At 58.8% G+C, this 52,969-nt stretch carries 40 protein-coding genes and 2 pseudogenes; 22 read left to right on the forward strand and 20 right to left on the reverse strand.

Going from position 1 to position 52,969, the window contains the following annotated elements:
* The first annotated feature begins 46 nt into the window (after positions 1 to 46).
* Together AC53L6_RS23675 and AC53L6_RS23680 are read left to right on the forward strand one after the other, a co-directional pair.
* Positions 47 to 709 carry a calcium-binding protein gene (locus AC53L6_RS23675; protein ID WP_496909636.1) on the forward strand — a complete coding sequence of 221 codons (663 nt, stop codon included), beginning with the start codon at positions 47 to 49 and terminating at the stop codon, positions 707 to 709.
* Between the two features lie 210 nt (positions 710 to 919).
* A complete protein-coding gene (locus AC53L6_RS23680) occupies positions 920 to 1,642 on the forward strand; it encodes a class I SAM-dependent methyltransferase (RefSeq protein WP_496909607.1) in 723 nt (240 codons plus the stop codon).
* Between the two features lie 399 nt (positions 1,643 to 2,041).
* Here the strand turns inward: AC53L6_RS23680 and AC53L6_RS23685 are convergent, their stop codons facing one another.
* Together AC53L6_RS23685 and AC53L6_RS23690 are read right to left on the reverse strand one after the other, a co-directional pair.
* The gene (locus AC53L6_RS23685; protein WP_496909608.1) at positions 2,042 to 3,124 is read right to left on the reverse strand and encodes a ParB/RepB/Spo0J family partition protein; all 1,083 of its coding nucleotides are present in this window, start codon (positions 3,122 to 3,124) and stop codon (positions 2,042 to 2,044) included.
* Complete coding sequence (locus tag AC53L6_RS23690; protein ID WP_299211098.1) at positions 3,117 to 4,517, reverse strand: AAA family ATPase; 1,401 nt, start codon at positions 4,515 to 4,517, stop codon at positions 3,117 to 3,119. Before AC53L6_RS23690 ends, AC53L6_RS23685 begins: the two co-directional genes overlap by 8 nt.
* Before the next feature lie 574 nt (positions 4,518 to 5,091).
* On the opposite strand from AC53L6_RS23690, the gene AC53L6_RS23695 reads away from it, so the two are divergent.
* Positions 5,092 to 6,363, forward strand: coding sequence for a replication initiation protein (locus AC53L6_RS23695; RefSeq protein ID WP_496909609.1), 1,272 nt, complete (start codon positions 5,092 to 5,094; stop codon positions 6,361 to 6,363).
* Between the two features lie 25 nt (positions 6,364 to 6,388).
* Here AC53L6_RS23695 and AC53L6_RS23700 read toward each other — a convergent pair whose 3' ends face one another.
* The 3 genes from AC53L6_RS23700 to AC53L6_RS23710 all read right to left on the reverse strand — a co-directional run bounded on the left by AC53L6_RS23700 (position 6,389) and on the right by AC53L6_RS23710 (position 10,666).
* Positions 6,389 to 8,227 (reverse strand): tetratricopeptide repeat-containing sulfotransferase family protein, encoded by a 1,839-nt coding sequence (locus AC53L6_RS23700; RefSeq protein ID WP_496909610.1) that lies wholly within the window; start codon positions 8,225 to 8,227, stop codon positions 6,389 to 6,391.
* Between the two features lie 125 nt (positions 8,228 to 8,352).
* Positions 8,353 to 9,411, reverse strand: coding sequence for a Hint domain-containing protein (locus tag AC53L6_RS23705; RefSeq protein ID WP_496909611.1), 1,059 nt, complete (start codon positions 9,409 to 9,411; stop codon positions 8,353 to 8,355).
* Between the two features lie 208 nt (positions 9,412 to 9,619).
* Entirely contained in the window at positions 9,620 to 10,666 is a 1,047-nt protein-coding gene (locus AC53L6_RS23710; protein WP_496909612.1) for a Hint domain-containing protein, read from the reverse strand.
* 177 nt (positions 10,667 to 10,843) lie between these two features.
* On the opposite strand from AC53L6_RS23710, the gene AC53L6_RS23715 reads away from it, so the two are divergent.
* Positions 10,844 to 11,149, forward strand: coding sequence for a DUF6916 family protein (locus AC53L6_RS23715; RefSeq protein ID WP_496909613.1), 306 nt, complete (start codon positions 10,844 to 10,846; stop codon positions 11,147 to 11,149).
* Here AC53L6_RS23715 and AC53L6_RS23720 read toward each other — a convergent pair.
* The 3 genes from AC53L6_RS23720 to AC53L6_RS23730 form a co-directional block, all read right to left on the reverse strand.
* A complete protein-coding gene (locus AC53L6_RS23720; protein ID WP_496909614.1) occupies positions 11,146 to 11,622 on the reverse strand; it encodes a GNAT family N-acetyltransferase in 477 nt (158 codons plus the stop codon). The two genes, AC53L6_RS23715 and AC53L6_RS23720, sit on opposite strands and share 4 nt — an antisense overlap.
* 70 nt (positions 11,623 to 11,692) lie before the next feature.
* A complete protein-coding gene (locus tag AC53L6_RS23725; RefSeq protein ID WP_496909615.1) occupies positions 11,693 to 12,160 on the reverse strand; it encodes a DUF6916 family protein in 468 nt (155 codons plus the stop codon).
* Between the two features lie 26 nt (positions 12,161 to 12,186).
* Positions 12,187 to 12,741 (reverse strand): phage tail protein, encoded by a 555-nt coding sequence (locus AC53L6_RS23730; RefSeq protein WP_496909616.1) that lies wholly within the window; start codon positions 12,739 to 12,741, stop codon positions 12,187 to 12,189.
* 206 nt (positions 12,742 to 12,947) lie between these two features.
* On the opposite strand from AC53L6_RS23730, the gene AC53L6_RS23735 reads away from it, so the two are divergent.
* Entirely contained in the window at positions 12,948 to 15,800 is a 2,853-nt protein-coding gene (locus tag AC53L6_RS23735) for a tetratricopeptide repeat protein (RefSeq protein WP_496909617.1), read from the forward strand.
* A gap of 18 nt (positions 15,801 to 15,818) precedes the next feature.
* On the opposite strand, the gene AC53L6_RS23740 is transcribed toward AC53L6_RS23735, so the two are convergent.
* From AC53L6_RS23740 to AC53L6_RS23750, 3 genes are all read right to left on the reverse strand, one after another.
* Complete coding sequence (locus AC53L6_RS23740; protein ID WP_496909618.1) at positions 15,819 to 16,832, reverse strand: GDP-mannose 4,6-dehydratase; 1,014 nt, start codon at positions 16,830 to 16,832, stop codon at positions 15,819 to 15,821.
* Positions 16,832 to 18,154, reverse strand: a complete 1,323-nt coding sequence (locus tag AC53L6_RS23745; RefSeq protein ID WP_496909619.1) for a UDP-glucose dehydrogenase family protein — start codon at positions 18,152 to 18,154, stop codon at positions 16,832 to 16,834. The genes AC53L6_RS23740 and AC53L6_RS23745 overlap by 1 nt, the downstream gene beginning before the upstream one ends.
* Positions 18,155 to 18,252: 98 nt before the next feature.
* Positions 18,253 to 20,925 carry a calcium-binding protein gene (locus AC53L6_RS23750; protein ID WP_496909620.1) on the reverse strand — a complete coding sequence of 891 codons (2,673 nt, stop codon included), beginning with the start codon at positions 20,923 to 20,925 and terminating at the stop codon, positions 18,253 to 18,255.
* Positions 20,926 to 21,127: 202 nt separating this feature from the next.
* Here AC53L6_RS23750 and AC53L6_RS23755 point away from each other — a divergent pair, with 202 nt between their 5' ends.
* On the forward strand, positions 21,128 to 21,721 hold the full coding sequence (locus AC53L6_RS23755; RefSeq protein WP_496909621.1) for a hypothetical protein: 594 nt from the start codon (positions 21,128 to 21,130) through the stop codon (positions 21,719 to 21,721).
* Between the two features lie 68 nt (positions 21,722 to 21,789).
* Positions 21,790 to 24,384: a M10 family metallopeptidase C-terminal domain-containing protein gene (locus AC53L6_RS23760; RefSeq protein WP_496909622.1), complete on the forward strand. Its 2,595-nt coding sequence runs from the start codon at positions 21,790 to 21,792 to the stop codon at positions 24,382 to 24,384.
* 48 nt (positions 24,385 to 24,432) lie between these two features.
* Here the strand turns inward: AC53L6_RS23760 and AC53L6_RS23765 are convergent, their stop codons facing one another.
* Together AC53L6_RS23765 and AC53L6_RS23770 are read right to left on the reverse strand one after the other, a co-directional pair.
* On the reverse strand, positions 24,433 to 24,963 hold the full coding sequence (locus AC53L6_RS23765) for a C1q-like domain-containing protein (RefSeq protein WP_496909637.1): 531 nt from the start codon (positions 24,961 to 24,963) through the stop codon (positions 24,433 to 24,435).
* 171 nt (positions 24,964 to 25,134) lie between these two features.
* Positions 25,135 to 25,452, reverse strand: a pseudogene (locus AC53L6_RS23770) (DUF2793 domain-containing protein); the annotation flags it as partial.
* A 252-nt stretch (positions 25,453 to 25,704) separates the two neighbouring features.
* On the opposite strand from AC53L6_RS23770, the gene rfbC reads away from it, so the two are divergent.
* The 6 genes from rfbC to AC53L6_RS23800 all read left to right on the forward strand — a co-directional run bounded on the left by rfbC (position 25,705) and on the right by AC53L6_RS23800 (position 30,998).
* Complete coding sequence (gene rfbC / locus AC53L6_RS23775; RefSeq protein WP_496909623.1) at positions 25,705 to 26,265, forward strand: dTDP-4-dehydrorhamnose 3,5-epimerase; 561 nt, start codon at positions 25,705 to 25,707, stop codon at positions 26,263 to 26,265.
* A 4-nt stretch (positions 26,266 to 26,269) separates the two neighbouring features.
* Positions 26,270 to 27,313 (forward strand): dTDP-glucose 4,6-dehydratase, encoded by a 1,044-nt coding sequence (gene rfbB / locus AC53L6_RS23780; protein WP_496909624.1) that lies wholly within the window; start codon positions 26,270 to 26,272, stop codon positions 27,311 to 27,313.
* 62 nt (positions 27,314 to 27,375) lie between these two features.
* Positions 27,376 to 28,239, forward strand: a complete 864-nt coding sequence (gene rfbD, locus AC53L6_RS23785) for a dTDP-4-dehydrorhamnose reductase (RefSeq protein ID WP_496909625.1) — start codon at positions 27,376 to 27,378, stop codon at positions 28,237 to 28,239.
* 55 nt (positions 28,240 to 28,294) lie between these two features.
* Positions 28,295 to 29,176, forward strand: coding sequence for a glucose-1-phosphate thymidylyltransferase RfbA (rfbA, locus tag AC53L6_RS23790; protein ID WP_299707615.1), 882 nt, complete (start codon positions 28,295 to 28,297; stop codon positions 29,174 to 29,176).
* A 233-nt stretch (positions 29,177 to 29,409) separates the two neighbouring features.
* On the forward strand, positions 29,410 to 30,024 hold the full coding sequence (locus AC53L6_RS23795; protein WP_299211039.1) for a sulfotransferase: 615 nt from the start codon (positions 29,410 to 29,412) through the stop codon (positions 30,022 to 30,024).
* An 80-nt stretch (positions 30,025 to 30,104) separates the two neighbouring features.
* On the forward strand, positions 30,105 to 30,998 hold the full coding sequence (locus AC53L6_RS23800; RefSeq protein ID WP_299606673.1) for a hypothetical protein: 894 nt from the start codon (positions 30,105 to 30,107) through the stop codon (positions 30,996 to 30,998).
* Positions 30,999 to 31,035: 37 nt separating this feature from the next.
* On the opposite strand, the gene AC53L6_RS23805 is transcribed toward AC53L6_RS23800, so the two are convergent.
* The 3 genes from AC53L6_RS23805 to AC53L6_RS23815 form a co-directional block, all read right to left on the reverse strand.
* A complete protein-coding gene (locus AC53L6_RS23805; protein ID WP_496909626.1) occupies positions 31,036 to 31,722 on the reverse strand; it encodes a hypothetical protein in 687 nt (228 codons plus the stop codon).
* Between the two features lie 90 nt (positions 31,723 to 31,812).
* Entirely contained in the window at positions 31,813 to 32,823 is a 1,011-nt protein-coding gene (locus AC53L6_RS23810) for a glycosyltransferase family 2 protein (protein ID WP_299775268.1), read from the reverse strand.
* Positions 32,820 to 36,740 (reverse strand): glycosyltransferase, encoded by a 3,921-nt coding sequence (locus tag AC53L6_RS23815; protein WP_496909627.1) that lies wholly within the window; start codon positions 36,738 to 36,740, stop codon positions 32,820 to 32,822. Before AC53L6_RS23815 ends, AC53L6_RS23810 begins: the two co-directional genes overlap by 4 nt.
* A gap of 366 nt (positions 36,741 to 37,106) precedes the next feature.
* On the opposite strand from AC53L6_RS23815, the gene AC53L6_RS23820 reads away from it, so the two are divergent.
* On the forward strand, positions 37,107 to 38,060 hold the full coding sequence (locus AC53L6_RS23820) for an NAD-dependent epimerase/dehydratase family protein (protein WP_496909628.1): 954 nt from the start codon (positions 37,107 to 37,109) through the stop codon (positions 38,058 to 38,060).
* Here AC53L6_RS23820 and AC53L6_RS23825 read toward each other — a convergent pair.
* Genes AC53L6_RS23825 through AC53L6_RS23835 form a run of 3 tightly spaced genes read right to left on the reverse strand, consistent with a single transcriptional unit; the run spans position 38,014 to position 41,748 of the window.
* A complete protein-coding gene (locus tag AC53L6_RS23825; protein WP_496909629.1) occupies positions 38,014 to 39,258 on the reverse strand; it encodes a glycosyltransferase family 61 protein in 1,245 nt (414 codons plus the stop codon). The genes AC53L6_RS23820 and AC53L6_RS23825 overlap by 47 nt on opposite strands.
* Positions 39,255 to 40,058 carry a sulfotransferase family 2 domain-containing protein gene (locus AC53L6_RS23830; RefSeq protein WP_496909630.1) on the reverse strand — a complete coding sequence of 268 codons (804 nt, stop codon included), beginning with the start codon at positions 40,056 to 40,058 and terminating at the stop codon, positions 39,255 to 39,257. Before AC53L6_RS23830 ends, AC53L6_RS23825 begins: the two co-directional genes overlap by 4 nt.
* A 1-nt stretch (position 40,059) precedes the next feature.
* A complete protein-coding gene (locus tag AC53L6_RS23835) occupies positions 40,060 to 41,748 on the reverse strand; it encodes an alpha/beta hydrolase fold domain-containing protein (protein ID WP_496909631.1) in 1,689 nt (562 codons plus the stop codon).
* Positions 41,749 to 41,954: 206 nt separating this feature from the next.
* On the opposite strand from AC53L6_RS23835, the gene AC53L6_RS23840 reads away from it, so the two are divergent.
* From AC53L6_RS23840 to AC53L6_RS23855, 4 genes are all read left to right on the forward strand, one after another.
* Positions 41,955 to 42,344 carry a hypothetical protein gene (locus tag AC53L6_RS23840; RefSeq protein WP_299707589.1) on the forward strand — a complete coding sequence of 130 codons (390 nt, stop codon included), beginning with the start codon at positions 41,955 to 41,957 and terminating at the stop codon, positions 42,342 to 42,344.
* Positions 42,345 to 42,504: 160 nt separating this feature from the next.
* A complete protein-coding gene (locus AC53L6_RS23845) occupies positions 42,505 to 45,117 on the forward strand; it encodes a glycosyltransferase (RefSeq protein ID WP_496909632.1) in 2,613 nt (870 codons plus the stop codon).
* 25 nt (positions 45,118 to 45,142) lie between these two features.
* Positions 45,143 to 45,886 carry a CatB-related O-acetyltransferase gene (locus tag AC53L6_RS23850; RefSeq protein ID WP_299211071.1) on the forward strand — a complete coding sequence of 248 codons (744 nt, stop codon included), beginning with the start codon at positions 45,143 to 45,145 and terminating at the stop codon, positions 45,884 to 45,886.
* Positions 45,883 to 46,683: a sulfotransferase family 2 domain-containing protein gene (locus AC53L6_RS23855; protein ID WP_496909633.1), complete on the forward strand. Its 801-nt coding sequence runs from the start codon at positions 45,883 to 45,885 to the stop codon at positions 46,681 to 46,683. Before AC53L6_RS23850 ends, AC53L6_RS23855 begins: the two co-directional genes overlap by 4 nt.
* Here AC53L6_RS23855 and AC53L6_RS23860 read toward each other — a convergent pair.
* Positions 46,680 to 47,654: a glycosyltransferase gene (locus tag AC53L6_RS23860; protein WP_496909634.1), complete on the reverse strand. Its 975-nt coding sequence runs from the start codon at positions 47,652 to 47,654 to the stop codon at positions 46,680 to 46,682. The genes AC53L6_RS23855 and AC53L6_RS23860 overlap by 4 nt on opposite strands.
* A gap of 132 nt (positions 47,655 to 47,786) precedes the next feature.
* Here AC53L6_RS23860 and AC53L6_RS23865 point away from each other — a divergent pair, with 132 nt between their 5' ends.
* The 4 genes and pseudogenes from AC53L6_RS23865 to AC53L6_RS23880 all read left to right on the forward strand — a co-directional run.
* On the forward strand, positions 47,787 to 49,334 hold the full coding sequence (locus tag AC53L6_RS23865) for a KpsE/RkpR family capsule polysaccharide export protein (protein ID WP_496909635.1): 1,548 nt from the start codon (positions 47,787 to 47,789) through the stop codon (positions 49,332 to 49,334).
* 14 nt (positions 49,335 to 49,348) lie between these two features.
* Positions 49,349 to 50,023, forward strand: a complete 675-nt coding sequence (locus AC53L6_RS23870) for an ABC transporter ATP-binding protein (RefSeq protein WP_299211083.1) — start codon at positions 49,349 to 49,351, stop codon at positions 50,021 to 50,023.
* Entirely contained in the window at positions 50,016 to 50,834 is an 819-nt protein-coding gene (locus AC53L6_RS23875) for an ABC transporter permease (protein ID WP_299751156.1), read from the forward strand. The genes AC53L6_RS23870 and AC53L6_RS23875 overlap by 8 nt, the downstream gene beginning before the upstream one ends.
* 249 nt (positions 50,835 to 51,083) lie before the next feature.
* Positions 51,084 to 52,969, forward strand: a pseudogene (locus AC53L6_RS23880) (hypothetical protein); the annotation flags it as partial.

Consider the following 52,969-nt stretch of genomic DNA (forward strand, 5'->3'; position numbering starts at 1 on the left):
CGGATCGGGCAACGACACGCTGCTTGGCCTCAACGGCTTCGACAACCTGAACGGCGAAGACGGCGATGACAGCCTGAACTCCGGCTTCGGCAACGACACGCTGGACGGCGGCGCGGGCAACGACACGCTCAATGGCGGCCTGGGCTTTGACAGCCTGCAAGGCGGGGCTGGCAATGACACCCTGCTGGGTCTGAATGGCCGTGACACGCTCGAAGGCGGCGAAGGCGACGACTCGCTCAACGGCGGCAATGGCAACGATGTCCTCGATGGCGGGACAGGCAACGACACGCTCAGCGGCGGTCTGGGCTTTGACACCCTGACAGGCGGCGACGGCGATGACCTGCTGCGCGGGCTCAATGGCTTTGACAGCCTGCAGGGCGGAAGCGGCAACGACAACCTCGAAGGCAACTCCGGCAACGACACGCTGGACGGCGGTGCGGGCGATGATTTGCTCCGCGGTGGCCAGGGCGCTGACCTGTTTGTCTTCAACGGCGGCGACGACGTAATCCGCGACTACTCGCTGATCGTCGATGCGCTCGAGATCGAAGCCTCGCTTCTGGACGAAGGCATGCCGGTGGGCAGCGATCTGGCCAACTACTCCAGCGTCGTGGACGGAAACCTGGTGCTCGACTTCGGCGGCGGCAACAGCCTGACTTTGAACAACGTCACCAACGTCACCTTCCTGTTCGACGATGTGACCTTTGTCTAACGACGGCTTTCCAATGGGCTAAGCCATTGTAACAAATAAAAATCCGGGCGCGGTTGCACAAAGCGACGGCGCCCTTTTTGCATCCGCATTGGCATCAAACCGCGGTCGGGGCCCACCAGTCAAAAAACCCCTCTGGCGTGCACCGCTGCGCCACCTTAACATCTGCGCGACAAGCCGACAGGCAACAGTGCATTGTGCAAAGGAACGAACATGACGACCCCCGATTTTCTACAAGTACCTTTTGAAGAGTTGGACGGGGAAGGCCGCCGCCAGATCGCAGAACACTTCCAGCACGCCGCCTACCCGCGCGGTTTCAAATGGCACTGGAAAGGCACGCACCACAACCGCATCGCACTGGTGAACTACGTATTGCGCAAACTGCCGATGGACTGTGCTTATCTCGAGGTGGGCTGCGGATCGAACGACCTGTTTGACGCCCTGCCCGTCAGTGACAAGACCGGCGTGGACCCGGTCAAGGGCGGCACCGTCCGCATGACCTCGGACGACTTTTTCGCAACGAACACCAAGCAGTTTGATTTCGTCTGGATCGACGGGCTGCACGAATACACCCAGGTCCACCGCGACGTGGCGAATGCGCTGGCCTGCCTCAAGCCGGGCGGCTGGATCGCCTTGCATGACCTTATGCCCGTGAACTGGAAACAGGAACACATGCCACGCATGAACCTCGGCTGGACGGGCGATGTCTGGAAAGTTGCCGTGGAGATCGCAGCCACGCGCGGTTTGCACTTCAAACTGATCCTGATCGACCACGGCGTTGGGCTGCTGCAAGCAGACGCGGATGCCGATCCGCTGGTTGATATGGAAGCCGAATTGCTGCCCCAACGCTTCGGCTGGCTCTACGAGAATGTCGACCGTCTACCGCTGTGCGAATGGGGCGATGCAGTGACCTGGATCGACGCGCGGACCGGCTAAGTCGCGGGTCCCCTGCCCTCTTTGCGTCGCCCACCGCGCAGCGACCTTTGGTGTGGACAATGCCAACGCAGCGTCTGAGGCCCAGAAAACGGCCCTCAGACGCGCCTTTTGCCGCTATTGCCCCCCTCTTCACCAGAATGACCAAGTTGGCTCTCTAAAGGCTTAAAATCGGCCTCTCTGATGATGACAGGCGGTCAGCACCCCTAAAAGCAGACTTCGGCATCTACATCTCGGACAAGAGAATGAAGAACACATAGAGAACATTTAACGTCTGCGAACACCTGATATCCTGGCAAAACAGTCTCTAACAGGGGCTTTTTGCTCTGCTCGCACGTGCAAACGAGTTCGAGTCGTCACAAGGCAAAGGGGGTTTCGCACGCGAAACCCCCTGCCCCGGCTTCAAATCTCTTCAAGCAGATATTTGATCCGATCCATGACCTGTTCGATCAGCTCTTCGTTCACATGCGGGCCGCGCAGCCGAATGGCAAAGCCGTCTTCTGTCTGGACCCGCTCCATCGTGACTTTGTTGGCCAGCCGCACTGGCGCAGACCGCTCCACAACCTTGCGCGGCCGCCCTCCCCGGCTGGGGTCCGGGGCCATGCCCTCAATGGCCTCGATCAGCGGCTCCAGAACGGCCCACTCATCGTCGGCATTGCCAATGGCATGGCTCTCAAGCGCCTGCCGCATATTTTCGCTTTGCCCCGCCCTCAGACCGGCTGCCACGCGCAGGCACTGCCGCTCGCTCAGATCGGGACCAAAGCGCAGCATGTCACCCAGCTCCTCGTGGACAAGGGCAAAGGATCGTATCTTGGATCGCTTCGCTTTCGAGGCCGAAGAAAACAGCGTTCCGACGGCTTCGTCCACCGAAGCAAAGACACCCTCATGAACAGCCACGGCAGCCGCCCTGCCCCGCTCGTATTGGCTCAGCCCTGATCGGATTTCATTCTCCTCGATCATGGCGACAACAGCCGCGGCCAGACTGTCGGGCGACCGAACAAAGGCCGGGATCGTCTGGTGTCTCTGACCGCCCGAAAGTTCGTTCAACTCGCGCACCGCCGCCAATCTGCGGAAGCCGGAAATCAGGGCATACTTGCCCGCCCCTTCCGGGTTCGACGGCTCAAACACTTCGATGGGCAAACGCAAGCCATGGTCCGCAATGGACCGGCGCAGCTCCGCCATGTCCTCTTCGTTCAGCCCCACCCGATCCCTGCTCAGCGCATCGGCCCGTATCTCTTCGACGGGCAATTCAACCGCCACCAGCCCCCGCGCCTTGGCATCCGTGAACGCCTCAATTTCTGCTGCTGTGCGGGCCTGATCCTCGCGATCCGCAAGGGGCCGTGGATCGGCGTGCAGGGCCGCATCCGCGGCGACATCCGCAATCGGTGCGCGGCGCGTCGGGCCCGGGGTTTCGCGCGCGAAACCTTCCTCGATTTCTTTCAGCGCCTCGGCCGAGGGAACTTCCAACTGTCTGCGCTTAGCCATTGGCCACCTCCTGTTCAGCCGCCTTCCGCTCTTGGTCATCGCGCCACCAGGACCCCAGCAGGATCTCCTTGAACTCGGCATACGTCCGGTCAAACGTCTCGCGCCCGCGGACATATGTGGTGCGGTTGAAATCGCGGTAATCCGCCTCGTAAATCCCGCTCACACTCTCACCCGCCTGGCCGACCATGGATGTATATTCCTGCCGGTAAGCGTTGGTCATGTCGCCGAAATACGCCTGAATGACGTTGGCCAGATCGGTCTGTTGGCTGGCGTCAAACCGGGTGATGATCGCCCGCACCACATCCCATTCAAACTTCATTTCCGGCAGTCCGGCCCGCCGTCTTGCGGCGTTCTCTCCATCCTCGATCGAGGCGAATGTGGAGTACAGCATATCAAAGAAACGGCCCGTGGAATCGAACTCAAGGAACGAGGCGCCAAGGGGCACCAGAATGATGTCGGCGGCGGCAAGAGCATTGATCGTCAGGTAGCCGAGTGCGGGCGGCGTATCGAGCAGGATGACGTCGTATTCATCGAGCGCGCCCCCGTCTTCGAGCGCGTTATTAAGGGCATCCCAAAGCTGCCAGTTGCGCAGGTTCATCCGCCAGACGGGGATCTGGAATTCCGCCCAGTACAGGTTCAGCTGCGCGCCGATCAGATCGATGTTGGGCCAGTGGGTTTTCTGAACCACGTTTCGCAGCGAAACCTCCAGCGCTTCGGTCAGGGTTTCGTCCAGCGGAAACTCGGGATCACCAGCGGCTGCGCGCACCCGGTTTTCGGCTTGCAGTTGGGTGGCGTAGTCGCGGGCGAGGAGGGGGAAGACAGTCTGCCATTCATCCTCGACCGTGCCGCCCATGATCGAGGTCATGGACCCCTGACTGTCAAGGTCCACCACAAGCACTTTGTACCCATCCAGGGCCGCTGACATGGCCAGATGCGCGGCGGTGCTTGTCTTGCCCACACCACCCTTGAAGTTGGCGACGGCGACGACCTTGGCCGGCAGGCCTTCGGGGCGATAGGGGCGGTATTCTTTGGTGCTGACCCCTTCGGACGCGAAATGGTCGCGCAGCGTCAGTATCTCTTCGAGGCTGAACCATTTCGCGCTGCCCTGACCCTCGCCCTGCGGCAGATCGGGATTCTTGTTCAGCACCCGCCGCAGATGGGCCGGAGCCACGGGGATCAGATAGCGGCAGACCTCCCAGGTCGAGAACTTGCGCAGCTTCTTGCGCCCATCAGGGGCATATCCACGTTTGGCCAGATCATCCCGGCCACGGCCAGCAAAGGCGGCGGCCTTGGCGAATCGGGCGGTGTCGACAGGATCGCTCAACTTGCCAGCGGCGGCTTGTGGGTCGAGATTGAAATACGGGGGGAGGGGTGTGTCAGACTTTCGGTCCATGTACTGCTGCCTTGCCTAGATCATCTTTTTTCGATGTTATCAGGCAAATCATCGCACATCTTGCGCAACAAGTGAATCGCAAAGAAGAGGGACATATTTTCGGCTGTCGGGAGGTTTCGCGTGCGAAACCCGAGTTTCCATCACTGTATCATACTGAAAAAGAGACAATATAAACTTGTTGATCTTTGATCTAGTTTCGAATCTTTGGCTCAGAAAATTGCATCCAAAACAAATATTTAAATGCACTTCGGTGCCACTATGCGGGACAAAGGGAACCCAAATACAGGATGATAGGGACCCATGTGCAGGACAAGGGGTGCCGATTCGCAGGGGCAGGGGCGCCTGAATGCGGTGCCCCTTGATTAGAGACGCTTTTTCTGGGGTGTTTGCGACTCAGATGGTCAAGTTATCCCCAGACTTACCCACTGTCCTACCCCTGGGTACCCGTTTGCAGGACCGCGCCATCCCGTATTTGGGTCCCCGAAGAAAGATTGGGCGCGGGCACCTTTCTATGTCATAATGCAGAGCAATACCGCCGCAAGAGCGGGATTCGAGGCAATGAGAGCAGTGATCCATGCAAGCGCCCATACCCCATGACACCTTAACCGGTGCGCTGCGGCGGCAATCCGTCAAAAAGAACGTGGCTGCGATTCACGTGTCTGGCAAGCTGACCCTGTTGCAGCGCAAGCTGAGCAACGTTTTGCTGCTGAATGCGTATGATGGGCTTGTCACCAAGACCAAACACCAGATTGATGCGCGGACCCTGTGCATGATGGTCGGGTATAATTCGAATGACATGGAGACGCTGAAACAGTCTCTGCGCAGCCTCGCAGAGACAACTGCAGAGTGGGATATGCTGGATGCGAACGGGCGGCAGGAATGGGGGGTTTCGGCGCTGTTGTCCTATGCCAAGCTGTCGGGGGGCGTGTGTGAATATGCCTATTCGCCTGCGCTGGCCGAGAAGCTGCATGATCCAAAGGTCTTTGCCCTGATCAACCTGAACATCCAGCGCCGCTTTACCTCGGGCCATGCCCTGGCGCTGTACGAGAACTGTTATCGTTTCGTGCGCACCGGTTCGACAGGCTGGTGGCCGCTGGATTTGTTTCGCCGCCTGATGGGCGTGGATGGCAGTGCCTACTACGAGAGTTTCAAGCATCTGAACGCCAAGGTCATCAAACCGGCGGTGGCCGAGGTCAACAAGACGTCAAACATCATGATCACGCCGGAACTGCACAAGATGGGGCGGCAGGTGTCTGAGATACGGTTCCTGATCAAGGAGAACCCGCAGCTTGCCATGTTGGACATCGACGATGGGGCAGGGGTGCGGCAGGGGCCGGTCTATGCCGCGTTGATTGACCTGGGCGTGAGTGACCGGTTGGCCCGCCAGTGGATTTCGGAGCACGGCGAAGATTATGTGTCGGAGAAGATCGCGTATCTGAAGGGCAGGGGGGCTGTTGAGAGCCCTGTGCGCTATCTGAGTGCGGCCTTGCGCGATGACTATTCCGCGCCAAAGCCTCCGGAGCCTAGTGCAGAGGCTGTGGCGGCAGCAGAGGCGCGCGATGTCGCCTTGTCCGAAAAGGCCCAAGCCGAGACCCGCAGAGAGGCCGAGGTGGCAAGGGAGCGGCGCGCGCGTGCAGCAACGATGGCCCGCGTGCAAGAGCTGGTGGCGGCGCGGACGCCGACGCAGCGGGATGCGGACCGACGCCTGTTCCTGAGTTCGCTGGATGACGATTTGATGCGCAGTGAATTTGCGCGCCTTGGCTGGGCGTCGGCCTTGTGTGCCCCACGGATGGTGGAGTTTTGGGAGGATTTGGTGCCCGGAGCTTTTGAGGATCTGGGCACCTAAGTAAGCCTATGGGTGAGAACGCGCCTTAGCCGTCCAGTCCGCACACGCGTCGATCGTCGGCCGACAGGTGATCTCCCAACTGCTCGGCCATATCCTGCAGCAGCGGCCCGTAGCGCTTCCATTTGGCGACGGAGGTTGAATAGATCGGCTCGCGCACCTGGCTGACCGACGCGGTGTTGACCGCACGTGTGGATTTGGTGTGATCAAGCATGTCGTCTTCGAAGGGCAGGTCGACAAATTCCATGATGTCGCGCATTTGCCCTTCGGGATCGGCCACAACCTGTTCGTAGTTCACGAAGCGGATCTGGTTTGGCAGGGTGGCGACCTGGTGCAGTGCTGTTTTGTCGAACTCTTTGTAAACATTCACCAAAGTTTCGATGCTGGTCGAGGCTGGCTGGTTCGGGCCGAAGTTCTGCATGAAGTTTGACAGCAGGTTGTCCATGGGGTGCCTGCGCATGATCAGCACCTTGGCGCGGGGGAAGGCGAGGGCCAGAACCCCGGCGTAAAGGTAGTTGTTTGGCATCTTGTCGGACACGTATTCCGACCGCAGCCCTTCGTTGTGCAGGAAGGTCTGGTAGTGCTCGGCAAAGGTGGTGAGCATGTCATCGGTCACTGAGCTGTCGGGCGCTTCCTCCTCAAGCACCTTGAGCAGATCGGGGCTTTGCTGAAAGGCGTAGCCTGCCGCCCGCAATTCACCCCCCGCCTGTACCTTGCTGTGGCGCGAGAACATCTGGTCCATGAGCGTGGTGCCCGACCGTGGCATGCCGCAAATGATGATGGGTGCGACGTCGTGCAGGCCCGCGCCCCGATGCTGTTCCACAAAGGCGGGCGTGACCAGTGATCTCATCCGTTCTTCGCGTTTTGTATGATTTTCCTGATTGAAGGGGTGCTGCTCGGCCGTGATCGCGTTGCCTTTGCGGTAGTTGTCCATGGCCGTTTTTTCGTCGCCCATGTCGTCGGCTGCCTTGCCCATCGCAAAGTGCAGATCGGCGCGCAGCTGATCCGGCATGTCGTCGAGCTTGTCGGCAAACCGCATCAGGAGCTTGTATTCGGGGCTGTCAGCCGTGGTCGTCCGCAGGTTGATCAACCGGGCCAATGCGGGCACGCCGGTGCCGGGGCGGTTCGCAACCTTCAAAAAGGCATCCGCGGCGTCATCCATGCGACCGAGGGCCGCCAGCGTGTTGCCCAGGTGGAACCATGGTTCTGCGGCGTCCGGCGCCAATTCAATGGCGCGGCGGGCGTGGTGTTCAGACGCCTCGTGCCGTTCCGCCCGGAACAAGGCAAGTGCGAGGTTTACATGTGCAGCCACCGATTGCGGGTCGATGGCCAGTGCCCGGAACAGGGGTTCGATGGCGCGTGGGAAGCGGCGGGTGCGGATAAAGGCCTGTGCGAGATTAAGCTGCACATCCAGCATGTCCCCATTCAGAGCGGCGGCGCGCGTCAGCGCCTTGATCGCCTCGTCATAGCGTTTCTTGACAACCAGGGCTGCGCCCAGGTTTGCATGTCCAAGTGCAAGGTTCGGTGACATTTCGACGGCGGCCTGGAACTTTGGGATCGCCTTGTCCACGTCACCGTTCTTGGCCAGGAAACTGGCGTAATCGATCAGGGCCCAGACGTTGTCCTTGTCGTTCTCGACCACCATTTCCAGGATCGCGAGGCCGCGGTCCTTGTGCCCTTCCAACAGCAGGTTCAGACCCTTCAGGTGCAGGATCTGCGGATGATCGGGAAGCTCGGCCAGCAAGCCGTCGATGGCTTGCCCGGCGTCTTCAATACGACCAGCGTTCTGGTGTCGCTGGATGCGCGCGACCTCTTCGTTGACCTGCTTGAGTTTCTCCTGGTCGGAGGCGCGTGTTGACGAATTCATTTTTGGCTCATGTGCACTGGAAAACTGGGTTGTGCGCATACTGCGTCATGGCAACGCCACCAGCAACCCGGATAAAGAAAAGGGCCCGCAGATGCAGGCCCCTATCATTGAATTGAAGATGGCGATCAGGCGACTTTCGCGGCTGCTGTGTATCCCAGCGCATCGGCCCGTTCTGCCAGCGCGTCGACCACATGCTGCGGCACCATGCGGCGCGCGACGATGCGCGGCACCGACATTTCGCTGATGATCGGCGCATCCGCCTGTTCGTGGCCGTTGATGAACGCATCGCGGCCCACGGCATCGAGATAGGTCTCGGACGCGGCGCCCTCGGCCAGCACCAGCTCATGCGATCCGGTGTCGATGTGGTAATAAGTGAACCCGTCCATCGGCATCTGTGCGACCTGGTAGATCGAGCGACCGTTCACCAGCGCCGTGGCGTTGTAGAGGATGCCGTCGATGTCCATGGCGTGGTCGGGCGATACAAACAGATCGCGCGACGGCACATTCGGGGCGATGGAGCCTGCGGTGAAGCAGATCGGGTTTGCCTTGGCCGGTGTCGCGGTTTTCGTGTCGATCGGCTGGATGCCGAGCCAGCGCACGGTGGTGGTGCCGCCGTCTGCGGTCAGGATTTCGTCGCCCGGCTGCAGCGTTTCGACGGCCACGCGGCCTGTCGGTGTCGCGATGCCGGTGCCTGCGAGATAGCAGGTGATCGAGGCGGTCAGGCTGTCGATTGTCAGCGCCCCGAAGCCGCCGCCGCCGGGTGTCGAGTAGGAGAACCGGATTTCACTGAAGTTTTCTGTTGTGGCGAAACTCAGGGTCGAGCTGATATTGCCAGACGTCACGTTGAATGTCTGGTTCAGGGCCGTGTTGGTCTCGTGCACAAAGACGATGTCCCAGCCCCCGTTGATTGACGTGCCCAGCTGCAGGGAAATGTTTCCGCCCGAGGCCCCGAAATTCGTGTTCGGTGCGTTTCCGGTGCCGATATCCAGTACGTAGTCCCCGCCAATGGTGTTGGAATCGCCGATAAGGATCTGCTGTGCTCCTCCGCCATCTGCGAACAACTGTCCACCGCCGAAGTTGCTGCTTGTGCTGAGCGTGAACGGTACGGTGTCATCCGTGAAGTTGATTGACGCGTTTGAGCCGATGTCAAACGCGTTGCCTTCGTCAAACTGGAATGTGGGCATCGATTGTTCCCCGAATTTGTAGTCTCGTTGACAGAACCTCTAGGGTGCCGGGGTTAACCTGCCAATGATTAAACACCAAAATCGCGCTTGGGTTGCTAAATTCCTGCAAAAAGTGGCAGTTAGGTCATGTTAAGCGCTCTGATCCAAAGAAAAAGGACCGGCAGAGCCGATCCTTTCATTCGTGTTTTTGTCTTAGCGCCAGAAGCGATCAGGCGACTTTCGCGGCTGCCGTGTATCCCAGCGCATCGGCCCGTTCTGCCAGCGCGTCGACCACATGCTGCGGCACCATGCGGCGCGCCACGATGCGCGGCACCGACATTTCGCTGATGATCGGCGCATCCGCCTGTTCGTGGCCGTTGATGAACGCATCGCGGCCCACGGCATCAAGATAGGTCTCGGACGCGGCGCCTTCGGCCAGCACCAGCTCATGCGACCCGGTGTCGATGTGGTAATAAGTGAACCCGTCCATTGGCATCTGTGCGACCTGGTAGATCGAGCGACCGTTCACAAGCGCCGTGGCGTTGTAGAGGATGCCGTCGATGTCCATGGCGTGATCGGGCGATACAAACAGATCGCGCGACGGCACATTCGGGGCGATGGAGCCGGCGGTGAAACAGATCGGGTTGGCCTTGGCCGGTGTCGCGGTTTTCGTGTCGATGGGCTGGATGCCGAGCCAGCGGACGGTGGTGGTGCCGCCGTCTGCGGTCAGAATCTCGTCGCCCGGCCGCAGCGTTTCGACGGCCACGCGGCCTGTCGGTGTCGCGATGCCTGTGCCTGCGAGATAGCAGGTGATCGTGGCGGTCAGGCTGCCAACGGTGATGAGCCCGAAGCCGGATGTCATTGAAAACTGGATTTCACTGAAGTTTTCTGTTGTGGCGAAGCTGAGTGGCGCGCTGGCACTGCCCGATGTCACAGTGAATGTCTGGTTCAATGCCGTATTGGTTTCGTGCACAAAGACAACGTTCCAGGTGCCCGAGACAGTACTACCCAGTTGCAGCGTAATATTCCCACCGGAGGCCCCAAAGTTTGTGTCAGGCGCGTTTCCGGCACCAACATCCAGTGCATAAGTCCCGCCGGTGGTGAAGTCAGAGATCGAAATCTGACCTCCAGCTATACCGTCATTTGCGATAATTTGTGCCCCGCCGGCATTGCCAACTGTGCTGAGCGTGAATGGAATGCCGTCGTCTGTGAAATTGATTGCGACGGTTGAACCGCTGTTGGTGTCGCCATTGTCGTCAAACTCGAATGTGGGCATCGTTTGTTCCCTGCGATTAAAATTTATTTAAAAAACTTGTACGGTAAGCGGGTTGGTCTGCCAACGAAAAAACGGCAAAAACCCGTTTGAGCTGTAAGGTTCGCCAAAAATTGCCAAATTGTCCGCGCTGTGCCACGTCTTTGGCCTCGTAAACTGTAACAACACACGTCGGGTGCCATGGTGAAATTGACCGCTGAATTGCTTGAACCTCATGTCGGGGAAACCGTTCACGTACAGCTTGACGCTGGACAGCAGATCGCGATGACCCTCACCAAGGTCGATCCGATGGGGCAGGGGGCGGATGACGGCAGTGGCGGTGTGATGCACACCGCTTTTACATTGGACCTGACCGGCCCGCCAGACCCGGTGATCGAGGCGTTGACCTATCCGATCACGTTGCCGGGACAAGACGCCATGCCTTTGTTCATCAGCGCCCATGACCAGGATGAGGCCGGAACCTATTACAACATCGGGTTCAGCTAGGGCGCGGGCAAGATCATCTTGAGGTAGGGGTCCGCGTCAGCAAACGGTTTGAACCCCAGCCTTTGATAAAGCCGTTGCGCACTGTTGCCCTTGAAGACTTGCAGGGTGATGTCATGACCTTGCTCATGTGCTTGTGTGCAAACAGCCTTCAACACCGATGTGCCGATGCCTTTTGCCTGGTGATCGGGGACAATCGCGAAGTCGATGAGGTGTATGCCTGCCGCCGTTCGCTTGGCGGACAGACGGCCCACGGACATTTTTCCTTTCAACAGAAGATGATCCACCGCGTCGGGATGTGCTGCCGCATGGCTTTGGGTCTGCGCGCTGTATTGCATGTCGAGCATTTGCGTCAGTTGCGCGTCGGACAGGGGGACGGCAGCGAATGACGGGCGCTGAACCGCCATGAAAAGCGTCCGCAAGAAGTCAGCGTCTTGCGGTGCTGCGGGTCGCACTGAGAGGTCGTTTATCGTCATGTCCCACATGGGGGCACCATGTTTGGGAAGGTCACGGGCACCCGGGTTGATCCGGGTGCCCGCCGGTCCTTTAGTTCAGGACCATTTCAATATCGTAGCCGCCTGCTTGGCGTGGCAGAGGTTTCAGAAACGCCACCGACGTGCCGATGCGCGGATGCGAAACGGTATGCACGCCGTCTCCGGACTCTGCCAGCAGGTGCGCCTCCGGGCCTTCAAACAATGCTGAAACGCTGACGCGGCGGGGCAAGTGCGCCGGACGGTCGGGATCTGCGCTGGGAGATTGGACATCCACCAGTTTCAGAACCACATGCCCGTGCTCTTTTGTTTTGACGCGGAACCGCTGCCCGACAAAGGGTTGAAGCTCATCTGCCGTGGCTGTGGACCACCGCGCAGGTGCCACCGCACCTTGCGTGCCAACAGCCGTTTCGGACGCCCCGCTTGTTGCGGCGATGGCCCCCGCAGGCAAGGCAAAGCTGCCCGCCAACATGGCCTTTGCCGCCAGAAAAGTCCGTCGTGTCCATCCGAATGAGTGTGTCATGTCACTCTCCTTTTTGCGGGCTTCAATCAGCTGCGCGACGGGTAAATGCCTACCAGAGCGATGATGAAGTACATGGCAAGGAATGGCTGCACGTTGGTGTGGGACTGGTTGCCCCCCGCAAAGCCCGCCGTTGTCGTCACTTCGAGCATGGCAGGGTCCATTTCCACATCGTCAACTGGTGTGTTCGGACGGAAGATGTTTGATCCCGCGGCCAGCATATTGCCGGTAGGGTCATCCGCGCTTCCGTTGCGGCTCTCTGCGATCATCTTGCCGGTTGATTGCATGACGTGCGTGTGGGACGGCATTTGTGCCTCTGTCAGAGTGACATTTTCGATGCCACCGCGCTGACCCCAATTGTATGTTGAGAGACCCGCGCCGGTCCCGACATGCACAGGCACACGGCTGCGCAAATCGGGTAAACCAAAGGTTGTGCGCCCGTCCCCACCATAGGTGGTGCCAATGAGCGAAAACAGCGCGGTGTTTTGACTGATCGGCAAAAGCTGCCCGTCGCAAAATGCCCAGCCTCGCGGCGCAAAGCTGCCAGCGAAGATCTTGATTTCTGCAATAAATGGTTCTGACATGAAAACGTTCCCCGTAAAAATTTCTGTCTGATATCGGAACGCTAGCGATCTGAACGATCATATGTAAAGGATTATCCCGGTGGAAGAACGGGGACGTATGCGCCAATGAACTTACAATTGAATGCAACACCCTGGGTTGCAAAACGGAATGGTCAGGATTGATCTCCCTTGTTTTATTACGTTCTAGCCATGCGGGTACTGCGTAGATGACAACACCCACATCTCCCAGCACTTTGATGGCGCAGTTGCGACAGCAGCACGAGGCCGGTGATCATATTGCGGCTGCTGAGGTGCTGGAACGCATCCTGACGCTGCATCCCGCGCTGATGCCGGCGCATCGGTGGCGAATCGATCAATTGTTGAACACAGGCGAGACGGATCGGGCCGTGGATCTTGCACGCGATGTGTCCCGCCAGTTCCCCCAGCTGCGCACCATGGCCACAACCAAAGAGGCTACGGGGCTGGTCCGATTGGGCCGGGTTGAGGATGCGCTGGCGCTTTTGGATAGGTTGCATGAAGACGGTCAGCAAGATCGCCCCGCGTCCATCCTGTTTGCCAATCTGCTGCTGCGCACTGGCGCGCTTGAACGCGCCGCCACTTTGTTCGAAGGCATCCGCGCCGACATTCCCGATCACACCATCGCCGTGCGTGGCCTGATCGACATCGCGATCAAACAGGGCAGGGGGGCGGATGGGCTGGACTTGTGCGATGAGGCGGCTGAGCTGAACTGCCTTGCCCATGCGTCGATCGAGACGCGTCGCGCCCAATGCCTTGATCTGATGGGCGAGACCGGGGCCGCGATTTCCGTCCTGTCCGACCTTGTCGGCAGGAAGGATGCAACGGCCCAGAACCATCTGACCCTTGCGCGTCTGCACCGCAAAGTCGGGGACCTCGTGGCGGCCAGCGAAGTGTTTGGCGTGATGCTGGCCGACACGCCCGACCATGCCGCCGCGGTTCAAGAGCAGGTAGCTCTGCTGCAACAGATGGGGGCGTATGAAGATGCGCTGTCTGTGTGTGATCGCGCCATTGCACATGCCGACCCGGTGCCTGAGATGTTTCACATCCGTCGCGCGCAAACTCTGTTGGCCGCGGGTCGTGCTGTGGACGCGGCCCATGGTCTGAGCGCGGCCTGTGCCGATGGCGACCCGTCGGGCGCATTGCTGCTGGAGTTGGCAAAGGCGCAGGCGCAGGCGGGCGCATTGCAAGACGCGGATGCCGCGTTTGCCCGCAGTGCCGCGCATCCTGCCACGCGGTTGCGAGCGGTATTGGGCAGGGCGAAGATTGCGCAGCAACGGGATGATTCCGAGGGCGCGGTCGCGCTGCTGCAGTCCGAGATGGCTGCGCAGGATGTGTCTGACCCCACCCTGACCCTCGCACTGTGCGAGGCCTTGATCCGGGCGGGCCGTGCGGCAGAGATCAGGGACCTGCTTCAGCAATTGGCTGACCAGCCTGATGCGCTGAGCGACGGTCAGATGGAACATGTCCTGACATTGGCGGAGCGGCAGACCCTGCCGGACATCTCAAGCACGCTGATCGATGCGATGATGAACCGCGAGCGTCTGTCACTGGTGTTTGCGCGGCGGTTGCTGAGGCTTGCCCACATCACCGCCGACACGAAGATGTTGAGAGAGGTCGCCGACGCCCTGTGCGCCAAGCTTCCGTCGGTCCATCAGGCGGAGTTCCGGGTTGATGTAGCATCCTTCGCCGATGGACCCGACGCGGCACTTGCCCTGGCCCGCAAGGTCAGCGCCGACAGCCGGTCGCCCCGCCTTGCGATGCTTGTTGGGCGGCACCTTGCGGACACGGGCAGCACCCAGCTTGCCATGCGCTACCTGCGCCGTGCCGCGCGCCGATGGCCGGAACACCGCGCCTTGAACGGCTTTTTTGTGCATGTCTGTGGCATGGCCCGCGATTTTACTGCGGGGCACGCGCATCTGGATGCAATGGTGGCTGCGAACCCACGGATTGATGTGGAGCGTGAACGGTTGCTGTTGATGCACAGCGAACGGTGCAATCAACCCTTGCTTGATCGTGCGATCCGCAGGCAAGACGCTGGATTGCCGGGTCTGCATCCGCGGCATTTTCTGGATGTGTGCCTGGCCTGCGGTGATCTGGAGCGCGCCTTGGCCACCCGCCAGCACATTCGCACCGACCCGCAAAGCACCAACCGGGTCGCGGCCCATTTCGCCACTGGATTGCACGGCCGCATGCTGGCCGATTTGCAGGTCTTTCGCACGTTGGAGGCTAAGGCAAAGGGGCAGGGGACCCCGCAGGAAGAGATCGAGGGGCGCCTTGCTGCGCAGTACTATTATCCCGCAAAATGCATTGTGGACCGTTGGGACGCGGAGACTGATCAAAACGTTCCGCTGCGCCAAACTCCGATCCCCAAGCGCATCTTTCAGTATTGGGACACCGAAGCGGTCCCGGATGATGTCGCGGCGCTGATTGCGGACTGGGCGGCGGTGCCGGACTTCGAACATGTCCTGTTGAACCGGCAGCGCGCCGTCAACTTTTTGCGCCGTCAGTTTGGCGCCCGTGTTGTCGCCGCCTTCAACCGGGCGCGCCATGTGGCCGAGGAAAGTGACCTGATCCGGTTGTGTGTGCTTTACAAGTTCGGCGGCATCTACAGCGATGCTGATGACCGGGCTGTGGGGGACATCGGCGCCTTGGCATCTCTTGGGTCGGGCCTTGTGGTCACGCGTGAGCCGATCGGGGCCATTGCGAACAACACGATGATCACGCCGCCGGGCAACCCGATTGTGCAAATCGCCCTGAACATGACGATCAGGGCATTGCTGGCCCGGGATGCCGATGCCGCTTGGTTCAAGACCGGGCCGGGCATGCTGACCTGCGCTGCGGCCCAATACCTGCGGGACGCACCACCCGAGGAGGCGCGCGAAACACTGACAGTGTTGCGGGGTGACACTCTGCGCACATTCATCGAACCGCACATTCCTTTGCCCTACAAGAAGACCGTGAGGTACTGGAATGCGCAGGTAAAGGACGTCAGTCAGAAGGTGTTGGCCGGGTTGAGCAGGCTGGCGAATGACAAAGTGTGATCGCCGCTGTCCCGGTGCCTAAACGTTGTAATAATCCCTGTACCACGCCACGAAGCGCGCGATGCCCTCGGCGACGGGCGTTTGCGGCGTGTAGCCCGTCAGCGTCTTGATCAGCGTCGCATCGGCCCATGTGGCGGGCACGTCGCCGGGCTGCATGTCCATGAAATTCTTTTGTGCTTCTTGCCCAAGCGCCGTTTCGATTGCGGCGATGAAGTCCATCAGGGCCACGGGTTCGGAATTGCCGATGTTGACTATCCTGTAGGGTGCCACCGGGCTGAGACTGTCACCCGGCGCGATGTCTTCCGGGGTGGCGGGGCGTTGAGGTGCCGCGCCGATCAGGCCGACGATGGCCGCCACAAGGTCATCAATGTAGGTGAAATCCCGCTGCATGTTGCCGTGGTTGTAGATGTCGATCGGCTCACCCTGCAGGATCGCGCGCGTGAATTTGAAATGCGCCATGTCGGGTCGGCCCCAAGGCCCGTACACCGTGAAGAACCGGAACATCGTGATCGGCAGATCGTAGAGATGGGCATAGGAATGGGCCATCGCCTCGGTCGCCTTCTTGGTGGCGGCGTAGAACGACATGGGCAGGTCGGCCTTGTGCGTCTCTGCATAGGGCATGTCGGCATTGGCGCCGTAAACGGACGAGGTTGAGGCCAGCAGGAGGTGCGAGCACGGCGTCGCGCGCACCGCTTCCAGCAGGTTGAAGGTGCCGACCAGGTTTGCATCCACGTAAGACCGCGGATGGTCGATGGAGTACCGAACGCCCGCTTGCGCGGCCAGGTGTACGATCACGTCGGGCGTGTCCTGTGCCACGAGGTCCATCAGGACCCCGTCTGTTTCGAGCCGTTCATTGACCGCGCGAAAGCCCTGGTGTTGCAGCAGCATCTGCTGTCTGCGCTGTTTCAGCGTCACATCGTAGTAATCGGTCAAGGCGTCAAAGCCGATGACCTCGAACCCGTCCTCAAGCAGACGACGGGCCAGAAAGTACCCGATGAACCCGGCCGATCCGGTGATCAGCGCCTTTGGCATCAGTCAGCCTGCCAAGCGGACCGGCCCACGCTGTCATAGGCGGTAAAGCCAGCGCGTTTGGCGTCGGCGGCCGAGTAGACGTTGCGCAGGTCGGCCATGTGTGGCGTGGTCATGCGGCGGGCCAGCTTTTTGAGGTCCAGCGCTCGGAATTCGTTCCATTCTGTCAGAATCACCAGCAGGTCCGCATTTTGTGCCGCCTTGTAGGCGTCCTCGGCCCAGTGCACGCCGGGCAACAGCGCTTCGCCCTCGTGACGCCCTTGCGGGTCGGTCACACGCACCTTGGCCCCGGCCCCGATCAGCGCAGGCACGATGGTGAGCGAGGGTGCGTCGCGCATGTCGTCGGTGTTGGGTTTGAAGGTCACGCCCAGCACGGCGACGGTCTTGCCCGCCAGCTTGTCGTCACACAGGTCAAAGATCTTGTCGAGCATGCGGCGCTTGGTCTCTTCGTTGACCTTGATGACCGTTTCGGTGATCTGCATGGGCACCGCGTTGTCCTGCCCGATCCGTGCAAGCGCCTTGGTGTCCTTGGGAAAGCACGATCCGCCATAGCCCGGCCCGGCATGCAGGAACTTGTTGCCGATGCGGCCATCGAGGCCCATGCCCTTGCTGACCTGTTTGATATCCGCACCCGTCCGTTCGCAAAGAGCCGCGATTTCGTTGATGAAGGTGATCTTGGTCGCCAGAAACGCGTTGGCGGCGTATTTGATCATCTCTGCGCTTTCCAGATCGGTGGTCACGATGGGGAAATCACGCAGGAACAGCGGGCGGTAGATGTCAGCCATGACGTCGGCGGCGCGTTCGGATTGCACGCCCACCACCACACGGTCGGGTTTCATGAAATCGTCAATGGCCGCGCCTTCGCGCAGAAATTCGGGGTTGGAGGCCACGTCAAATTCAAGGTCTGGATTGGCCTTGCGCACGGTCTGTTTGATCATCCGGTTGGTGCCGACCGGCACGGTCGATTTGGTCACGATCACCACGTAGTCTTTGGCAATGCCCGCGATCTCTTCTGCTGCAGCCATGACATAGCTGAGGTCCGCGTGACCGTCACCGCGCCGCGTCGGCGTGCCAACGGCGATAAACACCGCCTTTGCCCCGTCGATGGCACCGGCCAAGTCTTCGGTAAAGGACAGGCGGCCCGCTTCGACGTTCTTGATCATCAGGGCATCAAGGCCGGGTTCATAGATCGGAACGATCCCTGAATTCAGTTTTTCGATCTTCGACGGGTCCTTGTCGACACAGACCACATCATGGCCGAAATCGGAAAAACACACCCCGGAAACCAGGCCAACATAGCCTGTCCCGATCACGGCGATTTTCATACTTCTGCTCCTTAGCCCAACTCTGCCGCATACGCAGCTTCACCTTTGGGCCACTGTCTTGATGAAGAACCGGCGCAACGCAACCCCAGAGTTTCAGGTCACATGAAATCGAGATCATTGTTCAGATTATTCAGGTCTGTCACGCCTGTAAGGGTCAATATATGACCATTTCCAAAGTCCAACCGGATGCCGTTTTCCGTCGTTTCGGCATAGGCGGATAATTGCGACAGGCTGCGCGCACCGCCACCCCAGAGGGCGGAATCCAGCACCAGAGTATCGATATTGTCCTGAAAGTCGCCGACCGTATCCGATCCGCTGGAAAAGACGAACGTGTCCGCACCGATGCCACCCAGCAGCAGATCATCACCCAGTCCACCATCCAGCGTGTCGGGACCTGAATTGCCCAGAAGTGTGTCGTTGCCGTCCTCGCCAAACAACTGGTCCTGGCCGTTGTTGCCGTTCAGGCGGTCGTTGCCTGTGCCACCATACAGGGTGTCATGGTTGATGCCCCCGTTCAGGGTGTCATCGTCCTGTCCACCAAAAAGCAGGTCGAACCCTGCGTTGCCGTCCAGCACGTCATTGCCAGCATCCCCCCGCAATTCATCCGGACCCGCAGCGCCCGAGATGACGTCGTTGCCATTGCCACCAATCAAAAAGTCGTTGGCCAGCCCACCCGACAGCGTGTCGTCTCCGTTATTGCCATAAAGGGTGTCAGCGCCGTTGTTGCCGACCAGCAGGTCATTGCCCCCACCGCCGCCGATCACGTCAAACCCGTCATTGCCCCAGATGCTGTCATCGCCATCCTGACCGTTCAGGGTGTCAAAGCCGATCCCGCCCGTGATCAGATCGGCATCTCCAAAGCCCGAAATCACATCGTTGCCCGCATTGCCTGACAAAGTGTCCCGCCCGGCACCGCCTTCGATCATGTCGTCGCCGCCCGCGCCGGAGATGCTGTCGTCACCGTCATCTCCCAGCAGAGTGTCAAAACCCGTGCCACCGGTCAGGATGTCGTCGCCGTCTCCGCCCTGCAAGCTGTCATTGCCCGCGTTGCCCGCAATGGTGTCATTGCCGGAATCCCCCGAAAGGGTATCTGCCCCGCCCATCCCGGACAGGTTATCGGCATCGCTGAGGCCGCGGATGGTGTCGTTGCCTGCACTGCCGCTCAGCGTGTCCCGCCCATTGGTGCCTCTCAGGTCAAGCGGGGCGCTGGGATCGGGGTCCGGGTCGGGTTCCACTGCCGGTGGGAACCAGTCGGGCAGAAACCGGGATTGGCCCAGGATATCCAGTGCAAGAATGTCTTCCGCCTCGATCCGTGTGCCGCTTGCGGACAGGATCACCAGCTCTTCGGTACCAAAAAGAATGATGATTCCGTTGTTCAGGGTCTGAAACGACAATTGGCCCGTGCCGCGCAGGAAAGCCCAGTCTGACAGATCCAACCGGTCCTCGGTTATGTCGAAATCATGGATCGTATCGAGCGCGTCATCACCCGACATGACAAACACGTCTGCGCCTGCACCGCCCCACAGCGCATCTGACCCGTGTCCGTCCAGCAGCACGTCATTGCCTGCCGCGCCGTGCAAGCTGTCATTGCCGCCGCCGCCCATGATCAGATCGGCGCCCCCATTTCCGGTCAGGTTGTTCGCCGAGTCGTTGCCTTGCAGGGGGCTGTTCATGGTGCTGATGTCTATGGTGAACACCGACAGCCCGGCCTCTGTTGCGGAACCAACCGTCAGATGCAGGACACCGTTCACCACCGTCAGGTTCAGCGCTGATACGGCATCGAGCGTGGTCGTCACTGCATCTGCGAGGCTGCCCATCAGACGCAATCGGCCGTCCGACATCATTTCGAACAGGCTGACGCCGTCATCATCGCCTGCGACAGCGACATAACCGCGATCGTTATGCGTCACTGTTGCAATCTCGTGCACGCCGCCAAAGCGGGTATCGCGCGTGTCCATGACGTGATCGGTCAGTTGCAAGCTGCCGTCTTCCGTCACCAATGCGACGGTCAGCGTGCCGGTGACGGAGGCGGCCAGAATGGCAAAGGCCTGCCCGCCAATCTCGATGACCTCGACCGTTGTTGCCCCACCGATACCGACCCCTTCCGCAGCGCTGATCCGGTCCACTTCCTGCGGGACGCCCGAGCCGCTAAGGCGGTAGCTGATCAGGGCATTTTCGCTGCCGGAGGCTGCCAGTACAAATGTGTTCCCGCCTGATTGGACTTGGGTGATGCCGGTCAGACCCACGCGCCCCATGTCGCCTGTCCCGCCGTCGCGAACGGTCGTTACGGTCCCATTGTCGGCAACGCGCCAAACCCCAATGTCATCACTGCCCCGGTCTATCGAGTAAAGGTAGGTCTGGCCGTTGACGACGGCGTTGGTGCTGTCCAGAAGTGTAGCCGGCATGTAGGCCCCGGTGACCGCAGCGGGTTGGGACAGCGCGCCCTGCGCATTCATGTCGATGCGGTAAAGGCCCGTGTTGTTGACCCCGGTCACAAGCAGATCGTGTCCCCCAGCGCCGTTATCGACCAACGACAGGGTGTTGGTGGTGCCTGACCGGGCTCCGCCGGGCAAGGTCTGGGTGTCGAACTGGCTGAGCGTGCCGTTCCCGTTGATCCGATAGGCAACCACGTCGCCGCCGCCAAGGCGTGACACAGTATACAGGACGGACCCTTGATCAGTTTCGGCCACGATCATGTCCGTGATCCCGGTCAGGAACAAATTTTCCTGATCCGCAATCGTTGCCACATGCTCAAACGCAACAAGCGTCATTACTCTAACCCACCAACTACACTGGCAATGTGATGGCAGAGGCAGTTGCTGGGGTGTGGTTGGCTTTGTGTCGATAGTGTGGACTTTCCCAAAAAATCGAGCCGTTGCCGGAAATTAATAGTTTGATAATAAAGGAGGAATTTTCATGTCATAAGTGCTGGTTGGGCCCAGCATAAAGAGCTTTCTAAGCTGGCACGCCTGAATGGATGCACCAAAAAGCCACATCTGCCACTGGGCGGCTTTGTGGTTTTTAGTGTATTGCGCGCCTGCATCACTTGTCTTGCTTAGGCGCATCAGAATAGGGTTGCCGCGGCGCAATTCGGGGGAGCGCGTGCGTGATGTCAGTGGTATTTATTGGTGGAAAGCCGCCCCATTCTGGCGCCTCGCGTTTGGCTTGGCGCTGATTGGGAGCGTGACCATGCAAGGAGCATCAGGTTCGCACGCCCGCCAACCAGTTCGCGAGGTCTTGTTCGTTGACTGCCCGTCCGCGCCGCGCGTTCTGTGTCAGGCCCTTGTTCAATCGCTAGCGACCCATGCAACGGGTCATATCATCCGTTTGGATTCGGCACCCGCAGGGCAGGACGTCAAGCGCGTGACGCTCCATATTGATCCCGACCAAGACAAGTTGTCGGCCTATCTGTCATGGCAGGCTCCGAATGGTGTATCAGCCCGTGGCCCCGTTCATCGTCACGGTGGCCAAGATGTGACAAAATCACCTGTCGCGGCACGTCAATTTACTGATGTACTTGTCTCAAAATCGCCCAAGTTGCACTTTATTCTGGCATTAACCGAATAGTCCCAGTTCATTAGGAACGCTTTACTCTTATGTGTACGATTTGCTTTGCCACCCAAACTTTCGACCCGATGCGTCATGTTGACGGGGCGAATGACCCCTTGTCCGCGGCCTTTTTCGAGACTGCAGATGCAGCTGAAAATATCTCGACCAGCTACTCGATGGGTGTTGGGGACACGTTTTCTGGTTCGCTGGATAGCCTCACGGACGAGGATTGGGTTGCCATCAGCCTGACCGCAGGTGAGACAGTCACGATCACCATGACCGGTGGTACATTGGACGATCCTTTCATGAGGTTGCGCGACAGCAGCGGCAACGTATTGGAAGAGAACGACGATTCGAGTGGCACGGATTCGGCGATCACCTTCACGGCGTCGTCGTCTGGCACCTATTATATAGAGGCGGACTCCTACTCCGGCGATTACGGGCAGAGCCGTACTGGAACGTATACGCTGGAAGCCAATGCATTTACCGCGCCGCCTGTCGGGACACTGGACGAGCTGGCCCTGTACCTGACCGAAGGATACTGGGGTGGCCAGGAGCGCGTCTTCAATACCAGTCAGTCCAATGTGATCACCGTCAACCTTTCGGGCCTGACCGCAGACGGCCAACAACTGGCCCGTTGGGCGATGGAAGCATGGGAAATGGTCGCGGACCTCGACTTCCAGGAAGTCTCGCTTGGCAGCGAGATGATCACCTTTGATGACAATGAATCCGGTGCCTTTGCCTATTCGCCAAATGGCGGATCAAGCTCTGGTGTCGAACTGAATGTTGGGACGGGTTGGCTGAACAGCTATGGCACCAGCGTCGACAGCTATTCTTTCCAGACCTATGTGCACGAAATCGGCCACGCCATCGGCCTGGGTCACCAGGGTGGCTACAATGGCAGCGCGACCTACCCGTTCAGCGCAACCTTTGCCAATGACAGCTGGCAGATGTCGGTGATGTCGTATTTCAGCCAATCCGAAAACACGACCACCGACGCGAGCTATGCAACCACAGCCACAACGATGATTGCCGACATCATCGCGATCCAGAACCTTTATGGGGCTGCAGAAGGTGGGGTCACCGCAGGTAACACCACCTATGGGCTGAACAGCAATCTTGGGAACTATGTCGACGACTTGTTCAGCGCATTGGCTTCCGGCACCACAAACAGCATCTACAGCGGCAGCCTGATTGCTGCGACCATCTTTGACGAAGACGGGATCGATACGCTCGATTTCTCTTTCACTGATCTTGGGGACCGCATCGATCTGAACGACGCGACCTTCTCGGATGTGGCCGGGGGCATTGGAAACATCGGCATTGCGCGCGGCACGGTGATCGAGAACGTGATCACCGGCAACGGCAACGATGAGATCACGACCAACGACGCCGACAATGATGTGCAGACGGCGGGCGGCAATGACACGGTCTTTGCCTCCGATGGCGATGATACACTGAACGGTGGGTCCGGCACGGACACATTGATCTTTGGCTTCGCCTTTTCCAGCATCACCAGCGGGTCCGTCACGGCCAGTTTGGCCACCCTTTTCGGCGGTTTCGGCAGCGTTCTTGCAACCGCATTCGAAACATTCCAGTTCTCGGACGTCACCTATTCGCTGGCGCAGTTGGATGCCAACCTGCCGAGTGATCCCGGAACGCCCGGTGACATGATTGACGGCACCACGGAAGATGATCCGGCGCTTAGCGGTACGTTGGGCAATGATACGATTTCTGGATTTGCCGGCAATGACAGCATCGACAGTGGTGCCGGCAACGACAGCATCAATGCTGGTACAGGCTTCGATACTGTCGATGGCGGTGCAGACAATGACACCATCGCTGGTGGCGACGGCTTCGACGACCTGAGCGGCGGAGAAGGCGACGACGTGATCAGCGGCAACAACGGCAATGACCTGTTGAGCGGGGGCGATGATAACGACGACCTCAATGGCGGGCTTGGCGCCGATACCCTGAACGGAGACGCTGGCGACGATACCCTCACGGGCTTGTCCGGTGCGGATGAGCTGAATGGCGGCGCTGGCAACGACGTGTTGAACGGCAACAACGGGTTCGACTTGCTGAATGGCAACGAAAACGACGATGTGTTGAACGGTGGTTTGGCTAATGACACGCTGAACGGCGGGTCCGGGGCCGATACGTTGAATGGCAACTCTGGCGCGGACGAATTGAACGGTGGCACCGGCAATGATTTGCTGAACGGCAACGCCGGTTTTGATGTCCTGAACGGGGGTGGCAACAATGACACCCTGAACGGCGGCAACAACCACGACACACTGGATGGTGGGGCGGGCAATGACCGGCTCAATGGTGGCAACGGGCGGGACGACCTGTTCGGTGGTGCAGACGACGACGTATTGCGTGGAAATGCAGGTGCCGACACCCTGCATGGCGGTGATGGCGACGATTTCCTGAACGGTGGCCTGGCCAACGACACGTTCATCTTCTCAGGTGGCAACGACACGATCCAAGACTTCCAGAACAACATCGATGCGCTGATCATTGATCAGACGCTTGTTGGTGGAGCCAACCTGAGCGATTTCGCTTCCGTTGTGGGGGGCAATCTGGTGCTGACATTCGATGCATTCACCAGCTTGGAGATCATCGGCTACACCAATATCTCCAGCATCGAGGATGATACGACACTAAGCATCATCTAAAAACCGGCGCTGCGCCTTACGCCGAGTAGAGCGCAGCGCCGGGTATGCTTAGAATATCTTCCACCCGCTAAACGTGGTGTGACTTTGGAAAAACGTCAGGTTGTCGTTGGCGTTGCCGGTACGGCAGGTCACCGTGTCGCCTGTCGACAGTTCCATCACCGCTGTGAAGGACAAGGGCATCTCGCCCAAAAGGACCTGCATTTGCGCGCTTTGCGTAGTGCCGTTAAGGGAAAAGGCGATGCGGCCATCGGTTGATGCGTTGAGGAAGCCGTTGATCAAGAAGCAGTACAACCCATCCGTTGGCGCCGTGAACGTCCCCGTGGTGGGATCGTATACGCCCCCATTCTGCGCGATCATCACACCAAGGACGAGATCGGTATGTGGCGTGTCAATCGTCAGCCATGGGCCACTCCCCCGCGCGACAAAGTAGGGTTGGCGCAATGTGCTGACGACGCCAGAGGCAGCATCGACACGCATTGCTTCGTTCCAGGTCGCGCCGTCGTCACTGACTTTGATGGAAAAGTCGTCATTGCCCGCCAGCCCCATTTCCGCTCGGCCTGAGAACCCGTTCTGGAACATCAGGCTCGCCGTGTCGGCGGTGTCGGCCTTGTTGATCTTCAACTGATGATCGCTGCCTGCGTGGTTCAGCAAAACAGCGTCCGAAGATACAGACAGGCGGTTGAAAACATCGGCGTTGGCGTTGACCCCCAGGCTGTCCACGGTGTCCAGATCGCGGCCCTGCCAGTCGGTGCCGTCAAAGACAACAGTGGTTCCTTCGCCCACGACATAAGCTTGCCAACCCGCCTGCGGGGCCAGAAACGTCCAATTCAGTCCATCGTAGATGGCGATTGCATCGCTTTGTCCGACCCATTCCGCTTGCCCCGGGGATGCCACAAGGTAACGATCGCCCGCTGCAGCCCCTGCAGGGGGCAATGTCAGGTCCCGGGCGAGAACTGACAATTGCACCAGCGCGTCCAACACACACAGGGCTTCATTATGGGTGACGTGTTTCTGGGCTTGGGATGGTTGGATGTAGGGCAATCCAAGGATCAGGGAAGTGTCGGTCATGGTCAGGGCTCCGTGGCAACGCGTCAGACGATGGCAATAGCTAGGAGCAGGAGGTTACGACGCCCTTAGCTGACCGTGCGGTGAGTTGGCCCATGCGCAACAATACGCCTCAGTGACGGCCATAAAAATAGGATGATCGAGCGCCGAATGCCGCAGTCCACCCGGTCTGCCGCCCGAAGGATGGACAGGGCACAGGGCGCTTGTTAAGCACCGAGTCATGTTAGGTGCAATGTTTGAACTAGAGGCCCATTAATGCAGATCGAAACAACCCCACTTGCTGGTGTTGTCGTCATCACACCCGCGCGGCACGGTGATGAGCGCGGTTTTTTTTCTGAAAGTTACAATGCCCGTGCGCTTGCTGCTGAAGGCATTGACGTCCTGTTTATCCAGGACAACCACTCCTTGTCCGAAAAAGTGGGTACGATCCGCGGATTGCACTTTCAGGCACCACCGCACGCGCAGGACAAGTTGGTAAGGTGCGGCAAGGGCGCCCTATTTGATGTGGCCGTGGACATTCGTTCAGGGTCACCCACTTACGGGCAGTGGTTCGGCACCGAATTGAGTTTTGAAAACGGCAAACAATTGCTGGTCCCTGCAGGATTTGCCCACGGGTTTGTCACCCTGAAGCCAGAGACCGAGATCATCTACAAGTGCTCCGACTACTACAACCGCGACAGCGAAGGGGCGCTGCGCTGGGATGATCCGCAGATTGGCATTGATTGGGGTGGGGTCAGTGACCCAATCCTGTCTGAAAAAGACGCGGTGGCGCCTTTGCTTGCCGATTTGGACACGCCTTTCACATACAAGGACTAAGAGCATGAAATTACTGGTCACCGGCGGCGCGGGCTTCATCGGCTCCGCCGTGGTTCGGCAGGCAGTGGAACGCGGGCATGAGGTGATCAATGTTGATGCGCTCACCTATGCCGCTTGCCTTGATAACGTGGCAAGCGTGGCATCCAGCAATCTCTATAGTTTCGAAGAAGCCGATATTTGCGACTGGGATGCGATGGTGCGTATCTTTGATACCCACAAACCGGACGCAGTTATGCACCTGGCCGCCGAAAGCCACGTAGATCGGTCCATCGACGGACCCGGCGCGTTTGTGCAGACCAATGTAACCGGGACCTACACGCTGCTCGAAGCCGCGCGCCGCTATTGGCAGGGGCGCGATCAGTTCGATGGCTTCCGCTTCCACCATATCTCGACCGACGAGGTCTTTGGCTCGCTTGGGGCGGATGGGCAATTCACCGAAACCACGCCCTATGACCCGCGCAGCCCGTATTCAGCATCCAAGGCGGCGAGTGACCATTTGGTGCGCGCCTGGGCTGAAACCTATGGCCTGCCTGTCGTGCTGACCAACTGTTCGAACAACTACGGTCCATTCCACTTCCCGGAAAAGCTGGTTCCAGTCATCATTCTGAACGCGCTGGCAGGCAAATCCCTGCCGATCTACGGCGATGGATCGAATGTGCGCGACTGGCTCTATGTCGAGGATCATGCCGATGCGCTGCTGCTGGTGCTGCAGAAGGGCGAGCTGGGGCGCAGCTACAATATCGGGGGCGAGAACGAGCGCACGAACCTGCAGCTTGTGGAAACCTTGTGTTCCATCCTCGATGAAAAACGGCCGCGGGCGGATGGAAAGTCTTATTCCGATCAGATCACCTTTGTCACGGATCGACCTGGCCACGATGCACGCTATGCCATTGATCCCACCCGCATCCGTGATGAACTGGGCTGGCGCCCGTCCGTCACGGTCGAAGAAGGTTTGGCCAAAACGGTGGACTGGTACCTGGAAAACGATGTGTGGTGGCGGGCTCTGCAGGACCGCGACGGTGTAGGCAAACGCTTGGGCACAGGATAGCAGACCTAGGCATTTTCGACCCTTCACATGCAGAAGGGCGTGAGGCGAGCAGAGGAGTGGGCATGGATATCCTGGTATTTGGACACACCGGTCAGGTGGCCACGGAATTGCGGGCCTTGAATGGCCCTGACACGCGCATCAAGACTTTGGATCGCAAGGCTGCCGATCTGACGGACGCCGCAGCCTGTGCTGCCGCCATTGCCAGCCACGCGCCTGACGCAGTTATCAACGCTGCCGCTTACACGGCGGTGGATGCCGCCGAAACAGACACTGCACGCGCCCACGCCATCAATGCTGATGCACCCGGCGCGATGGCGCGGGCCTGTGCCGCCCGTGACATCCCGTTTGTCACCATATCAACCGACTATGTCTTTTCGGGTGAGGGTGAAGCGGAATGGCTCCCGACCGATCCGACCGATCCGCAAGGGGCTTATGGCCTGACCAAAAATGCGGGCGAGCTTGCCGTGCAGGAAGCGGGCGGGCGTTCGGTGATTTTGCGAACCTCGTGGGTTGTGTCTGCGCACGGCAACAACTTCGTCAAGACAATGCTCCGACTGGGTAAAGAGCGCGATGCCCTGACCATCGTGGCGGATCAGATTGGTGGACCCACGGGTGCAGCCGAGATTGCCGCGGCCTGTGTGACCATTGCAAAAACGCTGAAAACCGACCCTGACACAGCAGGAGTGTACCATTTTGCCGGTGCACCAAACACGAGTTGGGCGGATTTCGCCCGCGCGATTTTCGATATGTCCGATCTGGAATGCGAGGTGACTGACATCCCGTCAAGCGACTATCCGACACCGGCAAAGCGGCCGCTCAACTCGCGCATGGACTGTACCAGCACAACATCTGCGTTCGGCATCGCCAGACCCGAATGGCGCAACAGCCTGTCTCACATTCTCGATCAACTGAAACAGGTCGACTGAGGCCTCGGCCTTTTCCCAATTTCAACACTCCCTTTACGGAACACGGAGCATCTCGATGACTCAATCAACAGCGCGCAAAGGTATTATTCTGGCCGGTGGCTCTGGTACTCGGTTGTACCCGATCACGGTCAGTGTATCGAAGCAGCTTTTGCCGATCTACGACAAGCCCATGGTCTATTACCCCCTGTCTGTTCTGATGCTGGCTGGAATCCGCGAGATTGCGGTGATCACGACGCCTCAGGACCAGGACCAGTTCAAACGCGCTCTCGGCGACGGCAGCCAATGGGGCATCAGCCTGACATACATCGTACAACCCAGCCCTGATGGTCTGGCGCAGGCCTATATTCTGGCTGAGGACTTTCTTGACGGAGCACCGTCGGCGATGGTGCTGGGCGACAATATCTTTTTCGGGCACGGTCTGCCCAAGCTCTTGGCCGAAGCAGATACTCAAGGGGCCGGTGGCACGGTCTTTGGCTATCGCGTGGCCGATCCTGAACGTTATGGTGTCGTCGCTTTCGATGAAAATGGTCATGCGAAGCAAATCATTGAAAAACCGGACGTTCCACCATCCAACTACGCTGTGACAGGGCTCTACTTTTTGGACGCCGATGCGCCTGCACGCGCGCGCCAGGTAAAACCGTCCGCGCGGGGCGAGCTGGAGATCACCACGCTGCTTGAAACCTATCTGCACGAGGGCAGCCTGACAGTGAAACAGATGGGGCGCGGGTACGCCTGGCTTGATACCGGTACACATGCCAGCCTGCTGGATGCCGGTAACTTCGTACGGACGCTGCAGTCGCGGCAAGGGCTGCAGACCGGCAGTCCGGACGAGATTGCTTACACGCAAGGCTGGATCGATGAAACAGGGCTGACGGAGCGCGGCAAAAGGTTCGCCAAGAATGATTACGGGGCCTACTTGTCCAGCCTTTTGACGTGACATCTGGCCGTTGTTCATCAAGTGTTGAGGCGGTCATACCTGCCGGACATATTTTTGGTCATGCGACTTAAAACGTGTTTGCATCAACCAGAAGTGGATGTAGTCAAGCTGAGGTACTGACGTGATTTGCACAGCGCCACATGACTAAAGTCGTCCGACGCTGTTGCTAATCATACTTTTTGGTTGGCGCTCAGGCTGATAGAGTTATCGCAAGACGGGAGAAGAGGAACCTAATGGCGCTACGTGTTTTTGGTTTGGGGCTGCCAAAGTCCGGCACATCGACGTTGCAGGATGCTTTCCTGCGGTCGGGCATGAAATCTTTGCACTGGTACACGAAGACTGTCGAAAAATTCGCGGGCAACTCAATGTATCACCGATGGTACCGGGGCGAAAACATCATGGCGGATTTTCCCGGTTTCGAAGCTGTGACACAGCCTGACCTCATCACCACAACGACGTCCTTCTGGCCTCAGATGGATCCCGCAATGCTAAGGGAAGTCGCCCGGCAGAACCCGGACGTCAAATTCATTCTCAACCTGCGTGACCCTGTTGCGATTGCCAACAGCATGGAAAAGTGGGGCAACTTCATGGAGCGCCTGCACAAAGTCGGTGCGCCCGGTATGCCGCCCAGATGCGCCACGACCAAGAAACGGGTCATTCGGTGGATCGAAGGGCATTACGCAAACACGATGGAACTCTTTGAAGGCAAGGACAACTTCTTATCCTACGACATTGAAGACAAGGATGCGAACATCCGGATCGGAGAGTTCATAGGCCAACCGCTGGAATGGTGGGGTCACTCAAACAAAACGCGCGAAAACGGCGAAACACGCGGCGTTGTGTATTAGATCAGCAAATCGGCCTGAAAGCTTCCTGAATGAAGATACTTGTTCTAGGCACATCCAATTCAATTCTCAAAGGGGGTTGGATGGCGGGGTTTCGGGACGCGGCGCCTGCCGATTGGCAGATCGACAACATGTCTGTTGGTGCCTCACCTGTTTCCCAGTTCGGTGCCAGACTGTCGCAAGATCTGTCCGCCTATGACCATATCCTTGTCGATGCGATCCCGAACGACGAAAACTTGTTGTCCTTTGTCGGGGCGGAACCGTTTTACGACGCATTGTTGGACGAGATTCTGACGACGCTCGCGGCGCAGTCCAACTTGGTAATACTCGGGTTCTGCAACCGCGCCCACGCGCAAAACCGCAGCGCAGTCTACGAGAAATACGAAGTGGCTGCGCACCGTTTGAATGGGGTATTTGTCAGTGTCATTGACTATGCGCTTGCCAACTATCCAGAGCCGGTCTTTCTTGACGGCCCACATATCCTGCCCGAAATCGCCCGAAGCTTTGGCGCAGACTTGGTATCCAAACTGGCGAATTTTGGACAGGACGTGTCCGTCAACGGCGCATTCGGCACTACCAACTTCGCAGAAATCGCGTTGTCAGAGTTTGCGCTTGGCGAGCAAGTCACCAAAAAGAACAGCCTGTTGTCCGACACGTTCTCACGGTTGCATGCCGGAACCAAAGTCATGCTGCAGGAGCCAGCCAACGTCATCGGGTTCAATATCGATGCCACGATGAGCTATTGTGACATTCGTTTCGTCGGACCGGACGGACAGCGCCGCATCGGACTGCGCTATAACATGGCCGAGAACGGATTTTTGGCCAAGTTCGTGCCTGTTCCGAACGGGCATCTCACCAACTGCATCGAAGTGTTGGAACCCGGCCCAGATGCAGAAAAGGCTCCGCACAACAGACCGACGGATCCCGGTGGTGTCCGATCAGTTGCAATGTCGCGCTTGTTGACCTGGCGGTGCTGACCAAGCCGGTTCAATGTCCCGCTCTTGGCAAAACGCCCTAGGTGCTCAGATGGTTGACCGCGATCGTTGATTTGACCGTGTCGTAAAACCGCAAATCGAGCTGAACATAAGGCAGGATCGCATCCCTTAGTTCGGTATCGATCTCGCGTGGTTTCGCTTTGTTGAAATGCGGAAACTCGCCGCGCGGCAAATCCGTAACTTCATGCCAGCGATCAACAGTCTGCGATATCTCTTCGGTCAGACCGACCATGTCAAAGCGGCCAATTCGCTCCAGCGCTGCTTCATAGGTCTCTTCAGTACAGATATGTTGATCATTTGCGCTGGTAATATGATCAGGCTCCGCCCCAAAGACTTTGGTCTGATAGTTCTCCAGATTGTTCTTGCGAAAGTTTTCATCCAGAAGAAGGTCTCGCAAGTCCGAATACTTGGCACCAAGCCGTGCGTTGTGATGACCCAACATTGAAACGGTTCTGGCCACCGGCTCTCGCAGAACAGTTGCGACTCGCCAGCTTGGGTCAACCTTGTCACTCATCCACGCCGGAAAGTGGCCAAACATGTACGGTGTGCTGTCGGGTTTGATCGTACCGCTGCTGAGACTTGTCAAAAACTGGAGCGCGCCCATGTAGTTGCCGCCCGTGCGTTCACGATCACTCTTGCTGGGAAAGACCTGCGATGGAGCGATTTCTTCTACGTAGGCGCGGAAACTCGTTCCGGCTGTTTTCATAACGTGGATGAATAGCCAGGGAGTGTTGTCCTGCATTTAGGCGTTCTTTCTTCGTCCGTATTGGTATGTACGGCGAGAATGCCGATACTTTCATGATGCGTGGCGGGCATGATTGAGTCTGACCGTGATCATGTCAATATACGGTGCTCTTGCGTTTTCGTCGTTCAGCAGCTTTTCGGCAAGCGCGTTGCGTTCCTCTTGTGTGCCCGCGCGCTCAAGCGCTTCTTTCAATGCCTCATATGTGGGATCCAGGGCTCCGTAGTGACTGCGCGCCAGATCGCTCCGATTCAGATGTGACAACTGATCCGCCATGGCATCGAAGTGCACTGCAAGCATCCAGCAGATTTCGAACATCATCCAGCTTCGATTGGACGAGATCGTGTTGGTGCCATGCGTGCGGTAGCGCATCAGGTTCAGCGGCACCATAAGGCATCGCCCGTGCGACGCGGCACGGAATGCGAAATCCCAGTCATGCGCAAAACGCAGGTTCCTCATGCCGCCGACTTTTTCATAGATCCGCCTGGATATTACCATGTTGCTGGTCGTCGAGATGAAGTTGGATCGCAGAAGCTCGTAGGCGAACGCATCACTTTTGCGGACTTTCACCTTGGGCAGGGTCCTTGCCCAGCTGGGCAGCTGTGATGTCCAACCTTTCTTGATGGGGCCAGGCTTGCCGACGTGATCCATCTGCTGAATCCAGGAACACGCAAGATCTGCGTCCTGTTCCTGCATCTCGGCGACCATGATTTCCAACCGATCAGGTGTGAAAACATCGTCTGAGTTGAGAATCGAGATGTAGGGCGCGCGCGTCATGGCCATGCCACGATTGATCGCGTTATGAGCGCCCGCATTCTCCTGCAAAACGACTTTGACACGGCAGTCGCGCAGCCCAGCCAGAATGCGTCTGGACCGGTCCTTGGACCCGTCATCGACTACGATCAACTCAATGTCTGATCGCGTTTGGTTCAGGACACTGTCGATGGCCGCTTCAAGATAGGCCTCGTGATAATAACTGGGGATCACCACCGATGCGATCGGGTCAGGCAAGGTGGATGCCATGACGGGCGGCGTAGCGAGCGCGGTGTTTAGATCCTGTGTCATGCTGTGCCCTTGATATGTGTCAGACGCCCGGCGCGCGCGTAGCGTTCGGCCATACGATCAATTGAGAAATCATCTCTGGCCCGCGCGGCACCGAGCCGCGGTGCATCGGTACCTTCGGCTAGAACCGTGTCCAGTTGAGCAGAGATCGTTTTCAGATCACCCGCCTTTGCCGTACAAAACCCCGCGTCGAATTCTTCGATGACGCGCTTGTTTTCGCCCACATCCGTCGATACGACAGATATGCCCATGCACACGGCTTCGACCAGAACCAGCGGGAGGCCCTCGTATTCGGACACAACCGTCAGGGCATCAATCGCCCGATAGATTCGGTTGATGTCTTTGACAAACGGTATGCGGATCACGTTCGTCAGGTTTTCGTCCTTGATGGCCTTTTCACACGCCTTGCTCATGGCACCGTCACCAAGCAGGACAAATGTCTCGTCACTGTTGTCACGGCGCATCGCGGCCAGTTTCAGAAAATCCAAGGGGCGTTTTTGGTCGGTCAACCGACCCGCAAACATGATGATCTTGCCACCGGCTGGCAACGAAAACTCCGCTCGGGCCTCTGCCTTGGAAACCGTTTCAAGCGCTGTCGCGCCGCGGCTGACATCAATGCCGTGCGGGATGTGAAACACCTTGTCCGACGCAAGGCCAAGAGGTCCAAGGAACGTGTCCTTGATGGCATAGTTCACGGCCACGAAGCTGTCAAAGCGGCGGATGGCGGGTTTGTTGTAGTGCTCGATCCAGCCAAACTGATGATCATAGACCTGCTGGTCCACGATAACGCTGTCAGCGAACGCCTCGCGCACTGCGGCGGCGTTGTTCACGAACCACGATGATCCGTTCATGACATAAACCGCTTGGGGCGCATACACATCCGAGATCATCGACAACAACGCAATCCGATCACTCGGCGTCACGATTTTTGACCCATCCAGAAGGGTCAGCCCCGCCTCATGGATTTGATCCGTAATGTCGCCCTGTTCGGTCGAGATAGGCTCCAGCGCAAGATAAATGCAGTGGTAATTGCTCTTTAATGCAGCCCCAAGGCTGATGGTCAGACGCTCGACCCCGCCCATTGCCGTTTTCATTCCGATAAGCAAAACGGCCGGCCGGTCATCTTTGACCAAGGGCAGGGTAGAAGTATCAAATTCGATGTTCGGAACGCCCACAGCCCGTGTCCCACGGCTCCAGAAGCGGTTGTCGTTCTTGATCTCGAACGGCTGGCGCAGCAGGGCGCTGATGTCCGTGACCTGCGCGCGCGCTCCAAGGCGCTCGATTTCCGCTTCGATCACTTGTCCGCGGACGCAGCCAGACAGCTCCATTCTGCCCAACCAGTGACGTGCCTGTGGCTTTGCAACGATCAGGTGATCGCGCACCGTCTGGACCGCGACCTCTTTTCGCGTTGCAGGTGTCGAACGCCCACTTGAAACCAGTGCAACGTCCAGTTGGCTCAGAGCAATCGCGAGAGCTGCAGTTTGCAATGTGCGAGCGGTCAGCATCCGCGCTGGTTGCGTGGGCCAGTAAAAGACCGTGTGCCCCAACTGGCTCAGAGCGACAGCTTCGCCCGTCGCATCGCCACTCACCGGATCCCAAACCTTGTATCCATCTGCGCATTTGACCAGCACGTCATCAACGAACCAGTGTTGTTCATTGGTGATATGACCAACAAAGGCAGCACAGACATCTTCGTCCAGAACGATGGCGATCCGCATTGGAAGCACCGGGGGTGTCAGAACCCGCGGGGCAAGGCCCGGATAGGGTTGATCCACCGGTTCAGTGCGCACTACCGGAACGGTCAGTTCCTTGAGATACCGGCGCGCCATCTGATCTGCGGTCAGAACGCCCGAACGGTAGAACTCAACGCGATGCGCAGAAATCACACGATCGATGTTCTCCTTCATCGGCACGGTGCGCGTGATATTGCCCAGCGTATCTGCAAGCGCATAGTTGACCAGAAGGATGGGCAGGAAGGTCACGTCATGGTCAGCGGTGTAGCGGACGATCAACTCCCAATCGACGAGGCGTTTGAGATTTTCATCAAAACCGCCCAGCTCTTCGAGCAGCTCACGACGGTGCGCAAAAGCGTTCAGGTCAATGAAATTGGACCTCAGCAAAGCATGGCGGTCAAAGCTGCGCCCCATGATAGGACGCTCTTCAAGGTCATCGGCAAAGATTTCGACTGCGCCATAAACTGACATCGCCTCGCCGTTGCGCAACAAGGCGGACATGAGAAGCTCGGCGGTTTGTGGGCGCCAGATGTTATCACTGTCCAGATAGGCGATGAAATCACCGGTCGTGTTGGCCAATCCAGTGTTGCGGGCGCGGCAAACACCGGCGTTTTCCTGACTGATCAGCTTGATGTGACCAGACGCGATGTGTTTTTTGAATTTCTTCGCGATCAGCTTGTGACTGCCATCCGTGCTTCCATCATCCACGACGACAAGTTCGATGTTGGGATATGTTTGCCCCAAAACAGACGTGATCGCTGCAACCACTTCACTTTTACGGTTCCAGGTGGGCATGACCACGGACAGCATCGGCAGGTCAGGCCCTTGGGCATCTTGCGTCAACTGCTGCTGAAGGTTTTCGGTCAGGTTTTCAAATTCAAAAACCAGACCGTCATCCTGGAAGGCCTCAACGGTGTCCGGCGTCCGTATGCCGCGTTTCAGGATGCGATCCCGTGTTTCAGGATCGATGCGCCGGGGTGTCGGATCAGTGAACGCCTCGATAGTCGTCGCAAATCGATCTCCAAGTCCCACGACACTCCGCGCGACCCAAGACGCATCAAAGGACGGCGAAATCTCTCCATCACGGCGGTCCGGTTTGGATAGGTAGTGTGCCAGGGCGTTGACATCCGCATCAAGCGGCACGTCCAGATTGCGGAGATACCAGTCCGTGTTGAACAACGGGTGCGGATTGTAACCTTCGTACGCACCCTTGGCGACGTAATGTGCCAGTGGGTTCAGGCCTGCACGCTGAATTTCCGGATATTCTTGAAAGTACCAAGAGGTGGAGAAAAGCGGGTTGGGATCGTAACCGCGCGTGGCCCCATACTTGACAAAATGCAGCCATGCCGGATCACCCGATTTGTCCCCTTTGAGATACTTCGCCGTGTACCACTCCGCATCCAACAGGGGGGTAGTGCGGATGATCTTGCGTGTGTCTTGCCGGATTCTTTTTGCCTCGGAACCAGCGAGCCGGTCGTCTTTGCTCTGAGAGGGCGCTATCTTCTTGATCGGCTCCAGGTATTTCGAGTCGTGCGTGATACGCGCCTCGGCCTGTCCGAACATCTGGTAGTGATACAGCGGATTGACACCGGAACTGCGCACATCTGGGTTGCTGTTCAGATACTCGGTGCTGCTAAACTCGGGTCCGGGATCGTAACCGCTTGCGGCCCCAAAATTCAGGTAATGCTCTGCAGCCTCCAAAGGGCGCAGCGGCGTTTCCAGAAACATCTCGTTGTACCAAGCCGCGTCAAACAGCTCGGCATTCATCACAACTTTGGCTTCGGATACCGGCTCCCCCGGCTCGGCTGCTTGGTCTTCGCTACCATTCCCGCTATCGGGTCCTGCGCCCAGTACTTTCAGAACCTCCTCGATTTCCGATACTTCTTTGGCGGCATGTATTTGGCGATCTTCGCCACGACCGTATAATTCGTAGTGGTATAAAGGGTTTAGGTGTATTTCAGAAACGTCGGGATGCGCTCCGAAATAGAACTGCGTACTGAAGTCAGGGCCAGGATCGTATCCTTGCGCCGCGCCAAACGAAACATAATGCTCTGCCGCCCCACAATCATGCAAGGACACGTCGGGATACTTGGTCCTGTACCATTCCTCGTCAAACAAGGGCGAACGGCGAACGGCCTGAATGACGTCCGATAGGTCATCGGGTACGGCGGTGTCCACTTCTGTCACAACGAGCCTCTCTGCAATTTATGATCTAAGATATTCTTGTCGTCGGAAGCAATATACTCCGAGCGCTCGGTACGTACTGATCCGGGCAGCGACGGGGTGTCAATTAGCGACATTTGGCTTGGCGTCATCTTGCCGCAATTCGGAACGAGAGTGGTGCAAAAAACTGTACGATCCCCTGGATGTTTGGGTCCTGGGTTGAAGTGTGTCAGATTTCACTTGCGACAATCGGTTGCAAGAGGATTTTCGCCGCCCAGTTGCAACACCGATGGCTCACTTTCATTTGGTTTGCTAACAGGTGCGCGTGGATCATCGAAACCGTTAAACGGGCAAGATGAAGCAGACCCGGGAATGCAGAAGGCCCATATTATGACCTCACAGACGTCGCACGCGACACCTCACAGAATTCTCGTCATTGGTGGTGCTGGGTTCATCGGAGGACATGTTGTCAAAAGCCTCATCGATGCCGGTCTGAACCTGGCCGTATATGACCTTCATGCCCAGCCATCCTCCATCGACATAGAGTGGCACAGCGGGTCGATCACGGATCTCAGCCTGATGGCATCGGTCGTTGCCGACCGGGATGCGGTGGTTTTTCTGGCGAATGCCAGCCTGCCCGGATCCTCAATTGCCAGCTTGTCCATGGAAATCCAGTCTCACGTGCGTGACACGCTGCGCGTGGCAGAGGTCTGTGCGGAACTGGGCGTAAAACACTTTGTTTTTGCCTCCTCAGGCGGCACGGTTTACGGGCATTGCCCGGCACCCGGAACCGGGCTTGTCGAAACCGCGCTGACTCAACCACAAAACGCCTATGGCGTGTCAAAGCTGGCTATCGAACACTACTTGCGCCTTCTGTCCGGCAAAGCAGACATGCGAACCACGTCGCTTCGCATCTCCAATCCCTACGGGGAAGGGCAGCGCGCCGTGCGGGGCCAGGGCTTTATCGCTGCAGCAATACAGCGCGCCATGGACGGGTCCGAGCTCGAGATTTGGGGCGATGGCCTGGTGGAGCGGGATTTCATCCACGTGTCCGATGTCGCTGCAGCGATCCTTGCGACATTGCGATCCGACAATCCGCCAGATGTCGTCAACATCGGAACGGGTCAGGCGACCTCGCTGAAATCAATCGTGGAAATGGTGGAAGCCGCATGCGGAACCTCTATCGACACCCGTTATTATCCCGGACGTCGGATCGATATCGAACGCAATGTCCTTGATATCTCGCGGGCGCGCAGCACCCTGGACTGGTCGCCGCGGGTGGCACTCGCGGATGGGCTCATCCAAACCGTCGCATGGTGGCAAGAGCATCACAAACCGGCCTAACCATCGGAAACACGCGCCCAACCGCGGCGCACAAGGTCATATAATATGTATTATGTTGAGTGCGAATACTTTGAAGTGCCGCCAAGCGAGATTCGGCAATCTCCGGGGTTTTTGCACCGGACGCGGCAAGATCCGCTTCCTCGGCCGCTCGGAATGCATCCATATCGAAGGGGCCCGTTACAAAACCGTGCCGCTTCAGACGTAGGTGAACTAGCACCGGATTGACATAGACGCCCATACCACCCGGGGTAGACGTTGATCCAAACCGGTCCGGCAAGACCTCGATATTGTCGCCTGGGCACAGCAACTGGAACGGTGCCCGCTGCGAGATCGCCTGACCATAGATCGCGTTGTTCGCCCGGCGCGGCAGCATCAGAAACTCGGTATCAACTTGCGATAAAACCTGCGTCGGATGGGCCGCACTGCCTTCGTCGAACACAATCTTTTCCGCCCCCATGAGATGACCCAGTTGCACGGCAAGCGACATTGCTTCGGGCGTGGAGCAAAAAACGCCCGCATCTTTCATTTTCGCCTCGAAATAGCTGCACCCCAACACACCACCTTTGTTCAGAAGGTGGCGCCGCCCCATGTAGATGCGGGCCGGTGCTCGGGCGATATGCAAAGCCAGCTTGTCGGCAAGCACGTCCTGATACCCCTGCAGGTATTCCCGATAAAACGGCTCGATGGGATTGCGCGGCGCCGTCCCCGGTTCAGGCACATCGAGGCGGTCAATCACGGTGGCCTCCCGGATCAACGTGACCGGCACGTCACCCATGTCCAGAAGCTGCATCAGGTCCGTCAGGAACCTGGGCAGCTTTGCCTCGGCCAGATCAGCCTTCGTGCGGACCTCCTGCAGACCCTGCACCGCCAGAAAGACAATCCCGTCATACGTCCGGCCCCCAGCCTTCAATGCCCAAAGACGGTGAATGCAATCCACAAAGAAGTGGCCGAAATGATTCCACATCGGACCGCCGAACACATAACGTCCCTTCAACCGCGGCAGGTCTTTGCTACCCTGAAACAGTTCGGACTTGCGCGGGATATCCTGCGGCTCATCCCGTAACGTTGCGCCTCGTTTCATACGCGATTCCGGCGGCGCGACCGCGGCGTCGATCCCCCCTCGAAACAGTGGGCGCTTATAGACAAAGGGCGTCACCGCCACATCGCGCAATGGAACGATACTTGGCCCTACGGTCATGTTTCCAACCCCAATCCCCGGATCAGCTTCACGTCGGCTTCAACAAAGCGCTCAAGCCTGCCGGCACTGTCATCACGTTCAAATCGTTCCAGCAAAGCAGGCCAACGCGCAGTCCTGCCTGCGTTGGGTCCGGCATTGACATACGTCCCCTGAATTTCAGGACACGTCCCAAACATCTCCGCCAACTCGGCTTCCAACGCGTCAAGCCCGTCTACCGTGTAAATGCGCTGCAAAGCGCCGGCACCGTCCAACGCCCGGCGCACCAGTTCAGGCTGATCAAGATCCGCAACCTCTGTCCAACCGCGAATCTTCCGGGTAGTCAGGTAATTACAGTAGAAATTGTTGTAGTGGTCATGGACAAAGCGCTGCCATGCTCTGTCCCCACCAAAAAAGTAGTCATCCGCCGATACGGACGTGACGGTCCGCATGTTTGTACGTGCCTTGGATGCCAATTCCTCGGCACTCAGCTTGGCGGCCTCACGGATCAGGTAGAAATAGAAGGATGCGATGCGCTCACGCGGGTCGCGCAACACGGTAAAGGCAAAGCGGTCGTCCGGCAGGGTATCCAGATCAACCCAGTCGATATGCCCGGCATAAAGGCGGTATCCAGACGGCATTTGCGCATCCGGGGCCGCATTGGCATGCGTACGCACCGGGCTGAACGCCTCTTCCGGCACCAGCTGTTTCAAAGCTTCCAGCACGGTCTGCCCTGCCGTCTTGGGAATGTGGGGAAACACCACAACGGGCGGCACCGTTCCGCCTGTTTTGGTCCGCTTGTACCACCGCGATAAAGAACCCAAATCAGTTATCTCCGAAGCCCGTGAGCAAACGCACTGCCTTTTCAGAAAACGCTTGAGGCGCTTTCTTCGAAGGCGGCACCACGCTTTCGCGCCAAGCGGCCGGCACGGAGTCACCAAAGCGCGCGCGCACCGCCTGATATTGCGGCGCAAGGGCCTCGCTCAGCATCTGTTCCACCGCATCCGGCAGCACAGTCGACCGCCCAAGATTGACCCGCTTGTCACCCGCAACCTTATGCGGCCTGATATCAAGGAAGGCACAGATTTCATCAACACTGTCCTGGCTGAACAAGTCTTCGTAAAAGGCATAGTGGATATGGTCTGATGGCACCGCCGCCTCAAGGGCTTCCATCGTGCGCGCATAGTCTGCGCGGGGAATGCGGGCAATATCACGCTTGTCTCTCAGATCCTGCGCATGGGCCACACATTTGGCTTCATAGGCAGCGTCGGACAATGTCGGGTTCTGCGCGCCGATCGCCATGCGAATCTGCGACCACAACCGATCAACGGGATCGCGCAGAATGAAAATGAACTTCGCGGGACCAAGACTGTCCATTTCACGAAATCCTTCGGCATCCAGCGTGCAGTAGGATGGGGTGAAGTCACAGATGATCTTTTGCCCGGCATAGCCCTTGGTCATGTACTCGACATAGGGACGGTGGTCGCCGGGGGCGGCCGCGTGAATTGACAATCGCTCGGCCAACAGTTGCGTGTCGCGCAGGCGCTTGCGATTTGCCGGGTCCATTCCAGGCGTCAGGTTGTCCACGGCACGTCGCAACTGTGCCAATCGGTTATTCAGGTGACTCTGTTCGCTTTTGACATAGAGCGCATCGAAATAGTGCAGTTCCTTGATGTGGACGGTGTGACTCTCTTCGCTTTGCTTGAGATAATCGAACAGCCAACTGGTCCCGGCTTTCTGCGCCCCGATGCCATAGACCATGGTCGCGCCCTTCGGCAGCAACCCTGTGGACCCAGTCCGCTTGGCCTCGACCGGAGCAGCGCCCACAAATTTGCGCACTGCCGCAGCGACGGTTTTGTCGTGCGGCGCACGGTTGAAAAACCCATGACTGGAATTGGGAAAGGGCATCATCTCGCACCGGTCGTTTGGCCACAGCGCGGCAAACCGGTGCGATACATCAATAGGCACAACATCGTCCTGTCCACCATGCGCCATGAAACAACGCAATCGCGACAGCATTGGATGCCCTTTCAACCTTGCAATGGGCGACAGATGGCCATGATCCTCCGGCTTGATCACGCGGTTGGCAAACCCGTCCGGTCCGGTGTCCGTCACGGCATTCAGCAGGATCAGCCCGGTCACATGCTCTTGCACTTCAGCCGAAGCTTCCAACAGCGCGTCCAAAGCCAAAAGTCCGCCAAAAGAGGCCCCCAGCAGATAAAGTCGCCCCCCGGCGGGAATTTGCGCCTGTGCCCAATCCAACGCCTGCGCGGCATCTGCGCGCATATCTTCGAAACTCGCCTGATCCGCGTTCAGCGTCCGGTAGCGTGCCAACGCCATTGTCACACCAGGTCCCGCAGTGACCCGCTGCGCAAACGGCACCATCATGTCAGGCGTCCCCGCAACACCGCCACCGCCGTGGAAGGCAAGGATGTGGACCGGATCGTTTGGCGTCGAGGCCAACATGGTGACCTCGCCTGCCTGCCCGATCTTCTGCGTTACTGGATCTGTCATACTGATCTTTGCCCCGCATCCTGGAGCACAGCTACGGCTCCGCATCCGGCCCTATCATTCCAATCAGCGGGGGAAAAGCAATGGCGTCGGATTCGTCGTCTGTTTTTGCAGCACACCATCGGGAAAAAGCAAAAAGTGCGCAGATTTCGTTATGGGACCGCAATGGTTTGCGGTTAACAGCGCAGCGAAGACAACTAAGGCTCGACATGGCAAACTGGCTAACGCAAATCCTGTCACGACCGGACTCCGCCGACCGGTGGTCCGGATCGCAAATGTCGATTTTCGACGTAACTGGTTCCGAGCGTGGCTTTGTGGACCTGATCGCAGCAGAAAAGGGTCGATTGATCGTTGCGGGTTGGGTTCAAGCTGCTCAGGTCGAATTGGTCCTGGCCGATCAGAGAGCCGCATTCATTCCAAACATGCCGCGGCCAGACGTCGCCGCTATCAAAGGCATCGATTCACGGGTCGGTTTTGATGTCCGCGTCCGTGCCTCTTCGCAAATCCTTGCCGATTGCGAGCCGCCCGGCCTAACCTTTGTTCCATTAGACGGCGCACACTCTATACCGCCCTTGTCCCTGCAACTCGTGCGGGGCTGACGTCGGCTACGCCTTAAACCTTGCAACTTGGAAAAGGGCGTGCTGAGTGTAATTTGTATTTCGTCCCGGATGGTATTCCGTGTTCAAGACTTTTTTCCTCAGCCGTTTGTCGGCATCCTCTCACCTCATTGGTGCCCCGACATGCAAGCGGAGCGCTTGAATGCTCCGTAGATTGTCGGCTTTACACAATCGCTATGCCGCTGCTCGGCTGGTCTTGAAGGGGCCATCCGGTCCCATTGTGGACGCCGAAGGTAACGAAGTCGGATACATCGATGAAATCGAAGTCATCGAAGGCAGGCTACGGGTTGCCGGATGGGTACGGGCAGCCAAGGTCACACTCGTTCTGGCCGAAGCAGAGACAAATATGGTTCCGCGTTTGCGCCGCGAGGATGTGGCACAAGCCCGCGATTTTCCGGCAGAAACGGGCTTTGATCTATCCATGCCCTGCACCCCGGAAATGTTGCTCACCAGCGATGCACCAGGACTGATTTGCGAGCCTTTGGTGGGACATGACGACATCCCGGCCCTGTCCCTAAAAGTGCCTTGGAACGGCTCAAGGCGTTTGGGCATGATGCTCCGCTTCGGGCGGGACATGGCAATTGCGTCACCAGCCATCTTGGGATGGTATGCAAGCCGCAATCCAATCTACCGCGCACGCGTCAAGGACCGGCTCGGGCTGAACATGATCGCCGCCGCCGAAGAACTGGTGCCAGAGCTGTTCGACGGCCCGCCATCCGCCCAAACCGAGGTGCCGGACTGTCGCATCACCATCGTGCTGCCGGTCTATAACGCTTTTGATTTGTTGTCGGATGTACTTGCCCGGATCACGGGCCACACCGACCTGCCGTGGCGCCTGATCATGATCGAGGATGGTTCGACAGACGATCGTGTCCTTCCCTTCCTGCGCAATTGGGTGGCACAGCACGCGGACGGTCACGACATCACCCTCGTCGAAAACCCCGAAAACCGTGGGTTTATCCGGTCCGTCAACGATGGGCTCGCACGAGCCATGGGACACACTGGCCCCGATGAAGGACCGGTGGTTCTGCTCAATTCCGATGCATTTCTGCCGAAAAACTGGGCCGGCCGCCTGGTCCGGCCTCTGCTGGCAGACACCAGCATCGCCAGCACAACACCCATGTCCAATGATGCCGAGATTTTCTCGGCCCCTGTGATCTGCGCAAAAACCGACCTCGCGCCCGGCCTCGCGGACCGCATCGACGAACGGGCCGGCGAATTCAACCCGGACTGCTTGCAACTCGACGTGCCAACCGGCGTGGGTTTCTGTATGGGCATAGGCCGTGACTGGCTGGAACGGGAACCCCAATTCGATACGGTGTTCGGGCGCGGCTACGGGGAAGAAGTTGACTGGTGCCAAAAGGTCCGCGCGCGCGGCGGGCGACATGTGGCTGTGCCGAACCTGTATGTTGAACACCGCGGCGGCGAAAGCTTCGGCTCAGACACCAAGCTGGCCCTGATTGCACGCAACAACGACATCGTTTCCAAACGCTACCCGAATTATGACGGCGAAGTGCAGCGCTATATAGGGGCCGACCCGCTGGGTACGGCACGGCTTGCGCTGGGATTGGCATGGGCCGGCAGTCTTGAACTGGATCAGGCGGTCCCGATCTACCTGGCACACACCCTTGGGGGCGGCGCACAGGTCTGGCTAGAAGCGCGTGTGGCTGAAACGGTGGCGAATGGCGTGCCTGTGGTTTTGCTCCGCGTCGGCGGTACACGGCACTGGCAGATTGAATTACACGCACCGGGCGGCATCACGCGCGGCAGCACGGACGACACCGATCTGATGCATGACCTGCTTGCGCGCCTGCCGCGCCGCACTGTGATCTATTCCTGTGGGGTCGGCACCCCTGACCCCGCCGGTTTGCCGACCGAGCTGGTGGCGTTGGCCCAAAACGACGACGACAGCGTCGAGATCCTGTTTCACGATTTCTTCCCGCTATCACCGTCTTACACGTTGCTTGATGCCGACGGTGTCTATCGCGGGCCACCGGACGACGCGCGCACCGATACCGCGCACCAGGCCTGGGGTATTGACGGCCACCGTGTCCCGCTCGCCGACTGGCAATCAGCCTGGAAAAGGCTGGCGGATCGGGCCGCCGCCCTGCATGTCTTTTCCGAAGACAGCGGCAATCAGGTACGCGCCGTCTGGCCCGACCTGTCCGACCGGATCGTGGTGTCGCCGCACCCCCTGCCCTACACGCCACCACAGCTGCCCAAACCAAAGGCAAACGCGCCACCGGTCGTGGCCGTGCTCGGAAACATCGGCCTGCAAAAGGGGGCTGCCGTCCTGCAGGAATTGGCAGCCATGCTCGACACTAATGCATCAACGGCGCAGGCAAAAACACCCCGCCTGGTTCTGATTGGCAATATCGATCCGGCATACGCCTTGCCAGCACATGTGCGGGTGCACGGCAGCTACCTGCCTTCGGATATTCCCGACCTTGTCCGGCAATACGGCGTCACACACTGGTTGATCCCGTCGATCTGGCCCGAGACATTCTCGTACACAACCCACGAGACACTTGCGACCGGTTTGCCCGTGCTTGCATTCGACATTGGCGCCCAGGGCGAAGCGGTGCGCCGTGCGCAAAACGGTGTAACAGTGCCGCTCCCTCCCCTGCCCCGGACCAAGACGAACATATCCTCCCGGACGCGCAATCCAGCTGGCTTTGCGGCGCAGAACGTGATTGAAACGCTGGATGCCCACCGCGCCCAGACCGCGGAGCGCTCGGACCTTATGTCCGACTAAACCAGGCCCCGCCACGAGGACGAAAATGACACCGGTGAATGTACAGATCGAAACGCTTCGGGCGCGCGGGATCGAAGTATTGCCAAGGGGAAACGGACCAAGCGTCACCCTGCCCCGCCACACGGTACTCGAAGCACCGGGCAGCCTGAAATGGACGCAATACGAGCATTCGATCGAGCTGGGGGCCTTCTCCTATCAGGTGTCGGGCTACTGCTTTGCCGCACGCATCGGGCGCTATTGTTCCTTTGGCGAAAACGTACAGATCGGGCGCCAGAACCACCCCTTGAGTTGGATTTCGACGTCGCCGGCCTTTTACCTTGGGGATAGGCTCTTTGATCTTGGGCACGATTTTGCAGATGCCGAAGACTATCACGATTACGAGTTTGAGACGAAAACGGCCGCAACCCGCGCGCAGATCACAACCATCGGCAACGACGTTTGGATCGGCCACGGTGCTTATATCGCAGCCGGGGTGACCATTGGCGACGGCGCAATCGTCGCTGCCCACTCGGTCGTGACCAAGGACGTTCCCCCTTACACCATGGTGGCGGGCAACCCGGCCGTCATCAAGAAACTGCGGGTCCCGCCGCAATTCATCTCTCCACTTCTGCGGTTGAAGTGGTGGCGCTATGCACCTTGGCAGATGACGCATCTCGACCCCTCGAACATGCAGGACTTTGTTCAAGGTCTTCACAGGATGGGCAACACGCCCGATTTCCAACCCGAGGTGATCGACCTGCGCAAAGAAGACGAGGTTGCGGTGAAATGACCAAGGCGGGCACAGCTACGACTCCAATCGTTTTTCTGCACATCCCAAAAACCGCGGGACAGACCATCCACTTCGAACTGGCCCGCATCGTCGGCGAAGAGGCAGTGTCGCCCATCCGTGTGCACACGCAGGCAGAAAAGGGCGCGGCGCAAATGCCGCCCGGATACAGCCTCTATTCCGGGCATATCGACTGGGACGCCATCGACACCCTGCCCCCGGATCGCTTTGTTTTTACCGTGCTGCGCGATCCGCTGGAACGGATTGCGTCCTTTTACTTCTACCTGCTGCGCAAGGCAGAAGCCGCCAGCCCCGAAGAACGCGCCCTGCCCGAGCGCAAAGGAATGCGCATGATCACGGGCCAGTCGGCAGATGACTACTTTTTCGGGGGCGATCCTGCGTGGCAACGGTTCATTCAGGATCACTACAACAACCTCTATTGTAGCTACCTCGTGACGCAAAAGATGCGCGGCAGACGGTTCGTGGCGGACAAGAAAGATACCGACCTCGTGCGCGAGGCGGCGGCAGCGGCGCGCGGGCTTGATGGCCTGTACGGTGTCGACAACCTTGGCGCTCTGGAACAGGACATTCTTGAAAGAACGGGGCAGGAGATCACGGTCGCCGGTCGCTACGTGAATGCCGGTCCTGACGCCGGGCCCGACGCGCAACCTGACCTGCGCTGGCCCAAACTCGCCGCCCGGTTGGAACAGGATCAGAGCCTGCAAAAACTGCTGGATTTCGCGCGGCTCGACCAGCAGTTGATGATTGAACTGGGACTGGCCAGCGACGCGCCGGTCTAAAGCCGTCCGGTCAACGCCAGCATCCGCAGAACCCGGTCCCCACCCGCCGATTGGCGGTACAATCCCAATTCGCGCAGCGCGCGCAAGCGCACCCGACCGCGCGGCTCGGCGCGCATCTCGACCATGCCCTTGACCAGCGTGCGCGCGTCAGGTGTCAGGGCGGGTTCGCACTGTGCCAGGGCCGCAAGGTTGCAATCGATCCACCCGGCGAACTCCCGCCCGGCCAAAATGCGCAACCGCACCATGCGCTCGCTCCAGCTGCGGTTGTGACCCAGCACATTTTGTTCGTGCAGGCGGTAGTACAGACCCGGCTCCGGATCGAGCACAACGCGCCCCCCTGCCCCGGCAATCAGGTTGTAAATCCACCAGTCGTGAAACGGCACTTTGGACGCCAACGCCGCCTGCGTGTGATCCACGACCAAAGCAGCAGCCGCGGGGTTCAGAACAAGCGCATGACCGCTCAGCACATTCTGCACCAACGCATTGGCAAATCCGGGTGCCCGTCGGTGCAGGGATGAGGTCCTCAACGGAGTCAAATCGGGCGCCGTATGGATCGACCGGCTTGAATAGCCTGTTGCCGTGTCCCCGGGCCCGATCTGGGACAATGCACGTTCCAGCTTGGTCGGCATCCACACATCGTCCTGATCGGCAAACGCCAACCAATCTGCATCGCGCCAGGCCGCCGCCGCCTGGGTCAGGAAATTTGCAGCACTCCCCTGACAGGGCCCAGACACAAGCGTGACATCTCGATCCGGATGCGCGGCCGCAAATGCGCGGATTTGCGCACACGTATCATCGTCTGACCCGTCGTCCCCCACAAACAGGGACCAGTTCTTGTGCGTCTGATCCACGATCGATTGCAGCTGCTGCGACAGATAGGCTGCACCGTTCCGTGTCGCCATGACGATCCTGACATGTTCCGGTGTCCGTGGGGCCGTTTTTCTGGCCGAAACTGCAGAACTCTGTGACATCCGCGCCTTCTCAATAGCTGGTCCTGGGACCGGCGCACCAAGGCAACCGGCTGGTCATTGTACATGATTTCATGTAGCGTCATGTTTATGCAGTTTCATGCTGTATATTCAACTAATTGGCAGGCGAAATTGGTGGCAGACTCCTCCAAATACCCGGCATCCACGCCCCAAGATTCCACAGACAGCGATGCGCCGGCATTTTCCAGCGCACGGCCGCGCGTGCTGCGGACCGGACCAAATGCAGCGGTTGCCGAAACGGCAGAACCAGCCGGACACGAAGCGGACGACATGACCATCTCTCAGCAAACCGAATCCGTCGATCAATATTCAGACGCAAACAGCTCCGACAGTGACGAGGCCGCGGCCCGCCTGGACGAAATCAAGCGCGAACGCCTCGACATGGCCCGCCGCAAAGAAGAGCTGAAGGCGATCAAGATGCGCCGGGATCTCGAACAGCTCGAAGCGCTTGTAGAAAACCCCGCCGAACAGGTTGCGCAGGAACAACCTGCCGCCATGACCCCGCCCGTCGTCGCCCCTCAGATACCCAGCGCGCCGCCCGCCCGCACGCGCAGCCGCCACTGGGTGGCCCTGATCAGCTTCCTTGTGATGGTCGTGGTGCCGGTGATTGTGTCCTTTTGGTACCTCACCGAACGCGCCGCACCCCGCTACGCGTCGATGTCAGGGTTTTCCGTGCGCAACGAAGAGGTGGGCTCTGCCGTCGACCTGCTTGGCGCGGTCACCCAAATCTCGGGATCGTCCTCATCCGATCCCGACATCCTGTATCAGTTCATCCAAAGCCAGGAACTCGTCGCACGCGCGGATGCCGCGCTGGACCTGCGTGCACTCTGGGCCAAGGGCGACCCGGATCATGACCCCGTGTTTGCCTATCACCCACCCGGCACGATCGAAGATCTCGTGACCTATTGGGAAAGGATGGTCGGGGTCTATTCCGACAGCGGCACGGGCCTGATCGATGTCGAGGTGCAGGCCTTTAGCCCGGAAGACGCCCGGCGGATCAACCAGTTCATCTATGACGAAAGCTCGGAGATGATTAACCGGCTGTCCGCCATCGCACGCGAAGACGCCACCCGCTACGCAAGAGACGAACTTGAGACAACGGTCGAACAGGTCAAGGTCGCGCGCCAGGCATTGACGCGCTTCCGCAACGAGACACAGATCGTCGATCCCGAAGCCAGCATTCAAAGCCAGATGGGTATCCTGTCGTCCCTGCAGGCCCAACTTGCCGAAACGCTGATTGATCTGGATATTCTGCTGCAAACCTCATCGCGGCAGGACGACCCGCGCATCATCCAGACTCGACGCCGGATCGAAGTCATCGAAGTGCGCATTAACGAAGAACAGCAGAAACTGGGGCTTGGTGATTCAGGTGGCGCCACAGACGAAGACGCGTTCGCCAACCTCGTCGGAGAGTATGAGCGGCTTCTGGTGGATCGGGAATTTGCCGAACAATCCTTTGCCGCGTCCCGGACAGCCTATGACGCGGCTGTCGCGGAAGCCCGCCGTCAGACCCGCTACCTGGCCGCCCATGTTCAGCCGACGCTGGCGGAATCTGCGAAATACCCGCAAGTCTATCAGGCGCTCGGCCTGGTGGGACTGTTTTCATTCTTGCTCTGGGCCATCCTGGCGCTGTCGGCTTATGCGCTTCGGGATCGGCGCTGACGGGCCGCGATGCGATGATCGTTCTACGCAACCTGACCAAGACGTTCTACATGAACGGCACCCGCAAGACGGTGGCCGACAACGTGAACGTAACCTTTCCCAGCGGTGTCGCCGTGGGGTTGTTGGGCCGCAACGGCGCGGGCAAATCAACCCTGCTCAAAATTATCGCGGGCACAGCGACGCCGACATGGGGTGAGGTGCTGAGCAACGGCAGCATCTCGTTCCCGGTTGGGCTGGCGACATCAATGCACCCTGACATGAGTGGCGCACAGAACACGCGGTTCGTCGCGCGGATCTATGGGGTGGAGACAGACGCCTTGACCGACTTTGTGCGGGGCTTCGCAGAACTGGGCCAGCATTTTCACCTGCCGGTGCGGTCCTATTCCTCGGGGATGAAGGCGCGGCTGTCTTTCGGCATCAACATGGGCCTCAAATTCGACACGTACCTGATCGACGAGGTGACGGCGGTTGGCGATGCCGCATTCCGCGCAAAAAGCGAGGCAGTGTTTCAGGACCGGTTGCGCACCTCCGGCGCGATCTTTGTCAGCCATGCGATGGGGTCGATGCGCCGCATCTGCCAGGCAGGCGCGGTCCTGGAAGACGGGCACCTGACCTACTACGACAACATCAATGATGCGATAGAGCACCATCAATACAACATGCAGACCAGTGGAGAAGATGATGACTGACGCTCCGCAGCAGCCTCCCGTATTGCAAAACGTGCACAAGACGTTGCCGCGCTTTGCCAGCTTGCGCACGATCACGGCCCTTGTCCTGCGCGAGATGTCGACAACCTACGGCAGGTCACCCGGGGGGTACATTTGGGCCGTGCTTGAACCCGCCCTGGGCCTCGCATTGCTTGTTGCGCTGTTCTCGACCGGGCTGCGCACCCCGCCATTGGGAACAAATTTCGCGATCTTCTATGCGTCCGGCCTTATGCCCTTTTTCACGTTTTTGTATGTGACCAACAAGGTGGGGCAGTCCGTTAACTTCTCCAGACAGCTTCTCGCCTATCCGCGTGTCACCATCTTGGACGCTGTGCTTGCGCGGTTCATCCTGACGGTTCTGACGCAGTACCTGGTGTCCTATCTTTTGATCGCCGCGATCCTTGGCACGATGGAAACCCGCACCGTGCTGGTGTTGCCTGCACTCCTGTCGGCCTTCGCCATGGCAGGGGCATTGGGGCTGGGCATCGGCATTCTGAACGCCGTGCTGGTTGCGTACTACCCCGTCTGGCAAATGGCTTGGGCGGTTATGACCCGACCTCTGATCCTGATCTCGGGCGTCATCTTTTTGCACGACCGCATTCCGCAGCCCTATCGCGACTGGCTCTGGTGGAACCCCCTGGTGCACGTGACCGGACGAAGCCGAACGGGGCTCTACTATTCGTATCGGGGCGAATACGTGAGCGAAATCTACGTGTATGCCGTGGCATTGATCTGCGGCACAATTGGCCTGCTATTCCTGCGCCGGTACTACCGAGACAGTATGGAGCGGTAGGGCGCGTTGGCCGAAACCCGCCGGTACCGTCTGCTTTTCGACGACAATCGGCGGTTGAATTTCACAAAACTGCCTCATAAATGCCCGAAAATTAACCGCTTTTTTTGCGTTTAGATTGAATCCGCGAACTTGCGCCAATGCATTTCCGTGACCTAGTGTCACCACACGAATTAATATAACTCAATTCAACGAAAACGGGCAAAGCGCAGCAGAACGCACGGGCCCGTACATACACTGAGGGAATACGAGATGACCACCTTCACACTCAATGGGACCAATTCAAGCTTCTTCGGCGACGCGTTCTTTTCGGACACTGGCGAAGTAGAAGTTGATATCGTATCGGCCGAAAGCACAACCGTTGTTCTGTTCAATCCCCAAACCGGTATCACCACAACGATTGTAGGCACCGGCTTTGCCTTTGGCGGCCCTCCCGGCGAAGAACAGCCAACTGCGGGCACCGTCAACAGCATGACGATGAGAAGCGCGGACAACACCGTTCTCGAAGGGTCCCTGACAGGCGTGAGCTGGGATTTTGTCGAGCTGTCTGCCGCCCTGGACGCCACAAGCTCGGATAACCTCCAACCCATCGCCGCCCTCTTGAACGGCGACGGGCCAATCACCTTCGACGCAAGTTCGGCCGGAACCGGCCTGAACATGTTCGACCTGCTGGACCCGGCTTTCGCCGACCTGATCACCCAGCCAGTCACAATCAACGGCTCAGGCTTTTATGATCAACTGTTTGGCGGCCGGGGCAACGACACCATCGTCGTCGGCGGTGACAACGGCAATGACAACGGCGGCGACATCGAAGGCACCCTGGGCAACGACACGATCAACTTCTCCAACAGCACGCCCACCACGTTCCAGTGGCTGGACTACGAGGACTTCGTGGACGGTGCCGTCACGTTCAACATCAACGCCGCAACCAACACCGGATCGATCACCGGGACTGGGTTCAGCGACACGTTGCTTGACGTCAACGCCATAATGAGCGCTTTCGGGCTCGGCCTTGAGGGCGGCGAAGGCAACGATACATTTAACATCACCGGTGCCAACGACACGTGGTTCAACCTGCGGGGCAACGAAGGCAACGACACCTACAACGTCAACCTCGGAGACGGTAACGGACGGATCAGCTTCAATGGCGGTTCGGTCAGCGACCCGTTGGCTGGTCTTGTCATGGACCTGTCCACCGGCATCGTCAGCAATGACGGGTTCGGCGGACAAGATACGATCTCGGTGACGGGCAACGGACGGCTGGAAATCCGCGCGACGGACAACAATGACAGCATCATGGGCTCGGATCGGAATGAAAGCTTCATCACCGAACAGGGCAACGACACGGTCAACGGCGGCGGCGGCACCGACCGAGTGCGCTACGACCGTTCGGGCGTCGACGCAGTCAATGTCGATCTTGAGGCGGAAACCGCAACGGGCACGTGGGACGGCTTCGCATTCACCGACACACTGATCTCGATTGAATATGTTCGTGGCTCACGCGACGGCGACGACACCCTGCGCGGCTCGCTCGGGGATGACATATTCGAAGGGCGCGGCGGCAACGACCTCATCGAAGGGCGCGATGGCAACGACGACCTGTTCGGGGACGACGGCAACGACACGCTGCGCGGCGGCGCGGGCGACGACTTCCTCGCTGGCGATGCGGGCAATGACTCGATCGATGGCGGCGATGGGCAGGACAGCCTGGAAGTTGGCGACGATAGCACCAATGTGACGCTGCTCGCACTGGACAACGAAACCATTCAGATCACGTCGGCCGCAGGCATCGACACGATCAGTGGTGTCGAAACATTCTTTTTCGAGGATACCACGCTCAGCCTCGCTGACCTGGCCGCCCAGCTGGGGATCAGCGGGGACACGGTTGCCGGCTCCGGCGCGTCTTCGAACATCGACGGAAGCCTCGCCGCTGACACGATTTCGGGCGGCGCAGGCAACGACACCGTGAACGCCGGTGCGGGCGCAGACAGCCTGAATGGCGGGATCGGCGCAGATGAGCTGAACGGCGGATCGGGCAACGACACGCTGCTTGGCCTCAACGGCTTCGACAACCTGAACGGCGAAGACGGCGATGACAGCCTGAACTCCGGCTTCGGCAACGACACGCTGGACGGCGG

The sequence above is a fragment of the Tateyamaria sp. LSS28 genome (assembly GCF_059611725.1).

Coding starts and splice junctions, on each gene's coding strand:
- AC53L6_RS23860 (WP_496909634.1), bottom strand. CDS start 47,654: ATGTCACAGAGTTCTGCAGTTTCGGCCAGAAAAACGGCCCCACGGACA.
- AC53L6_RS23685 (WP_496909608.1), bottom strand. CDS start 3,124: ATGGCTAAGCGCAGACAGTTGGAAGTTCCCTCGGCCGAGGCGCTGAAA.
- AC53L6_RS23690 (WP_299211098.1), bottom strand. CDS start 4,517: ATGGACCGAAAGTCTGACACACCCCTCCCCCCGTATTTCAATCTCGAC.
- rfbC (WP_496909623.1), top strand. CDS start 25,705: ATGCAGATCGAAACAACCCCACTTGCTGGTGTTGTCGTCATCACACCC.
- AC53L6_RS23700 (WP_496909610.1), bottom strand. CDS start 8,227: ATGAATTCGTCAACACGCGCCTCCGACCAGGAGAAACTCAAGCAGGTC.
- AC53L6_RS23810 (WP_299775268.1), bottom strand. CDS start 32,823: ATGACACAGGATCTAAACACCGCGCTCGCTACGCCGCCCGTCATGGCA.
- AC53L6_RS23870 (WP_299211083.1), top strand. CDS start 49,349: ATGATCGTTCTACGCAACCTGACCAAGACGTTCTACATGAACGGCACC.
- AC53L6_RS23715 (WP_496909613.1), top strand. CDS start 10,844: ATGGTGAAATTGACCGCTGAATTGCTTGAACCTCATGTCGGGGAAACC.
- AC53L6_RS23825 (WP_496909629.1), bottom strand. CDS start 39,258: ATGACCGTAGGGCCAAGTATCGTTCCATTGCGCGATGTGGCGGTGACG.
- AC53L6_RS23725 (WP_496909615.1), bottom strand. CDS start 12,160: ATGACACACTCATTCGGATGGACACGACGGACTTTTCTGGCGGCAAAG.
- AC53L6_RS23765 (WP_496909637.1), bottom strand. CDS start 24,963: ATGTTCCAGAACGGGTTCTCAGGCCGAGCGGAAATGGGGCTGGCGGGC.
- AC53L6_RS23680 (WP_496909607.1), top strand. CDS start 920: ATGACGACCCCCGATTTTCTACAAGTACCTTTTGAAGAGTTGGACGGG.
- AC53L6_RS23735 (WP_496909617.1), top strand. CDS start 12,948: ATGACAACACCCACATCTCCCAGCACTTTGATGGCGCAGTTGCGACAG.
- AC53L6_RS23820 (WP_496909628.1), top strand. CDS start 37,107: ATGACCTCACAGACGTCGCACGCGACACCTCACAGAATTCTCGTCATT.
- AC53L6_RS23845 (WP_496909632.1), top strand. CDS start 42,505: ATGCTCCGTAGATTGTCGGCTTTACACAATCGCTATGCCGCTGCTCGG.
- AC53L6_RS23760 (WP_496909622.1), top strand. CDS start 21,790: ATGCGTCATGTTGACGGGGCGAATGACCCCTTGTCCGCGGCCTTTTTC.
- AC53L6_RS23705 (WP_496909611.1), bottom strand. CDS start 9,411: ATGCCCACATTCCAGTTTGACGAAGGCAACGCGTTTGACATCGGCTCA.
- AC53L6_RS23855 (WP_496909633.1), top strand. CDS start 45,883: ATGACCAAGGCGGGCACAGCTACGACTCCAATCGTTTTTCTGCACATC.
- rfbB (WP_496909624.1), top strand. CDS start 26,270: ATGAAATTACTGGTCACCGGCGGCGCGGGCTTCATCGGCTCCGCCGTG.
- AC53L6_RS23740 (WP_496909618.1), bottom strand. CDS start 16,832: ATGCCAAAGGCGCTGATCACCGGATCGGCCGGGTTCATCGGGTACTTT.
- AC53L6_RS23745 (WP_496909619.1), bottom strand. CDS start 18,154: ATGAAAATCGCCGTGATCGGGACAGGCTATGTTGGCCTGGTTTCCGGG.
- AC53L6_RS23750 (WP_496909620.1), bottom strand. CDS start 20,925: ATGACGCTTGTTGCGTTTGAGCATGTGGCAACGATTGCGGATCAGGAA.
- AC53L6_RS23875 (WP_299751156.1), top strand. CDS start 50,016: ATGACTGACGCTCCGCAGCAGCCTCCCGTATTGCAAAACGTGCACAAG.
- rfbD (WP_496909625.1), top strand. CDS start 27,376: ATGGATATCCTGGTATTTGGACACACCGGTCAGGTGGCCACGGAATTG.
- AC53L6_RS23730 (WP_496909616.1), bottom strand. CDS start 12,741: ATGTCAGAACCATTTATTGCAGAAATCAAGATCTTCGCTGGCAGCTTT.
- AC53L6_RS23805 (WP_496909626.1), bottom strand. CDS start 31,722: ATGAAAACAGCCGGAACGAGTTTCCGCGCCTACGTAGAAGAAATCGCT.
- rfbA (WP_299707615.1), top strand. CDS start 28,295: ATGACTCAATCAACAGCGCGCAAAGGTATTATTCTGGCCGGTGGCTCT.
- AC53L6_RS23840 (WP_299707589.1), top strand. CDS start 41,955: ATGGCAAACTGGCTAACGCAAATCCTGTCACGACCGGACTCCGCCGAC.
- AC53L6_RS23755 (WP_496909621.1), top strand. CDS start 21,128: ATGGATGCACCAAAAAGCCACATCTGCCACTGGGCGGCTTTGTGGTTT.
- AC53L6_RS23795 (WP_299211039.1), top strand. CDS start 29,410: ATGGCGCTACGTGTTTTTGGTTTGGGGCTGCCAAAGTCCGGCACATCG.
- AC53L6_RS23710 (WP_496909612.1), bottom strand. CDS start 10,666: ATGCCCACATTCGAGTTTGACGACAATGGCGACACCAACAGCGGTTCA.
- AC53L6_RS23720 (WP_496909614.1), bottom strand. CDS start 11,622: ATGACGATAAACGACCTCTCAGTGCGACCCGCAGCACCGCAAGACGCT.
- AC53L6_RS23695 (WP_496909609.1), top strand. CDS start 5,092: ATGCAAGCGCCCATACCCCATGACACCTTAACCGGTGCGCTGCGGCGG.
- AC53L6_RS23850 (WP_299211071.1), top strand. CDS start 45,143: ATGACACCGGTGAATGTACAGATCGAAACGCTTCGGGCGCGCGGGATC.
- AC53L6_RS23835 (WP_496909631.1), bottom strand. CDS start 41,748: ATGACAGATCCAGTAACGCAGAAGATCGGGCAGGCAGGCGAGGTCACC.
- AC53L6_RS23800 (WP_299606673.1), top strand. CDS start 30,105: ATGGCGGGGTTTCGGGACGCGGCGCCTGCCGATTGGCAGATCGACAAC.